Origin of the sequence: Arthrobacter zhaoguopingii, assembly GCF_009828605.1 — a bacterium.
Taxonomy (GTDB): Bacteria; Actinomycetota; Actinomycetes; order Actinomycetales; family Micrococcaceae; genus Arthrobacter_D; species Arthrobacter_D zhaoguopingii.
In genome coordinates, this window is sequence record NZ_WIAE01000002.1 from 277,005 (window position 1) to 334,675 (window position 57,671).

Here is a 57,671-nt window from a genome sequence, read left to right on the forward strand (position 1 = left end):
TCGACTCCTGGCGCGTTGGCATGAAGGCACGGTACTTGTTGCAACAGATAGTTGACAACTTCAACAGTGGTGGGACACTAGGACTATCCGACGTCGCATCGACCCTAGGGAGGACTCAAGTGACACACGTGCAGATCATCCTCGGTTCCACCCGGGAGGGCAGGGTGGGCGAGAAAGTGGCCCGGTGGTTCATGGACCGCGCCCGGACCCGGACCGACTTCACGACGGAGTTCCTTGACCTCGCCGACTGGCCGCTGCCGTTCTTCAACGCGCCGGTACCTCCCGCCTTCGGGCCCTCCCCGGACCCCGCGGCGCGGGCGTGGGGCACAAAGATCGCCCAGGCCGACGGGTACATCCTGGTGACTCCGGAGTACAACCACGGTTACCCCGCCGTGCTGAAGAACGCCCTGGACCACCTGTACCGCGAGTGGAACGGCAAGCCGGTGGGCTTCGTCGGGTACGGAGGCCCGGGCGGCGGCATCCGTGCGGTCGAGCAGCTGCGGCAGGTCGTCGTCGAACTGGGCATGGTGCCACTCCGCGAGCAGGTTATCCTTGCCAAGGCCTATGCGGCGTTCGACGAGGCCGGCGGACTGTTGGACCGAAGGGGCCCGGACCGCCAGGCGTCGGCCGTGCTTGACGAGATTGCCCGGGCCACCACCCGCCTGGGCCTGCAGCCGGCCTGAGCCCCGCATCAGCACCGCCTACGGCAGGGGAATCAACCGGGGGCTCTGCTCGAGGCCGTCGAACTCCGGCAGGCGGAATTCCTACTGCTGTGCCGCGCCCTCATCGCCCGGTGCATCGCCCGGTGCATCCGTGGCCGGAGCCGCGGTGCTCCGCCAGATGACGACGTTCCCGTTCGAGTGGTGAAGCACCGCGTGGACGGTCGAACCGAGGCGCGTGCCGAGACCACCGACGCCCTTGGCACCCATGACCAGGCAGAAGGCATCACCGGTCAGCTTGAGCAGGCTTCCGGGCACCGAGCGGCTCGCCAGCGGTACCTCTTTGATGGTCAGTTCGGGCTCCGTTGCGTGAGCCAGATCAACGGCCCGACGCAGAATCGACTCGTCCTGCTGCGGTACCTGCTGGGTACGCCGGCGCAGCAGCGAGGCCGGAAGGTCCTGCCCCACGTGCACGACCTCCAGCACCGCACCCTGCTGCGAGGCGATGCGGCAGGCCAGGACCAGGGCCCCCAGGCTTTCATCGGAACCGTCCACGGCGGCAACGACGGAAGCGCCCTCCGCCGCGGTCTGGCGGATCACCGCCACGGGGCAGTGGGCTCCGGCGGCCAGGTGCAGGCTGACCGAGCCCACCAGCTGGCCCAGGAAGCCGCCGAGCCCGCGGCTGCCGGAGACCACCATGGAGGCGTTGCGGGATAGGGTCGTCATGACGGCGGCGGGATATCCGGTCACGAGGCGGGTTTCGACCGCCAGACCGGGGGCTGCCTCCACCGCGATCTGCCGGCCTTCCTCAAGCGCGGTCTCCGCGGCATGGCGCAGACCGCTGCCTTCCACGCCCCGGACAGGGCCGAGGTTGTGGGTGAACAGCGGCCAGATCCAGCAGTGCACCACGGTCAACGGCAGCGAGCTGCGCTGGGCGCACCGCGCGGCCCATCGGACGGCCGTGTCGGCCTCATCGGATCCGTCGTAGCCCACAAGGACCGGGAGCGCGGAGCCGTTCATGCCGCCACCGCCGCGGCGGGCCCCGGCCGGCCCACCCGAGGACATCCAGAGCGGACCTTCCCGCCTGCCTTCCCTTCCATGGTTCCTCCTGCACCCTGGTCGCCGCGTCAAGCATCGGACCCTTCAAGCATCGAGTGCCCGCCCCTTCATGCAAAGGGACTTTGGTCCTGTGCGTCGGTGCCCGCCCGTCCGGACCTCGCGGTCCGCGGCGTGGTCCCGCCGTCGAACGAGGGAAATTTGCCCTGTCCAACCCGCGGCCGGGCTCCTAGGCTGACCGTATGGAACCCGCAGCCGAACAGACCGAAGTTCTTTCAGCCGACGAGTGCTGGCGCCTCCTACGCACCGCCTCGGTGGCACGGCTGGCCCTATGCGTCGAGGGCCGGCCCGAGATCTTCCCTGTCAACATCCAGGTCGATCACGGCACGGTGGTCTTTCGGACCTCCGAGGGAACCAAGGCGCGTGCGGCCATTGACGAGGCACCCATCGCGGTTGAAGCCGACGGGCTCGACGACGGCGGAAGGAAGGCCTGGAGTGTGGTCATCAAGGGCATAGCGGCCACCATCTCGACAACCAAGGAACTGCTTGACACCGTCGACCTGCCCGTCCATCCCTGGGAGTCGGGGCGGAAGGACCGGTTTGTGCGGGTCACTCCGGAGGGCGTCACCGGGCGCAGGTTCACCGTCGCCGAGGCACCCCAGGCCGCCTCGCGCGCAGCCGCGCGGGACGAGTAGCGCGGCAGGTCAGGCACGGTCCGGCACCGCCGGACGGGTGACGAGCGTCGGACAGCTGAGGTTCAGCAGGACCCTGTGGCTCACCGAGCCGAGCATCATGCGCCGAAGCCCGCCCCGGCCAAGGCTTCCCACCACCAGCAGCTGGGCGGTGGCTGCGGCGCGCAGGAGCGCTTCCGCCGCCGGTTCCCCCGTCTCCAAATGGACCCGCACGCGCACCCCCGGGAATGCCGCTTCGACCGCGGCGGCGGCGCGGTCGAGGAGCCTCCGATGCTCTTCCACGAGGGCTTCGAAGGCTTCTCCACCGGGCCGCTCCGCCCAGGTCTCGGATGACGGCACTGCACAGGAGGTAAGGATCAGCAGGTCCTGGCCGGTCCGGGCGGCCTCCCGGGCAGCCGAGGCGACCGCCTGCACAGCTTCTGGGGACCCGTCGGTGCCCACCACCACGCCGGACCGTTCAGCCCCGTCGGGGACGGGGACGACGGCCACCGGGCAAAAACTCATGACGGCGACCTGCTGGCTCACCGCACCGACCAACTGGCCGGAGGCCGGGTCGCTCTTGTCGGAGCCGAGCACCACCATCTCCGCCGCCTCCGAAAAGTGGCTGAGGGCGCGGACCACGTCCCCGCTGTGGGTGTGCGTCCGCACCAGGAGCCCGGGGGCGACCGCCGCGCACAGGCGCACGCCGTCTTCAAGGAGTTCGCGCGCCGCAGCGATCACCGCGCCGTAGCTCCCGGACTGAGGTGTCATCCAGTACTCATGGACCGCATGGACCAGCGTCACCGGACGGCCCAGGGACCCGGCGCGGCGTGCGGCCCATTCCACCGCGGCCCGGCCGGCCGGAGACCCGTCGAAGCCGACCACGAGCGGGAGCACCTCACCCATGGATCGACATCCCAACCGCCCCGCCCGCAGGTCCATGTCCCGATGCCGGCAGATCCGCGCCGTGCCCCGGCATTCCCGTTCGTGGACTCCGCAGCGCCGTCATCGTGGTTCCCATCTCTTCCTCACCGGTCGGCATCCCCTCCGCTGCGGATCAGCCCTTTTCGGCACCGGCGGTGAGTCCGCCGGTCAGCAGCCGCTCGGTCGAGAAGAACAGGATGAGGATCGGCAGGGTCAGGACGACCGAGCCGGCCATCAGCACCGTCGTGGGAATCTCGGCGCTGCCCGAGAGCTGTGAAAGGCCCAGGGAGACGGTCCAGCTTTCACGCCGTTCGACCAGGAACAGCAGCGCGAAGAGGAATTCATTCCAGGCGATCATGAAGATGAACAGCCCGGTGGCCATGATCGAGGGCATGACCAGGGGCAGGCTGATCCGCCGCAGCACCCCGATCCGGGTGAGCCCGTCGACGAGCCCTGCCTCCTCCACGGCGACGGGCACGGTGTCGAGGTAGTTGCGCAGCATATAGATCGCCACGGGCACCGTCTGCGCGATGTACACAAGGATCAGGCCCACCAGCGAGCCGCGCAGTCCCACCCGGGTGAAGAGTACAAAGAGCGGGATCGCCATGACGATGGCGGGGAACAGGTACGCGGCGAGGAAGAGCGCGTTCACTTGGCGGTGGCCGAAGAACGGCAGGCGGGCAATTGCGTAGGCCCCGGGGACGGCGACGATCAGGGAGATGATGACGGCGCTGACCGCAACCAGGGCGCTGTTGGCGATGAACCGCCCGAAGCCCTGGCCGCCGGCTGCGGTCGACGTTAGCACCTGCTGATAGGAGGACAGGGTGAACTCCGCCGGCGGAATGATGAGCGAGCTGGGGTTGCGCAGCAGTGCCTCGATCGGCCGAAGGGAGAGCAGCACCATGTAGTAGAACGGCAGCAGCGTAACGATGAGGAGGCCGATAATGACCACCCACCGCAGGATGCGCAGGCTGCGCCGTTCGATCCCGTGCCGGCGGGACCCGCGAATCCGCTGAAGCTCCGGCGGCCTCGGCGCGGGCGCCGTACTTGTCTGCGTTCCGGGTGTGGCGGGTGCGCTCACAGCCGTTCTCCCCTCCTGTGCATCATGAACAGATAGACGGCCAGCATCAGGACCAGCACGACCGCGAGGACCAGCGACTGTGCCGCAGCGGCACCGACGTTGCGCTGGACAGTGAGGAACTCGTACACCCGGACGCTGGCGACCGCGGTTCCGGCCGCTCCGCCGGTCAGCAGGAAAATGTCGTCGAACTCGTTGAACGTCCAGATGGTCCGCAGCACCGCTAGCAGCGCGATGACCGGCATCAGCTGGGGCAGGATGATGTAGCGGAAGGTCTGCAGGGGGCTTGCCCCGTCCACGAGCGCTGCCTCCTCCGACTCCGCGGACAGTGCCTCAAGCCGGGCCATGAGGAACAGGAAGGCGAAGGGAAAGTACCGCCAGCCCTCGAAGGCGATGGCGGTCAGCAGCGCGGTGGGGATCGGAAACTGCGCTCCGAGGAACTCCACCGTGCGTTGCGCTTCGGAGAGGAACGGGATGGGGTCGGCCCACCCGAAGGTGGACTGGCCCACCTCGTTGACGATGCCGAACTGCGGATTGAGCATGGTGCGCCACACGAAAGTCACGGCTACCACCGGGGCCACGTACGGCAGCAGGAACGCCGCACGCACGAAGTTCCGTCCCCGGAACGGCCGGCGCACGGCCATCGCCGCCAGCAGCCCGATGCCGATGGACAGCAGGACCGACCCTGCCGTGTAAACGAGTGTGGTGCCGAGGCTCACCCAGAGCCCGCCGGAGGCGAAGACCCGCTCGAAATTCGCCAGGGTTAACGACCGGAACGGGTTGGCGGTGCCGATCTCCAGCAATCTGAGCTGCTGGAACGCAATCAGGACCGACCACAGCAGCGGCACGACGACCACCGCGAGCACGATGATCAGGGTCGGCGACATCAGGGCGATACCGGTGCGGGCGTCGCGCTGGGACAGGGTGCGTCGTCGGGGCGGCCTGAGCAGAAGTGCGGACATAGCGCTCCTTACAGCGGGCGGATACCGGACGGCGTCCGCGCAGGTGGTGGCATGCTACTGGCCCAGGTCGGCCTTGAGACCCTCGGCCTCCTCCTGGGCCTGTGCGGCGGCGTCCGCGCCGCTGCTGCCCGCACTGATCATCTGGGCCACGATCTGAGGGGCGATGAACTGCCCGCCCACGGCCGCGGCCAGGGCTCCCTGGCCCTGGGGAATGCCCCAGCGATTGAAGGTGTCGGTGCTCTCCGTCAGGGCCTGCAGGGTTTCGGCAGGATAAATGTCGGAGAGCAGCGCCCGGGTATCGACCCCCGCCTCGAGGGACTGCCAGGCGTCCACGTACTCGGTGGGAGCGTCGGCGGTTCCAAGGCGCACCGGCAGCTTGCCCTCCGGGGCCACCCCGAGCCAGTCCTCGTAGCCCTCGCTCATCATGAACGTCACCAGGTCCGTGGCACCGTCCGAGGCGTCGTTGAGGATGTTCCAGGAGACAACCTCACCGTACCCGGCGGGTTCTTCCCCGTCCGGGCCCTGGATCGCACTGACGATCCCGGTGTTCTCGGCGAGGAACCGGGGGTTGTCCCCGCACTCGGGGCAGGTCGGCAGGGCATCGTTGCGCAGGCCCGCCAGCTCATCGAGCATGAAGGAGGACCACACGGTCATCGCCGCCTCGCCGGCGAAATAGCTGGCACGGGTGGTGTCCGCGTCCTGGTTGCCCGGAACGGAGTAGTCGCGGATGAGGTTCCCGTAGAAGCTGAACGCGTCCTCGCACTGGCTGCTGTCCAGGGTGACCTCGCCCTCGGAATCGACCAGCTCGCACCCGTTGGCCAGGGCGATCTGCTCGAAGGTCTGCTGGGTGAACGAGTCGGCGGGAGCCGTTGCGGCCACAATCCCGGCCATACCCTCGGCGTCGAGCGCCTTGGCTGCGGCTTCGATGGCTTCGTAGCTGTCGGGCGCGTCCAGGCCCTCCTCCTCGAAGAGGTCCGTGCGGTAGTACAACAGCTGCGCGAACGCGTCGCTGGGCACCGCGAGCTGCTCGCCCTCCGCGGACGTCAGCTCGAGCGCGCGGGCCGAGAAGGTGTCGCTTCCCAGCTCCTCGACGACGTCGGCTGCCGCACCGGTGTCCAGCAGTCCGTCGGTATACAGCTGGTTCATTCCATTCAGGGACAGGGCGCCGATCACGTCAGGAAGCTCCCCTGCCGCTGCGGACGACGAAAGCACCGACGACAGCTGGTCCTCGGCGATCGCGACGAGCTCGACTTCAGTGCCGGTGCTTTCCGTGAAGCGGTCCATGATCGCCTGCTGGGTCGCCACCCGCTCGGCGACGTCCTCCGTCGTCCACACGGTCAGGGCGCCGTCGTCCTCCGAGGTTTCCCCGGAGCCTGTGCAGCCGGTGACGGCCAGCAGGGCCGTCATGAGCACCGACCCAGCGGTCAGTCGTCGATTGAGCATCGTGCCTCCTTCGGTCGAGGTCAGCGCGGGAGGTGAGGCCCGGCCGGTGCTCGACAGGGCCGTCGTCGTTGACGGATCCACTGACCGTGGAGCACTGGGATCATTGAACACCTGCACCCTCACTTCATCAATACATTCGCAGTCTCTATCCGCTTTTCCGTGCCGTGGGCTATCGGGTGCCCCCACCGGAATTCCCCGATCCGGGCCGATGAACCGGCCCGCTTCCTTCGGCCTGCGCGCAGGCTTGAGCAGACACCGGTCCTGCGCCCGGGACAGCGGCTGCCCGAAAGGTAGGATCAACCAACGCGCAGGCTGCCGGGCCGGTCCGGCCTCCGGCGCCACGCCCTGCCCGGTACAACCAGCCCCAGGTGATTGGAAGGAAATTCATGGAAATCGAAGGATGGACCCAAACACTCGGCGCAGGTCCGCTGCTGCTCATCGCGGCCGCAGCCATCGCCGTCCTGCTGTTCCTCATCATCAAGCTGCGCCTCCACGCACTGCTCGCACTGATCCTGGTCAGCCTTGCAACCGCTTTCGCCACGGGCATCCCGGCGGACCAGGTGGTGCCGGTCCTCATCAACGGCTTCGGCACAACGCTGGGCACGGTCGCGCTGCTCGTCGGCCTGGGCGCAATGCTGGGGCGGATCGTCGAGACAAGCGGCGGCGCCAAAGCGCTCGCCGACTCTCTCATCGGAAAATTCGGCGAGCACCGGGCCCCCTTCGCACTCGGTCTGGCATCCCTGATTTTCGGCTTCCCGATCTTTTTCGACGCCGGCCTCGTGGTGATGCTGCCGGTCGTCTTCGCCGTCGCCCACCGCCTTGGCGGCGGCGTGCTGCGCTATGGCCTCCCTGCGGCCGGCGCGTTCTCGGTGATGCACATCTTCCTGCCGCCCCACCCGGGACCGGTCGCCGCATCGACATTCTTCGAAGCGAACGTCGGCCTCGTCGTCATCGCCGGACTCATCACCGCAATTCCCACCTGGTTCGTCGCCGCCTACCTGTTCGGGCTGCGAACGGGCCGCAAGCTTGTCCTTCCCGTTCCGGCTCTGCTGGGGCAGGCCGACGCGGAGGCCGAAACCCACCCGCCGCGCTTCCGCACGGTTGTCGGCGTGCTCCTGCTGCCGCTGGTACTCATCTTCCTCAACACCGGACTGAACACCGCGGCCGCAAGCGGCCTGCTGCCCGCCTCAGCGGCGGAGGCATCCTGGTACCAGGTCCTCCGCGCGCTGGGCGAGACTCCCGTGGCGCTGCTGATCTCGGTCCTCGTCGCCATGTTCGTCCTCGGCCGGCGCCGGGGCACCACCGGGAGCACCCTCGAGAAACTCCTCGAATCCTCCCTGGGGCCCGTCTGCTCCGTCATCCTCATCACCGGCGCGGGCGGAATGTTCGGCGGGGTGCTCCGCACCTCCGGCATCGGCGCGGCCCTCGCCGACGTGCTCGGCGGGGTGGGCATCCCCCTCATTCTCGCCGGCTTCATGATCTCGGCCATCCTGCGCATCGCCCAGGGATCCGCGACGGTCGCCCTCACCACCACCGCCGGGCTCATCGCACCCGCTGTCGCCGACGCGGGGTTCAACGGCCTCCAGGTGGCCGCACTCGTGATCGCTGTCGCCGCCGGATCGGTGGTCGTCTCCCACGTCAACGACTCGGGGTTCTGGCTCGTCGGCCGCTTCTTCGGCATGGACGTCAAGACCACCCTGGCCACGTGGACCGTCATGGAAACCCTGATCGGCGTAATGGGCTTCGTCATCGCCGCAGCCATCTTCATGCTGGCGGGATTGGCCGGATAGCGGACCACGCCGGACCCGAGGAGGCCTTAAAGTTGTCCTATGGCATCCCCGCACACGGCATCCGGACCCGCACACGGGCTCTGGCCCTGGCTGGCGGTCGACGTCGCCGCGATCATCCTCTTCGCGGTCTCCGGCCGCAGCACTCACGAGCACGGCCTGAGTGCTGCGGGAATTGCCGCAACGGCGGCGCCCTTTGTCGTCGCCTGCATCGCGGGATGGGTGGTCCTGCGCGCCTGGCGGACGCCGCTGCGCCTGTGGCCGACGGGTGTCGGAATCTGGATCACCACCGTGGCAGGCGGCCTGCTGCTGCGGTTCCCCACCGGGGGCGGTGTTGCCCTGAGCTTCCAGGTGGTCACCCTCGCGGTGCTGGGACTGCTGCTGCTTTTGCCGCGGGTGCTTGCGGCCGCCGCCTTGCGGGGTCGCAGGCGTGCCCTCGGCGGCCGCGGAAACCAGGCGGTACGGTGAGGAAGTACCCATTTCAGTGGAAAGGCCGACCATGATCACCGCTTTTGTCCTCATCCAGACGGATTCCGCGCGCATCCCCGAGTGCGCGCAGGAAATTTCCGAAATCGAAGGCATCAGCGAGGTGTATTCGGTGACCGGCGAATGGGACCTCATCGCAATGGCCAGGGTGTCCCGCCACGAGGACCTCGCCGACGTGATCGCCGACCGCCTCTCGAAGGTCAGGGGAGTGGAGTCAACGACGACCCAGATCGCCTTTCGGTCCTACTCCAGGCACGACCTAGACGCCGCCTTCTCCCTCGGCTTCGACAGCTGACAACGGCCCGGGCGCGCCATCGCGCGCGTCGATCGACGCGCTGACTGCGGCCCCTTCCCGTGAGCGAGGGCGCTCAGAGCGAGGCGCTGACCGCGACCCAGCGATCAAGGGCGGCCAGCGCGGCCCCCGAATCGATCGACTCGCGCGCCCGGACGGTGGCCGCCCGGATACGGTCGACCAGCGGCCCCTCGTGGTCCTCATCGAGAGCGACCAGGCCAGCTGCCGCGTTGAGGACCACGGCGTCGCGGATCGGCCCCTCCTCGCCAGCGAGCAGGCGCCTCACGATCTGCGCGTTGCCGGCGGCATCGGTGCCGCGGAGGGCATCGACACCGGTTTCGGCGACGCCGAAGTCCCCGGGGTGAACCACCTGCTCGGTGATGCGCTCCCCCCGCACCTCCCAGACGGTGGAGGACCCGCTCGTCGTCAGTTTGTCCCTGCCGTCGCTGCCGCGGAAGACCAGCGCCCGCACCCCCCGGGCGGCGAGGACACCGGCCATCAGCGGCGCCATGCGCGCGTCGGCGCACCCAAGGGCCTGGGCCTGCACCCCGGCGGGATTGCTCAGCGGGCCAAGGAAGTTGAAGGCGGTCGGCACCCCGAGCTCGCGCCGCGGCACCGCGACATGCCGCATCGACGGATGGAAGACCTGGGCGAAGCAGAAGGTGATCCCCGCTTCCTCGGCGCACTGCGCCACATCCTCGGGGCTCAGGTCCAGCCGGACCCCGAGCGCCTCGATCACATCAGCGGCCCCGGAGGAGGACGACGCCGCCCGGTTGCCGTGCTTCACCACCCTCGCCCCGGCGCCCACGGCGACCAGCGATGCCATGGTGGAGATATTGACCGTGTTCAGCCCGTCGCCTCCGGTGCCCACGATGTCAAGGGCCGGGCCGGTGACCGTGATCCGCCGGGCGCGCCCGAGCATCGCCTCAACGAGTCCGGTCAGTTCGCCGACCGATTCCCCTTTGGCCCGCAGGCCGAGCAGGAAGCCTGCGATCTGCGCGTGGGTCGCCTCGCCGGACATGATGTTTTCCATCGCCCAGCCGGCCTCGGCGGCGGTCAAATCCCTCCCCGAAATGAGGGTTGAAAACAGCGGCGGCCATGACTGTTTGGCCTCGTCAGCGCGCAAAGTAGTGGTCACACTCCTAGGTTATCTACGAATTGTAGAAAGTCATCACCCTCCTACTTCCGCGCCGTTATGCGGATCACGCACCCTTGGGCACCGATTCGGACGCGCCGCAAGGCTTCAGGCGTTGGTGAAGTGGGAACTTTTAGAGCCATAATGAGTTCGTGACATCTGCGACCCAAGCCCCAAGTGCCGCCCCACATCCCGCGCTCAACCGCCCCAACATGGTCTCCGTCGGAACCGTGGTGTGGCTCTCGAGCGAGCTGATGTTCTTCGCCGGCCTCTTTGCCATGTACTTCACGCTCCGGTCCACCTCAGGCGAGATGTGGGCCGAGGGATCCGAGAAGCTCAACGTGCCGTTTGCGCTGATCAACACCATCATTCTGGTGTCCAGCTCCGTCACCTGCCAGTTCGGCGTCTTCGCCGCCGAGCGCCTGCAGCCGCGCCGCACCGGAGGCCTTTTCTCCATCGGCCGCTGGGGCATGGTCGAGTGGTTCTTTCTCACTTTCGTCCTTGGTGGCATCTTCGTCGCCGTTCAGGCCTACGAATACGCCGAGCTCGTCTCCGAGGGCGTGTCGCTGTCCTCGGACGCTTACGGCTCGGCCTTCTACATCACCACCGGCTTCCACGGCCTCCACGTGCTCGGCGGTCTCATCGCATTCCTGCTGATCATTGGACGCGCCTACGCCGCCCGGCGCTTCGGCCACTTCGAGGCGACGTCGGCCATCGTGACCTCCTACTACTGGCACTTTGTCGACGTCGTGTGGATCGGACTCTTCATCATTATTTACTTCCTCAAATAGCCTCCTGCGGTAGACTTTTCTACTAGAGGTAGAATTCGACGAGGAAGCACAGCAGCCATGGCAGTACGGAAGACAGGAACCATCGCGTGAAGGCACTATCTCAGAGGCGGCGCCACCCCCTAGCAGCAATCGCACTGCTGGTTATGGCGTTGCTCATGGTCGGCGGAATCTACTCCGCGGCAAGCTCAGCCAACCAGGCCCAGGCCCAGACCGAGTCCTTCTCCGCGAATGACGTCGAGGAAGGCGAAAAGCTCTTCGCCGCCAACTGCGCCTCCTGCCATGGCCTGGGCGCCTCCGGCTCCTCCGCCGGCCCCTCACTCGTCGGCGTCGGTGCCGCCTCGGTCGACTTCCAGGTCGGCACCGGACGCATGCCGCTGCAGATGGACGGCCCGCAGGCGCTGGTCAAGCCGGTCCAGTTCACCGAGGAGCAGACCCGCCAGCTCGCCGCCTACGTCGCCACACTGGGCGCCGGTCCTGCCATCCCCAGCGAGGAGATGCTTGACGCTTCCGAAGGCGATGCCGCCAACGGTGGAGAGCTCTTCCGCGTCAACTGCGCCATGTGCCACAACGCCGCGGCAGCCGGCGGCGCCCTGACCCGCGGTAAATTCGCCCCCTCGCTGGAAGGCTCGAGCGAGAAGCACATTTACGAGGCCATGGTCACCGGCCCCCAGAACATGCCCGTCTTCAACGACGCGAACATTTCCCCCGAAGAAAAGCGGGACGTCATCGCGTTCCTGAAGACCATCGAGGAGCAGGGCTCCCCCGGCGGAGCCGACCTCGGCTCGCTGGGTCCGGTCTCCGAAGGCCTGTTCATCTGGGTCGCCGGTCTGGGCGTCATCATTGCCTTCACGGTGTGGCTGACCTCACGGTCGTCCTGATTTGCCCGACCCATCCGGCACCGCGATTTACACGAATTACACATTGAAGCATCTAAAGAAGGATGAGAGGGATCATGGCCGACAATAGTCACGGCAGCCCGGATACGTCGGTCACCGTAGCTACGCCGGGCCAGGGCGGGGTCGACACGTTCACCAACCCCGGCCTCCCGCCGCACCGCCCGCGGCTTGCGGACACGGATCCACGCGCCGAGAAGAGGGCGGAGCGGCAGGTTGCCCTTCTGTTCGTCATCTCCGTTCTCGGCACGCTGCTCTTCTTCTTTGCGTACTTCTTCATTCCGCTGAACGACACCATCGAGCGCCTGCGCCTGCAGAACCTCGCTCTCGGCCTGGGAACGGCCTTCGCGATGCTGGGCATCGGCGTCGGCATCGTCCACTGGGCCAAGACGCTCATGCCCGACCACGAGCTGACCGAGGAGCGCCACGCCGTCACCGACGAAAAGGACCGCGCCGAGGCCGAGCAGATCGTCGGCACGATCCTCGACGAGAGCGGCATCAAGCGCCGCCCGCTGATCCGCAACACCCTCATCGGTGCCGCACTCCTGGCCCCGCTGCCCGCCATCGCGATCTTCCGCGACCTCGGCCCCCTGCCCGGAGACACCCTGCGCCACACCTTCTGGGACGCCGGTATGCGCCTCACCCGCGATCCCAGCGGAACACCGATCAAGGCCTCCGACGTCACCGTCGGCTCGGCGTTCCACGTCATCCCGGAAGGCCTCAATGAGGCCGAGAACAAGCTCGAGGAGAAGGCGAAGGCCGTCGTACTGCTGATGCGCCTCGACCCTGAATCCCTCAACCCCTCGGAAGGCCGGGAGGATTGGGGATACGACGGAATTGTCGCGTATTCCAAGATCTGCACGCACGTTGGCTGCCCGGTAGCGCTCTACGAACAGCAGACCCACCACCTGCTGTGCCCGTGCCATCAGTCGACCTTTGACCTCGAACAAGAGTGCAAGGTCATCTTCGGCCCGGCCGCACGACCGCTCCCCCAGCTTCCCATCGACGTTGACGACGAGGGCTACCTCATCGCCAGGAGCGATTTCCAAGAACCCGTAGGACCTAGTTTCTGGGAGCGAGGCTGACCATGAGCAGCTCAACCGCGATAAACGCCTACCAACCAAAAACCCGCGTCGGACGGGTCACCAACTTCGTCGACTCACGGGTCGGCGGCTCGGGCATGGTCAAGGAGTTCGGCCGGAAGATCTTCCCCGACCACTGGACCTTCATGTTCGGCGAGGTGGCGCTTTACACCTTCGTCATCCTGCTGATCTCGGGGACCTTCCTCACCTTCTTCTTCGATCCCTCGATGGCGGAGACACACTACGATGGCAGCTACCTGCCCCTGCGTGGTGTTGAGATGTCGGTGGCCTACGCCTCCTCGCTGGACATTTCCTTCGACGTCCGCGGCGGCCTCTTCATGCGCCAGGTGCACCACTGGTCGGCGCTGCTGTTTGTTGCAGCCAACGCCGTGCACATGCTCCGCGTCTTCTTCACCGGCGCGTTCCGCCGCCCCCGCGAGCTCAACTGGGTTGTCGGCACCACGCTTCTCATCATGGGCCTGGCCGCCGGCTTCACCGGCTACTCGCTCCCCGATGACCTGCTTTCCGGCAACGGCCTGCGCATCATCGACGGCGTCGTGAAGTCCATCCCGGTCGTTGGAACCTACATCAGCTTCTTCCTCTTCGGCGGAGAGTTCCCCGGCACCGCGATCATCGGACGTCTCTACGTCCTTCACATCCTCCTGATCCCGGCCGTCATCCTGCTGCTGATCGGTATCCACCTGTTCATGGTGGTCATCCACAAGCACACCCAGTACCCCGGCCCGGGACGCACGAACACCAACGTCGTCGGCTACCCCGTCGGCCCGGTCTACGCTGCGAAGGCCGGTGGATTCTTCTTCATCGTCTTCGGCATCGTCGCCGCCATCTCCGCAGCGTTCACGATCAACCCGATCTGGAACTACGGCCCCTACGACCCCTCCCCCGTATCGGCAGGTACCCAGCCTGACTGGTACATCGGCTGGGTCGACGGCGCGCTGCGCCTGATGCCGGGCACGCTGGGCCCGAACTTCGACTTTGAGTGGAACATTCCGTTCCCCTGGGGCGTCAACACGCTCTCGATGAACGTGCTCTTCCCGGCGCTCGTGCCGGCCGGCATCGTCTTCACGCTGATGCTCGCCTGGCCCTGGATCGAGTTGTGGGTGACCAAGGACAAGCGGGAGCACCACCTGCTCGACCGGCCCCGCAACGCCCCGACCCGCACCGGGGTCGGCGTCGCCGGTGTCGTGTTCTACTGCGTGATGTGGGCGGCTGCTAGCTCCGACCTGATCGCCACGCACTTCCTCGTATCCCTGAACGACGTGACCTACTGGCTGCGGATCCTCGTGGTCGTCGGCCCGATCATCGGCTTCATGATCGCCCGCCGCGTGGCCCTGGCGCTGCAGCGCAAGGACCGTGAGATAGCCCTGCACGGCCGGGAGACCGGACGTATTGTCCGCCTGCCGCACGGTGAGTTCATCGAGGTCCACGAGCCGGTCGACGAGTACAAGCGCTACCAGCTGGTCAGCTTCGAGTCCCCGGAGGCCTACGCCCCCGTGGCAAACGCCAACGGCCACGTCAGCCGCTCGGAGAAGCTGCGCAGCCGCGCCTCACGGTTCTTCTTCGAGGACCGGGTCGCCCCGGTCACTCCGTCGGAACTGCACGCCTCGCACTCCGGTCACCACGGTGAAATCGCAGACGCCCAGGACCGGGAGTCGATCGCAAGCCACTAGGCTGGCCGCACGGCCAGCCTGGAAGGGCCCGGACAGCATCCGCTGTCCGGGCCTTTTTGCATACTGCCGACGTCGAGACTGCAGATCACCACCCTTCCGCGGGCCCTAAGCGTGGTGAGGTGCCAACTCGGCGGGGATGTTGCGGCGGCGGCACAGCCCTCCCCGCGCGTCCCGGAGTCCCTAGCGCAGGGGAAGAAGCGGGGAGCACGCGGAAGGACCCGAGGAACCCCCGGGAGGGCGGAGGAGGCCTAGCGCAGCCTGTTGGAGGTATACGCCCGGGGCGTGCGCGCTCCGGGGCGCTGCAGCGGCACCCAGAGCTTGTACCGGTCGGCCCGGTAGTAGGACACGGAGTAGTCCACCATGGCGCGGGCCACATAGGCGTGGCGCTGGATCTTGAGCAGCGGCGCACCCATCTCCACGTTCAGGAGACGGGCAATGGACGGCGAGGCCGCCGTCGCCTCGATGGTGTCCTCCCCCCACTCCATGACCAGCCCGTACTTCTCGCTCAGGACGTTATAGAGGGAGGCCGGCGGCGGGTCATCGAGGATCCCCCGCACCCGGTGCGCCGGGATGAAGTTCTCGTCGACGCTCATAGGCTCGCCGTCGGCGAGCAGCTGCCGCCGGAACCGCACCACCGGCTGCCCGAGCTCAAGCTGCAGTTCCCGCGCGATCAGGGGCGTGGCGCCGATCTGCTCGAAGCTGAGCACATGCGCATCGGGCACCATGCCCCGGCGAAGCATCTCTTCGCTGTAGGAGGTGAGCTTCATCTGCAGGTCGACCTTCGCATGGGCCACGAACGTCCCCAGACCCACAATCCGCTCCAGGACCTCCTCGGCGACGAGGGCGTCGATGGCGTGGCGCACTGTCATCCGTGCGACACCGAAATGCGTGGACAGCTGGCGCTCGGAGGGAATCGGCGAGCCGGGCGCGGCCCGTTCCAGGATGTAGGCCCTGAGAATTTCGCGCAGCTGCACATGCTTGGCCACGGGTGAGGCCTCATCGAGGGCCGGCACCCCTAGGAGCTTTGGAGCGGTCGCGGCCACAATCGCCAGCTTTCCATGGTGGTAGTTCCGGGGCCCGGCGGCCGACCGCCGGTAGTTCCGAGTCTATCGAAATTCCTCCGCGGTGGCGGTGCCCCGGAACGCCGAAGGACCCGCACCGGGGTGCGGGTCCTTCGGGTTCTGCGGGGTTGGAAGCTTAGTGGGCGTGTGCCCCGCGGCTGTACTCGTATACCCAACCGACCAGGGCGATCACAGTGAAACCAAGGCCGATGTAGAGGATCCACCAGCCGGCTGCCAGTCCGAGGAATCCGGCCGCGGCCGACAGGCCGAGGAACAAGGGCCACCAGCTCCATGGGCTGAAGTGTCCCTGCTCGCCGGAGCCTTCGTGGATCTCGGCGTCGAGCCGGTCCTCGGGCCGCATGCCGACCCTCTTGCCGGTGAAGCCGAGGTAGAACCCGATCATGATTGACAGGCCACCGGTCAGGTACAGCCCGAGGAACCCTACGGGTTCTGTCCATTCCACGAGGAACCCGTAGATCGTGCCGACGAGGAAGAAGAACGGCGCAAGGAGGGTAAAGAGGCGTGTCTCAACTTTCACTGGGTGGCGTCCTTCCGGGCAGCGGAGCCGAGCACCTTGCCGGCAGCGGATTCGTCGGTGTGCTGCTGCTGGAGCTCGGGGTGGTGCAGGTCCAGCGCCGGGCGCTCCGAGCGGATCCGGGGCAGCGAAGTGAAGTTGTGGCGCGGCGGCGGGCAGGAGGTGGCCCACTCAAGCGAAGCACCGAAGCCCCAGGGGTCATCAACTTCGACCTTCTTACCGGTGCGCCAGGTGATGTACACGTTCCAGAAGAAGGGGATCAGCGAGGCACCGAGTACGAACGAGGCGATGGTGGAGAACTGGTTCATCGCAGTGAAGCCGTCCTCGGGCAGGTAGTCCGCGTACCGCCGCGGCATGCCGATGACGCCCAGCCAGTGCTGGATCAGGAAGGTGCCGTGGAAGCCGAGGAACAGGAGCCAGAAGTGGATCTTGCCGAGGCGCTCGTTGAGCATCTTCCCGGTGAACTTGGGCCACCAGAAGTAGAAGCCGGCGAACATCGCGAAGACCACGGTGCCGAAGACCACGTAGTGGAAGTGTGCGACCACGAAGTAGGTGTCCGAAACGTGGAAGTCCAGCGGAGGCGAGGCCAGGATGATGCCGGTCAGGCCGCCGAAGAGGAACGTCACCAGGAAGCCGAGGCTCCAGAGCATCGGGGTCTCGAAGGTGATCGATCCGCGCCACATGGTGCCGATCCAGTTGAAGAACTTCACGCCCGTTGGGACGGCGATGAGCATCGTGGTGAAGGCGAAGAACGGCAGCAGCACCGCGCCGGTGACGTACATGTGGTGGGCCCACACGGTGACCGAGAGGGCGGCGATGGCGATCGTCGCGTACACGAGGCCCTTGTAGCCGAAGATCGGCTTGCGGCTGAAGACCGGGAAGATCTCCGAGACGATGCCGAAGAACGGCAGGGCGATGATGTACACCTCGGGGTGTCCGAAGAACCAGAACAGGTGCTGCCAGAGGATGGCGCCACCGTTCTCGGGGTCGAAGATATGGGCACCGAAGCGGCGGTCCGCACCGAGGGCGAACAGCGCGGCGGCCAGCGGAGGGAACGCCATGAGGACGAGGATGGCCGTGACCAGGGTGTTCCACGTGAAGATCGGCATACGCCACATGGTCATGCCCGGGGCACGCATGCAGATGATCGTGGTGATGAAGTTGACGGAACCGAGGATGGTTCCGAAGCCCGACAGCGCGAGTCCGAACACCCACAGGTCACCGCCGACGCCCGGTGAGAATGTCGTACTCGACAGCGGCGTATAGGCGAACCAGCCGAAGGACGCGGCGCCCTGCGGGGTGATGAAGCCCGAGACGGCGACGGTGCTGCCGAAGAGGAAGAACCAGAACGCCAGCGCGTTCAGGCGCGGGAAGGCGACGTCGGGGGCGCCGATCTGCAGCGGCATGATGACGTTCGCGAATCCGGCAAACAGCGGGGTGGCGAACATCAGCAGCATGATCGTGCCGTGCATCGTGAACAGCTGGTTGTACTGCTCCTTGGTCTGCAGGATCTGCAGACCGGGCTCGAACAGCTCGGCCCGGATCACCAGCGCCATGACCCCGGCGAAGCAGAAGAAGACGAAGGAGGCGATCAGGTACATGTACCCGATGGTCTTGTGGTCGGTCGAGGTGATCCAGTTGACGACGATGCGGCCTTTGGAGCGCGGTACGACGCGGGGAGCGGCTACTGTGCCGGCTTCCTCAAGGGTGTATTCGTAGGTGGACATCAGCTGCTCCTGGCAGGGTCAAAGTCGGGGTCGGTGTCCGGGTAGGAGTCGCGGTCATACTCGTCACCGAGCTGGCCGTCCTCGAGGGTTTCCATCCGGGCGTCGAACTCCTCCTGGGAGACGACTGCCACGTTGAAAAGCATTTCCGAGTGGTACTGGCCGCAGAGTTCGGCGCACTTTCCATCAAACGTCCCCTCCTGAGTGGGGGTGAGGTTGATGTAGTTGACGCGGCCCGGGTAAAGGTCGCGCTTCTGCAGGAAGGCCGGCACCCAGAAGGAGTGCTGGACGTCGCGGGCGCGGAGCTGGAGCTCGACGCTCTGGTTGACCGGCAGGTAGAGGGTGGGCAGCTTGTCCGGGATGCCGGGCTCGCCGGTCAGCTCGGCCTGCACTCCGGTGGAGTACTTGTCCTGCTTGACGTAGTTGAAGTCCCAGGACCACTGCTTGCCGCGGACGTCGATGATGACATCGGGGTCCTCAACGCGGGCGTCGATGATGCCCTGGTCGCGCTGGGTGAAGTAGAAGAACACCAGCACCATGAACAGCGGGATGGTCAAGTAGAAAATCTCGAGCGGCAGGTTGTAGCTGAGCTGGCGCGGGTAACCGGTGTCGTTGCGCCGGCGCCGGTAGGCAACCATGCACCAGATGATGAGGCCCCAGGTGATCACGCCGACCACGAGGGCCGCAATCCATGAATTCACCCACAGGTCGGTGATCAGCCCGGTGTGGTTGGTGGTGTTCCTGTCCCCCGGCAGCCAGCCATTCTGGGCTTCCGTTGAACAACCGGACAGCAACAGCGCCCCGGCCAGCGAAATGCTGGAAATCTTTGCGATCCTGGCGCTCTTGCCGCCGGTTCGGTCCTGCGAACTCACAGACGGACCATCCTTTTCTACGTGCGTTGCCACCCGCGATCTGATGCAGTTCGGGGTGCCCCTCCAGTTTTACTACTCACTGTAGAGCTTACCCGCCGTCGAAGCCATCGTGTGACATGCGAAAGGGCCCGTGGCGCGCCTTTCAGCGTGCCACGGGCCCCCCAAAACCGCAGGTCAGTGGAAGGAATCACCACAGGCGCAGGATCCGCCGGCGTTCGGGTTGTCGATGGTGAATCCCTGCTTGGAGATGGTGTCCTCGAAGTCGATCGAGGCACCGGAGAGGTAGGGAACGCTCATCTTGTCAACGATTACTTCAACGCCGTCGAAGTCGCGGACGGCATCGCCGTCGAGGACCCGCTCGTCGAAGTACAGCTGGTAGATCAGGCCGGAGCAGCCGCCGGGCTGAACGGCCACGCGGAGGCGGAGGTCGGTCCGGCCTTCCTGCTCGAGAAGGCTGCGCACCTTGCCTGCGGCGACCTCGGAGAGCTGCACATCGTGCTCGGGAAGCGAAGCCGTCGTCTCGTCGGGGGCCGTGGTGGTCTCTGGCGTGGTGGTGCTCATGGTGTCTCTCCTAGCCTGGATCCGTTGCTGAACACCGCTTGCGGCGTTCTGGAGTCCCTTCCATGGTACGCCGCGCATCCCGCGCGGTTAACACCGGAGGTGCGTGAGTGCGGACACCCTGCTCCCCCGCCGCAGCGGTGGCCGCCCGGCGGAGGAGCAGGAGCGGTCCGGTCAGGAGCCGGAGAGGCCGCCCGCGTTGATGCGGGCGAGCAGCAGCGCCTCGGCAAGCACGGCCCGCTCGAACTCCGCGAGGTGCAGGGATTCGTTGGCGCTGTGCGCCCGGGAATCCGGGTCCTCGACCCCCGTGATCAGAATCTGGGCCGCCGGGAAGAGTTCGGTCAGGTCGGCGATGAACGGGATGGAACCGCCCATTCCCGCTTCGACGGCCGCTACGCCCCAGGCCTCCTCCAGTGAGGCGAGGGCGAGCCGCGCCGCGGGGGCGGAGGTGTCGGTTGAGAACGGGCTGCCGGTCTCGCCGGGGGTGAAGGTGACGCGGGCGCCGAAGGGCGCGGAGGCCTCGACGTGGGTCCGCACGGCCTGCATCGCCTGCTCCGGGTCCTGCCCGGGTGCCAGCCGGAGGCTGAACTTCGCCCGGGCCCGCGGCAGGAGCGTGTTTGAGGACAACGCGACGCTGGGCATGTCCATGCCGATGATCGACAGGGCGGGCTTGGTCCACAGGCGGGAGGCGATCGAGCCGGTGCCCGCAAGCGTGACCCCGTCGAGGACGGAACTGTCGGCCCGGTAGTCCTCCTCCTTGTAGTCGACCGTGGCGGAGTCGCCGCCGGCCAGGCCGGCGATGGCGACGTCACCGGCGTCGTCGTGGAAGGTCGCAATCAGCCGCGCGAGGAGGGTCGGCGCGTCGAGGACGGGCCCGCCGAACATGCCGGAGTGGACGGCGTGGTCGAGGACCTGAACCTCGATGGTGCCGTCGACGAGGCCGCGCAGGCTGGTGGTCAGGGCCGGAACGCCGACCTTCCAGTTGCTGGAGTCCGCGACGACGATGACGTCGGCCTCCAGCAGGTCGCGGTGGGTTTCCAGGAAGGTGCGGAAGGTCGGCGACCCGGCCTCCTCCTCCCCTTCGATGAACAGGGTGACCCCGACGCCGAAACGGTCGCCGAGCACCTCGGTGAGGGCGCGCAGGGCACCGACGTGGGCCATGACGCCTGCCTTGTCGTCGGCCGCTCCCCTGCCGTAGAGGCGGCCGTTGCGTTCGACGGCGGTGAAGGGGTCGCTCTCCCACAGGTCCGGATCGCCCGGGGGCTGGACGTCATGGTGCGCGTACAGCAGCACCGTCGGCTGGCCCGGTGCGGCCGGACGGCGGGCGACGACGGCGGGCCCGCCGGGGACCCCGTCGTTGTCGACGCGGAGGATCTGCACGTCCTCGACGCCGGAGTCGCGGATCAGCGCGGCGATGGCGTCGGCGCTGCGGTCGAGTTCGCTCGCGTCGAAGGCCTCCCAGGCGATGCCCCGGATGCCGACGAGGGCCTTGAGCTGGTCGACGGTGGCGGGAAAGGCGGCGGAGACGCTGCGGCGCAGCTCCTCCGCCGGGTGGTCGGAGAGGGAGGACGGCGGGTTGGCCGGTTCGGGAGAAGTCATGTCTCGACCCTACACAGGCTCCTGCAGGCCCCGCAGCCCCAGGGCGGGCGTGCCCGGGAGCGTGCCGGTAGGCGGCTGGCCGTACAGGTGAGGGCACTCCGACAGGTATCCTGAGGGGGTGTTTGGACGAAAGAAAGACGCCCCCGTGGCCCAGGATGTCATTGACCGCGCGAGCCTCGAGCGGGAGGACCGTCAGCGCAGCGCCGGCAAGGGCGCGCCCACCCCGAAGCGCAGCGTCCAGCAGGCCGCCCGCAAACGGCCGCTGGTTCCCGAGGACCGCCGGGCGGCGCGCAGCCAGAGCCGCAATGCCGCCGCCGAGCAGCGCCTGCGGATCCGGGAGGCCCTGAACACCGGTGAGGAGCGGTACCTGCCGCTGCGGGACAAGGGACCGAACCGCCGCTACATCCGGCAGTTCGTCGACGCCCGCTGGAACCTCGGCGAGTTTCTCATGATCGCCGCGCTCATCTTCGTCGTGCTCAGCTTCATCCAGACCGTCGCGGTGCAGAGCGCCGTGCTGCTCGGGTTCTGGGTGCTGATCATGGCCGTGATCGTCGACTGCTTCTTCCTGCGCCGCACGCTGAAGAAGCGCCTCACGGCGAAGTTCGGGGCGCCGAACGCGGGTGACCTCTGGTACGGGGTGACGCGCGCCCTGCAGCTGCGCCGGCTGCGGCTGCCCAAGCCCCAGGTCAAGCGCGGGGACTACCCCGCCTAGCCGGCGGGTCCGACCGGGTTCGATCCGGCGCCTCGCGCTCAGACCCCTAACCTCCGTCCGCGCCCGGTCCCTGCAGGGGCCGGGCGCGGTCGTTTAACTCGGGCGTTTTCTCATTCGGGCGTTTTCTCATTCGGGCGGTGTGCAGTCCCGGCGGTGTTCAGTCCCGGCGACGTGCAGTCCCCGCGGTGTTGGGTCCCGGCGGTGTTCAGTCCCGGCGACGTGCAGTCCCCGCGGTGTGGGGTCCCGACGGTGTTCAGTCCCGGCGGCCGCGGAAGGCCCGGGCGAGCCCGCGGTTGATTCGCGCCGCCCACAGCGGCCCCTCATAGAGGAACGCGGTATAGCCCTGGACCAAAGTGGCGCCGGCGTCGAGCCGTTCAAGGACATCTTCGGCAGTCTCCACCCCGCCCACCGACACGATGGCAAGGTCCTCCCCGGCGGCGGCCCGGAGGCGCTTCAGCACCTCAAGGGAGCGCTGCTTCAGGGGCGCTCCGCTCAGCCCGCCGACACCCTTGGACATCACGGTGGCGTCATCGGTGGTGAGACCGCCGCGGGTGATGGTCGTGTTGGTCGCCACGATCCCGTCGAGCTTCAGGTCGAGGGCCAGGGCGGCGATGTCGTCGATGTCGGAGTCCATCAGGTCCGGAGCGATTTTCACGAGCAGGGGCACATGCCGGCCCGCTGCCTCGTCGGCCCTGGCGCGCACCGCGTTCAGGAGCGGGCGCAGCGATTCGACGTTCTGCAGCAGCCGCAGGCCCGGGGTGTTGGGCGAACTGACGTTGACCACCAGGTAGTCCGCCGCCGGCGCCACCGCCTCGGTGCTGAGCAGGAAGTCGCCGACGGCGTCGGCGAGGTCGACGCTCTTGGTCTTGCCGATGTTCACCCCGATGATGGGGCGGTTCGAGCGATAGGTGCGCTCGAGCCGGGTCCGTGCCGCGACGAGCCGGGGGGCCACGGCGGCCGCGCCGTCATTGTTGAAGCCCATCCGGTTGATGACTGCGCGGTCGGCCTCGAGACGGAACAGGCGCGGCTTCGGATTGCCGGGCTGGGCCCTGCCGGTGACGGTCCCGACCTCGATGTGACCGAAGCCCAGTGCCGTCAACGCCGAAATGCCGTGGCCGCCCTTGTCAAAACCGGCGGCCAGGCCGAAGGGCGAGGGGAACACGACGCCGAAGGCGGTGGTCTGCAGGTCCGCGTGCGGGCCGCAGTAGCGCCGCAGCAGCCAGCCGGCCGGAGTCCGGTCCGCCAGCCGGATCAGCCCGAAGCCGATCCGGTGAGCGCGCTCCGCGTCCATGCGGGAGAAGGCGAGGCGGAAGAAGGCCGGATAGATCTGCATGCTCTAAAGTTCCCATGAGGACAACCGCCCGAACAACTCGGGCGGAACTTTTCGAAAGACCCGGGGGCAATGGAGAGAACGTGGGAGCCCGACCACCTCGGCCCGGCCTACAGCAGGCTCACGCTCGATCTCGAGCCCGACGAGGAGGGGCCCTGCTGCGCGACGCTTGTCGCCCACCGCGGTGCACCCGACCGCCGGCCCGCCGCCGGTTTCCGCCGGACCCTCGGGGCGGCGCTGGCCCGGGCCTCCGACCGGGACCCGGAGCCGCGGCGGATTCCGGCCCTGCTCTACCTCCACGGGTGGAGCGACTACTTCTTCCACACCGAACTGGCCGAGTTCTGCGCGGAGCGGGGCATCGAGTTCTTCGCGCTCGACCTGCGCAAGTACGGCAGGAGCCTACGGGAGTGGCAGACGCCGGGGTACGTGCGGGACCTGCAGGAGTACGACGCTGACCTCGACGCGGCCCTCGCCGCGGTGCAGGACGAGATCCAGGCGCGCCATGGGCCCGGTGCGGCGGTGGAGCTGGACCTGATGGCCCACTCGACCGGTGCCCTGACCGCGGTGTTGTGGGCGGACCGGCATCCCGGCCGGGTCGCCTCCCTGATCCTGAACAGCCCCTGGCTCGACACCCAGGGCAGTGCGATGTTCCGGAATACCACCCAGGGCCTGCTCGAACCCCTCGTGAGGTTCCGCCCCAAGGCGCGCCTGCGGCTGCCCGAGTTCGGTTACTACTGGCGGAGCATCAGCAGTGAGGCCGACGGCGAGTGGAACCTGGACCGGCGGTGGCGCCCGGAGTTCGGCTTCCCGATCCGGGCCGGGTGGCTCACCGCGGTGCTCTCCGGCCATGCAGCGGTCGCCCGGGGGCTGTCCCTCGAGGTGCCGGTACTGGTGCTCGCCTCGGCCCGCTCGGCGGTCAGCTCCACCTGGAGTGAGGCCATGCTTGAAGCGGACAGCATCCTCGACGTGTCGGTGATGGTCCGCCGGGCCACCGGCCTGGGCCGCCGGGTCACCCTTTCACGGTTCGACGGGGCCCTTCACGACGTCCTGCTGTCCCGCCCGGAGGTTCGCGCCGAGGTCTATGCCGAACTTGACCGCTGGCTGCGGTGCGGCGGCCCGGCCGCGCGGCGGTGAAGGCCCGGGCGTCAGAACGGTGTCAGGCGGGCGGGTTCAGGCGGGCAGGCCCGCGGCGGCGTCGACGGCCCCTCCGTAGCGGCGGTCGCGGGAGGCATACTCCTCGATGGCCCGCCACAGGGTCCGCCGGTCCACGTCGGGCCACAGCGTGTTCATGAAGACCATCTCCGCGTAGGCGGACTGCCACAGCAGAAAGTTCGAGAGCCGCTGCTCACCGGAGGTGCGCAGGAAGAGGTCGACGTCGGGAAGGTCGGGTTCGTCGAGGAAGCGCTGGATGGTCTTCTCGTTAACCGAGGACGCGCGAAGGTTTCCCGCCGCGACCTCCTCGGCGATGGCCCGCGCCGCGTCGGCGATCTCGGCCCGTCCGCCGTAGTTCACGCACATGGTGAGCGTGCACGTCGAGTTGCCCCGGGTGCGCTCCTCGGCCTCCTCGAGCTCGGCGATCACCGAACGCCACAGACGCGGCCGCCGTCCGGCCCACCGGATGCGCACGCCCCACTCGTTGAGCTGGTCGCGCTGGCGGCGCAGCACGTCCTTGCTGAAGCCCATCAGGAAGCGCACCTCCTCCGGGGAGCGCTTCCAGTTCTCGGTGGAGAAGGCGTACACCGACACGTGCTGGACGCCGATCTCGATGGCCCCGGCCATGACGTCGAGCAGCGCGGCCTCCCCCGCCCGGTGCCCTTCGGTGCGCGGCAGGCCGCGCTCGTTCGCCCAGCGTCCGTTCCCGTCCATCACGATGGCGACATGGCGCGGCACCAGCTCGGCGGGCAGGCGTGGAGGCCGGGCCCCGCTCGGGTGCGGCCAGGGCGCCGTCGGCGAGGGGGAAGGGGTTCGGTTCGGGGTCACACACGCTCCACATGTCGAAGGGATTTCACGGCCCGCTCAAGGTGCCATTGAAGATACACCGCCACGAGCCCGGCCGCCTCCCGGCGGGCAGGGGGTTCGGAGGCATCGGCCGCGGTCCAGTCCCCCGACAGCAGGGCGGCCAGCAGTTCCATGGTGCCGGGCGCCGGGGACGCCGACCCGGGCGGCCTGCAGGCGGAGCACACGGCCCCGCCGAGGGGCGCCGAGAAGGCCGAGTGCGGACCGGGCTCTCCGCACCGGGCACAGTCGGTGAAGCTCGGAGCCCATCCGGCCGTTGCCAGGGCCCGCAGCAGGTAGGAATCGAGGATCAGCTCGGAGGGGTGCAGCCCGCGGCTGAGCGCGGAGAGCGCCCCGGCGACCAGGCCGTACTGGGCGCTAGCGGCCTCCCCGTCCGTGTCGGTGAGGCGCTCCGCCGTCTCGGCAATGGCCGCCGCCGCGGTGTAGCGCCCGTAGTCGGCCGCGATGCCGTGCCCGTAGGCGCCTTTGGTCTGCGCCTGCGTGATCACATCAAGGTTCCGTCCGGAGGCCAACTGCAGGTCCACCGCCATGAACGGCTCAAGGCGGGAGCCGAACTTGCTGCTGGTGCGCCGCACGCCCTTGGCGACGGCCCGCACCTGCCCGTGCTCCCGGGTGAGCAGGACGATGATGCGGTCCGCCTCCCCCAGCTTGTAGGTCCGCAGCACCACGCCTTCGGCGCGGTAGGTGCGGGAAGCTGACATTTTGGACATACTCCAAGTCTCCCACCAACCGGGGAGGAAGAGCCCTAGGCGCTGTCCCGCACGGCGCGGTTGACGGCGGAGATGACTGCCTTGAGCGCGGCCATTGTCGTGTTTGCGTCGATGCCGACACCCCACAGCACCCGCCCGCCCACGGCGCACTCGACATACGCCGCGGCGCGTGCGTTCCCACCGGCCGACAGGGCATGCTCGGTGTAGTCGAGCACCCGCACGTCCACGCCGTCCTGCCCCAGGATGTCGAGGAGCGCGTCGATCGGCCCGGTGCCCTCGGCCGAGCGCCGCTGCTGCACGCCGTTGACCATCAGCGTGGCGGTGAGCTTCAGGGAGCCTTCCCCGGCGGTGTCGGTATTGACGGAGGTCAGTTCGTAGTGACCCCAGCGGGTGCCGCCGTCGGCCCGCGCCGGCAGGTATTCGTCCTGGAAGACCGTCCACAGTTCGGAACCGCTGATCTCCCCGCCGACGGTCTCGGTGCGCCGCTGCACCACGGCGGAGAATTCGATCTGCGCCCGCCGCGGCAGGTCGAGGCTGTGCTCGTGCTTCAGCAGATACGCGACCCCGCCCTTGCCCGACTGGGAGTTCACACGGATGACGGCCTCGTAGCTGCGTCCGATGTCCTTCGGGTCGATCGGCAGGTAGGGAACCGCCCACGGGATCTCGTCGACGCCGACACCGGCGGCCGCGGCGTCGCGCTCCATGGCCTCAAACCCCTTCTTGATGGCGTCCTGGTGGGAGCCGGAGAAGGCGGTGAACACCAGGTCCCCACCGTAGGGGGAGCGCTCGGGCACGGAGAGCTGGTTGCAGTATTCGGCGGTGCGCCGCACGGAGTCCATGTCGGAGAAGTCGATCTGCGGGTCGATGCCCTGGCTGTAGAGGTTCATGCCGAGGGTCACCAGGTCGACGTTGCCGGTTCGCTCCCCGTTGCCGAACAGGCAGCCCTCGATGCGGTCGGCGCCGGCGAGGTAGCCCAGCTCCGCCGCCGCGACGCCCGTGCCCCGGTCGTTGTGCGGGTGGAGCGAGAGGATGATGTTGGAACGGTTCTCCAGGTTGCGGCTCATCCATTCGATGGAGTCCGCATACACGTTCGGGGTGGCCATCTCCACGGTGGCCGGCAGGTTCAGGATCATCTGGCGGTCCGCCGAGGCCTCGAACACCGCGGCCACCTCGTTGCTGATGCGGGCGGCGAACTCGAGTTCGGTCCCGGTGAACGACTCGGGCGAGTACTCGTAGGTGACCAGGGTGTTCTTCAGGCTCTCCTCGAACTTCCTGCAGAGCCGCGCGCCGGTCAGGGCGATGTCGACGATGCCGTCGCGGTCCTGGTTGAACACCACGCGCCGCTGCAGGATCGAGGTCGAGTTGTAAAGGTGGACGATCGCGCGGTCGGCGCCTTCGAGGGACTCGTAGGTCCGCTCGATGAGGTGCTCGCGCGCCTGGGTGAGGACCTGGATGCTGACATCGTCGGGGATGCGGTCGCCCTCGATGAGCTGGCGGACGAAATCGAAGTCGGTCTGCGACGCCGATGGGAACCCGACCTCGATCTCCTTGTAGCCCATCTTCACCAGCAGGTCGAACATTTTGTGCTTGCGCTCGGGGCTCATGGGATCGATCAGGGCCTGGTTGCCGTCCCGCAGGTCCACGGCGCACCAGCGCGGGGCCTTGGTGATGACCTTGTCCGGCCAGGTGCGGTCCGGGAGCTCAACGGTGATCTGGTCCTGAAACGGGGTGTACTTCCAGAACGGCATTCCCGAACTCAGTTGTGCGTTTTGCATGACGATGGGCCTTTTCTCTTAAACCGTTTAGAGGCTGGCGGCCGGGCAACACAGACACCGCAGCGAGGGATGGCCTGTAGCTCGAAAGTCCTAGGAGGCCTCGCCGCGGCACATAAGAAGAGTCGTCTTTGCGCGCACAATCTCACGATAGCACGCGCATAGGATGGCTTTAAGGGGCGTCCGGCGCCTCCGGGACCGGCTCCGCCGCCGTACGGCCGGCCCGCCGTCCCGGGGGCCCCGCACCGCCCGACATCCAGAAGAGGGAGTAGCGATGAAGCCCGCCGGCAGCGAAGAACACGCCGTAATGGACCCAGTCCGCGCACAGGACGACCTGTTCCGGTACGTCAACAGCGAGTGGCTGCGGAACACCGAGATACCCGCAGACCGCGCCCGGGAGGCGGTGTTCACCCAGCTGGCCGACGCCGCCGAGCTCGCGGTGCGCGGGATTGTCGAATCCGCGGCCTCCGCCTCCGACGCCGACGGTCCGCTGGCGAAGATCGGGACGCTCTACGCGGACTTCATGGACACCGACCGCGTCGAGGCCCTGGGCATCACCCCGGTGCAGGAGCGGCTCGCCCGGATCGAAGCCGTGACCGACATCGGCGGCTTCGTGCGCCTCTCGGCCGAACTGACGCGCAGCGGCGTGCAGGGCCTGACGGCGCCCTACGTGAGCAATGACGCCGGAAACCCCGAACGCTACCTGTTGCACCTCTACCAGTCGGCGCTGGGCATGCCGGATGAGTCGTATTACCGCGAGGAGCGCTTCGCCGAATCGCGGACGAAGTACACGGAGCTCCTGGAGACGCTGCTCGGCCTGGCCGGCACCGCCGACCCGGGAGCGGCGGCGGCCGGCATCTTCACCCTTGAGACCCGCCTCGCGGCCGCGTCGATGAGCGCCGTGGACCGGCGCGACCCGCAGAAGACCTACAACCTGCATACCCTGGCGGAGGCGGCCGAGCTGGCTCCCTTCACCGGATCGTGGCTTGACACGGTCACCGGCGATCCGGCCCTGGCCGCGGAACTGGTGGTGTCCCAGCCCGCGTACCTGGCAGCGGTTGATGCCGCCCTTGCCGAGGTGCCGCTGTCCACCTGGAAGGACTGGCTGACGACGCGGGTGCTGCTGCACGCGTCGGACTACCTCGACGAGCGCTTCGTCAATGCTGTCTTTGCCTTCTATGGCACCCACCTTGGGGGCACCCCGCAGCTGAAGGACCGGTGGAAGCGTGCGGTGTCCCTGGTCGAGGGTGCACTGGGCGAAGCGGTCGGCCAGGAGTACGTTCAGCGCCACTTCCCGGGCAGTGCCAAGGAGAAGATGCTCGAGCTTGTCGCGAACCTGATCAAGGCCTACGAGCTCAGCATCGACTCGCTCGGGTGGATGACCGAGGAGACCCGCGCCCGGGCACAGGAGAAGCTCGCACTGTTCACCACCAAGATCGGCTACCCCGACGAGTGGATCGACTACGGTCCGCTCGTGATCGAGGCCGGGGACCTCTATGGCAACGTGTGCCGAGCCTACGAATTTGAGCACGTACGACAGCTGAACCGGCTGGGCGGACCAATCGACCGTGGAGCCTGGCTGATGACCCCACAGACGGTCAACGCCTACTACATGCCGACGATGAACGAGATCGTGTTCCCCGCGGCCATCCTGCAGCCGCCGTTCTTCGACCTCGACGCCGACCCCGCAGACAACTATGGAGCGATCGGGGCGGTGATCGGCCACGAGATCGGCCACGGCTTCGACGACAAAGGTTCCCAGTTCGACGGCCGGGGAGCCCTTGAGAACTGGTGGTCCGAGGCCGACCGGACCGCATTCGACGCCCTCACCTCGCGGCTCGTGGACCAGTACGCGGCGCTGTCGCCCACCGAGGCGCCGGACCTCAGAGTCAACGGAGAGCTGACACTCGGCGAGAACATTGGCGACCTCGGCGGCCTGGGCATCAGCTACACCGCCTACCGGCTGAGCCTCGGCGGGCTGGAGGCCCCGGTGATCGACGGACAGACCGGGCCCCAGCGGTTCTTCGCGTCGTGGGCGCGGTGCTGGCGCCAGAAGATCCGCCCGGAGGAGGCCGCCCGCCGAATCACCGTCGACCCGCACTCCCCCAACGAATTCCGCTGCAACCAGGTGGTGCGCAACCTCGACGAGTTCCACGACGCCTTCTCGCTCCGGCCCGGGGACGGACTGTGGCTCGAACCGGAGGAGCGGGTGCGCATCTGGTGAACGTGAGCGGCACCGACCCCGAAGGCCGGTGCCGCGCGATCCCGTCCTAGAGTCCGGAGGCCGCCTGGCAGGTGGCCTGCTCGGCCGTCTGGCCCTTCAGGCCGTTGTCGAGGCCCGCCGAGGCGACCCTCGACCCTGAGGCGAAGTCGGCGCCGACCGACAGCTCGATGCCGGTGACCGCGGCGCTGGGCACGAGCTGGACGTCGGCGATCCCGAACCGGGTCGCGAGTTCCGCCGCCGCCGCTTCGTACCCCGGCCCGTAGACCACCTGGGTGGACGGGATTTCGGTCGACTGCCTCGTGTTGGCCAGCGTGTAGCCCTCCCCGCGGAGGATCTGCTGCAGGTCCCCGGCCCGGTCGGGATTGTCGGTGCCGTTGACTACAAGCAGGGGCACCGAGGCCGGGTCGATCGCCGGAGCCTCCGGAGACGCCGGGGCCTCGGGGGCGGCGGGTGAGGCCGGCGGGGCGGCAGGGGCGGTCCCGGCCTCCGGCGACGCTGAGGCCGTGGGTTCCGGGCCGGTGAGGCTGCGGTCCTCGCGCAGGGCCGCGAACAGCTCCTCGGCGGGCCCGGGATCGAGGACCAGCCGGTTCGGATCCTGGTCCCATGGGATCGTAGGAAGCGTCACGAAGGCGATATCGGCCAGGTCGACGTTCTTCACGCGGTCGGCCAGTTTGAGGATCTCGGTGACCTGGGACAGGCCCTCGTCGACGGTGAGGTTCTTCGTGAGGGTCTCGGCGATTGAGTAGAGGCGGGGCAGGTTGGTCAGGGTTCCCTCGGCCTGGACCTTCCGGGCCAGGGACGCCATGAATGACTGCTGGGCGCGGATGCGGCCCTCGTCCCCGCCGTCGCCGAACCCGTGGCGGGTCCGCAGGAACGCCAGCGCCTGGTCGCCTTCCACCTCGCTGGTGCCGGCGGGCAGGCTCAGCCCGGAGTATTCGTCCTCAACGGGCTCGGTGACGCAGACCTCGACGCCGCCGACGGCCTTGGACAGCTCCTTCACCGCGTTGAAGTCTGCGTTCATGAAGTGGTCGACGCTGAGCCCGGTGAGCTCATTGACGGCGGCAACGGTGCAGCCCGGTCCGCCGGAGTTCAGTGCCGTGTTCAACTGGCCCAGATCCATGGCCGGGGACGGTTCACCGGTCTCCGGATCCTCGCAGCTGGGCAGGGGAACCAGGAGATCGCGCGGCAGGCTGACCACCGAGACGCTCGAACGGTCGGCCGAGAGGTTCACCAGCAGCATCACGTCCGAGTTGCCGCTGCCGGAGGAGAGGTCCTCTCCCCCGATGAACTCGCCGCTGTTGCCGGTGCGGGTGTCGCTGCCAAGAATGAGGATCTGAACGGGGTCGGTGCTGAGGTCGACAGGCAGTTTATCCTCCCGGTCGGCGCCGAGGTTCAGCGGCTGCGTCTCCACATTGGACTGAAGACGGAAGACCTGGACCGCGGCGAAGGCCGCCGCTGCGAGGAGCATCGCGGAGAGTGCAAAGGCAGCCGCCTGCAGCGCCCGCCGGCCCTTGGACCGGCGCAGGTGCCGGACGGGCGGCGGGCCGGCCGGACCCGGCGCCGATAAACCGCTTTGTTCACTCACGGATACAGCCTCCTTGGGCTCAGAATAGTACGGGCGGCGCCGTGCGCCACCAGAGGTCCTACAGGACCAACGAGAGTTTAGGCCGGGGCGTGCCCGGTCAGAAGTGAGCCCGGTCAGAATCCGAGCCGGACCAGCTGCTTCGGGTCCCGCTGCCAGTCCTTGGCGATCTTGACGTGGAGGTCGAGGTAGACCCTCGTGCCCAGCAGCGCCTCGATGCCGCGCCGGGCGTTGGTGCCGACCTCCCGGAGCCGGGCGCCGCCCTTGCCGATGATGATGGCCTTTTGCGAGGGGCGCTCGACATAGAGGTTGACATGGATGTCCAGCAGCGGGTTGTCCTCGCTGCGGCCCTCCCGGGGGATCATCTCCTCGACGACGACGGCCAGCGAGTGGGGCAGTTCGTCCCGCACCCCCTCGAGCGCGGCCTCCCGGACGAGCTCGGCGATCATCACTGCCTCCGGCTCGTCGGTCAGCTCCCCGCCCGGATACAGCACCGGCGACTCGGGCATGTGCTTGCTGAAGACGTCGGCGACGGTATCGACCTGGTACCCGTCGGCGGCCGACACCGGGACGACGTCGGCCCAGCCCTCGGGGCCCACGACCTCGGTGCCCAGGGCCGCCACGGCCAGAAGCTGCTCGGTGAGCGCCGCGCGGTCGACGAGGTCCGTCTTGGTGACGACGGCGATGAGGGGCTTGCGGTTCAGCCGGGCGAGCTGCTGGGCGATGAACCGGTCGCCGGGCCCGATCTTCTCATTGGCGGGAATGCAGAAGCCGACGGCGTCGACCTCGGCGAGGGTGTCCGCCACCAGGTCGTTGAGCCGCTGGCCCAGCAGGGTCCGCGGACGGTGCAGGCCGGGGGTGTCGACGAGGACGATCTGCGAGTCCTCCCGGGTGACGATGCCGCGGATGGTGTGGCGGGTGGTCTGCGGCTTGGCCGAGGTGATCGCGACCTTCTGCCCCACCAGCGCGTTGGTCAGCGTTGACTTTCCGGCGTTCGGCCGCCCCACCAGGGACACGAATCCCGCCCGGTGCTTATCGCCGCTCATATTCTTCCGCCGTTTCCTGTTCGTCGATCTGCAAATCCCCGCCGCGGTCGTTGTCCCGCGCGAAGGCGATGATGTGTGAAACCCTGTTCCGCCGGCCTTCAAGCCGCTCGGCCCGCAGGCCGATACCTTCAATTGTGACCTCACTGCCGACAATCGGCACCTTCCCCAGCGTCTTGGCGAGAAGTCCACCGACGGTGTCGACCTCCTCGTCCTCGAGTTCGACGCCGAAAAGCTCGCCCAGGTCATCGATGCCCATGCGGGCGCTGACACGGTAGCCGCCGTCCGGCAGCTGTTCCTGTTCGGGTACCTCCGAGTCGTACTCGTCGACGATCTCCCCGACGATTTCCTCGATCAGGTCCTCAAGGGTCACCAACCCGGCGGTTCCGCCGTATTCGTCGATGACGATGGCCACGTGGGTCGACTCCCGCTGCAGCTCCTGCAGGAAGTCCCCGACCGGCTTGGACTCGGGAACATAGCGCGCCTCCCGGCAGATGCCGTCAACGGTGCGGCTCTGCCGCTCCGGGGCCCGGCCATGCAGCTCGGCCACGACATCCTTGAGGTAGAGGATGCCGCGGATGTCATCGGAGTCCTCCCCGATCACGGGCACCCGGGAGTACCCGGAGTGAAGGAACAGGGACAGGGCCTCGTCGAGGCTCGAACCGCTCTCCAGGGAGACCATGTCGGTCCGCGGAACCATCACCGAGCGGACCTTGGTGTCCCCGAGTTCGAACACCGAGTGGATCAGTTCGGCCTCGCTGTCCTCGATCATTTCGGCATCGGACGCCCGCGTGAGCATCTCGCGGAACTCCTCTTCGGTGAAGAACGCGGCGTCGTCGCGGGGTGCGCCGGGGGTCACCAGGCTGCCGATGGCGACGAACCAGCGCGGCACCGGGCCGAGGATGCCGCAGAGGAAGGCGACGAAACCGGCGGTGAACTGCACGACGGCCGTGGCGTGGGCGCGCCCGAACTGACGCGGAGAGACGCCGACGAGGACGAACCCGACGGCGGCCATCACTGCGGTGGCGAGCAGGCCGGCCAGCCACACGTTGTCCAGCACATCGTGAAAAAGGATGGCGACGGCCACCGCTCCGGCCATCTCGAACCAGACCCGCCAGAACCGCAGCGCGTGCATGTGCGCAGCGGGCGAGGCGAGGATTCCCCGCAGCGCCGAACTGCGCGATTCGGAGACGAGCGTCTCCCCCTCGTGCCGCGGCAGGTAGGTGAAGGCCGCCTCGGCAGCGGTCACGAGCGCCGCCACGCACAGGAAGACCAGCGCCATGACGGCAAGGATCCCGATGATCAAGCCCGGGTCTCCCGCGGAGCCTGCCGGCCGAGGAAGTCGCTGAGGAGCTGGCGCTGCAGCCCGAACATCTCCTTCTCCTCCTCGGGTTCGGCGTGGTCGTACCCCAGCAGGTGGAGCATGCCGTGGGTGGTCAGGAGCAGCAGCTCCTCCTGGGTGGTGTGGCCCGCGGCGGCGGCCTGCGACTTGGCGACCTCCGGGCACAGCACGACATCGCCGAGCACCCCTGCCGGGGTGATCCGGCCCGGCGTGCCCGGGCGCAGCTCATCCATCGGGAAGGAGAGCACGTCGGTGGGGCCGGGTTCGTCCATCCACTCGATGTGGAGGCGCTCCATCGCCTCGGTGTCCACCAGGATGATCGACAGGTCGGCGTCAGGGTGGACGAACAGGCTGTCGATCAGGAAGTTCCCAAGCCGAACCAGCAATTCCTCATCGACCGCGACACCGGACTCGTTGTTGACCTCGATGCTCATTTGGTCCCCGCCCTGGCGCGGCGCACCGAGGCCACCGCACCGTCGGCAGCCGCCTCCCGATCGGCCGTCTGCGCTTCGTCCCAGCGGCTGTAGGCGCTGACGATGTCGCCGACGAGGCGGTGCCGGACGACGTCGGTGGCGTCGAGCTCGCTGAAGAACACGTCGTCGACCCCCCGGAGGATGTCGTTGACAATGCGCAGGCCCGACTTGGTGCCGCCGGGAAGGTCGACCTGGGTGACGTCGCCTGTGACGACCATCTTCGATCCAAAGCCCAGGCGCGTGAGGAACATCTTCATCTGCTCGGGCGTGGTGTTCTGCGCCTCGTCGAGGATGATGAACGCGTCATTGAGGGTCCGGCCGCGCATGTAGGCCAGGGGTGCCACCTCAATGGTCCCGGCGGCCATGAGCCGCGGGATGGAATCGGGGTCGATCATGTCGTGGAGCGCGTCGTAAAGCGGGCGCAGGTACGGGTCGATCTTGTCGTTGAGCGTTCCAGGGAGGAAGCCGAGCCGCTCCCCCGCCTCGACCGCCGGGCGCGTCAGGATGATCCGGTTGACTTCCTTCTGCTGCAAGGCCTGGACGGCCTTCGCCATGGCGAGGTAGGTCTTGCCGGTGCCTGCCGGTCCGATGCCGAACACGATGGTGTTGCGGTCGATGGCGTCGACGTAGCTCTTCTGGTTCAGGGTTTTCGGCCGGATCGTCCGTCCGCGAGAGGAGAGGATGTTCATCGAGAGCACATCCGAGGGCCGGCCCACGCTCTGGGTCCGAAGCATCGTGATGAGCTGTTCGAGCACCTGTGGATTGACCACCGTGTTGTTGAGGGCCATGGTGCGGACCTCAAACATCAGCCGCTCGGTGCGCAGGACGTCGGCGGCGGGCCCGGTGATGGACAGCTCGTTCCCGCGGGCCTGGAGGTTGATCCCGGGAAAGGTCGCCTCAATAAGCTTGAGCGCTTCGTCATTGGTGCCCAAGGCCTGCACCATCTGTTCACCGGAGTCGAAATGCACAACCCTCGTATCGAGCCCTGCTGCGTTTATGCCGGTTGAAGATTCGCTCATAGTACGGCCGTACGGCCTTCAATCGCCCCTTGTCGCTGTCGTCCGCTACGGCTGCTGGTGCCCCGCGCTGTTATGGATTCCGCCCCTGCTGCGGGCTCCGCAGCCCACCGGTTCCGGTGTCCCAGCTCCGGCGGAGCATGCTCGCCCGCTCCCCAATCTTACGTCATGGTGTGGAGGCGGTGACCGTCTTGTGGGCCGGGCAGGGGCGCGGGCGCGCAGCCCGGAGCGAACATACCAACTCGACAACATCTAGGTATCGATCCTGTTTCAGTCCTCGCAATGGACCGTCTCAGAGGGTTCCGCGGCCTTTCGCTGTGCAACGCTTGATGTACACGCCGTCCCATTGGGAACCGGCGCAGAAACCCGCAGTCCGTGCCATACATCGGCTTCACCGGAGCGGCGCACGGCATACCGATCGGTGAAGGAGGTCCCCGCATGAAACGACGGGATCCCCTTCGACGGAACCGCCTCGGCCTCCGCGGCCTCCTCGTTCCCGCAGCCGGCGTCCTGCTGTGCACCAGCGTGCTGCTCCTGCCGGCCTGCACCCCCGATCCCCCGGCTCCCCCTCAGTCCGGGTCCTCGAACGTCCTGCCGGCCGGGCCGCTTGCCGAAGCGGGCAGCGCGTCGGACGAGCAGGTCGGTTCCGATGGCATCCTGCCGGTGTACTGGGTGGGGGACAGCAGCGGATCGGCCTTGCTGTACCGCGAGTTCACCAGTGAGATGGCGCCGGAGAGCGTTGGAGACCCCATCGCCGACGCGGTGCGCCTGATGACCACCGGCCGCCCCTTCGACCCCGACTTCCACACCCTCTGGGAGCCGGCCTCCATGGTGACGACGTCGATCTCCGCGCGGAACGTCATCACCGTCGACCTGTCCGCTGACGCGTTCCGGCCGGGGCTCCACAGCTCCCGGGCCCATCTCGCCATCCAGCAGCTTGTCTTCACCGCCACGGCCGCGGCTGCCAACGCCGGCCTGATTGGCGCCGGGGAGACGAGCAGCGTGGTGCTGCTCGTCGACGGCAAGGCGGGCTCCAGCGGTCCCGCCGGGGCGGCCCTCGACGGCGAGCTGCGCCGCGACCCGTCCCTGGTCGCGCCGGTGTGGATCACCAATCCGCAGGACGGCGACGTCCGTGACCCTTCGACCGTCGTCGTGTCGGGCTCCGGCCGGTCTGATTCGTTCACGCTGAACTGGCGGATCACCTCCCTTGACAGACTCAAGGGCGGAGTCACGCCCGCCCCGGGCCAGCGCGTGCCAGGGGCGACGGTGAAGGAAGGCAAGGCCGAGCTGGACGGCTCCCCGGGCACCACCGGCGAGTACGAGTTCACGGTCGCGCTGCCACCCGGGCGCTACGAGATTGCGGTGTTCCGCCTCGGCGCCGGCGACGCCGAGGAATTCGCTGACACGAAGACCATCGAGATCAAGTGAACGACCGGCGCGGTCCTGCCCCTACCAGCGGCCGAGCAGGTGGTTCAGCAGCACGAGCGCGGCGGGACCGGCCGAGGAGGAACGCAGGACGTGCGGCCCCAGCCTGGCGGCGGACGCTCCTGACTCCTGCAGGGCCAGCAGCTCGCGCTCACTGATCCCGCCCTCGGGCCCGACAATGACCGCCGTCGTGCCGCCGTGGGACGGGCCGGCCGCGAGCCGGGCCAGGCCCTCTCCTGCAGTTTCCGAGAGCACGAACACCCGGTCGAAACGTGTGGACCAGGCCGGGAGCCGGGTCGAGTCCAGCATCGGATGCACCTCGGGAATCCACGCCCGCCGGGACTGCTTGGCCGCACCGGCGACGACCGCCTCCCACTTCCGCTGCCCCTTGACCGCTTTCTCGGCCCGCCACCTCACGATGCTCCGCTCGGCCTGCCACGGCACGACAGCATCGACTCCGAGCTCGGTGGCGGCCTCGATGGCCTGCTCGTCACGGTCGCCCTTCGCCAGGGCCTGGATCAGCACCAGCTGCTCCCGTGGAGCCTCCTCCTGTCCGGCGGACTCGACGCGGACCGCAAGCGTGCCCGCGCTCCCGTCGGTGACGGTGCCCCGGAGCCGGAACCCGGCGCCGTCGGCCACGTCGACCCACTCACCCGGCGCCAGGCGGCGCACCGTCGTGGCGTGGCGCCCCTCGTCGCCGCCGAGGACGAAGACCGAGCCTACGCGGGCGGACCGCACGGCGGCGGCCTCCCCGAAGAACAGCGGATAGGTCACTGCTAGAGGTTCCCCAGCCGCTCCCGCAGCCGGGCGAAGACCCCGGAACCGCTGCTGGCCAGCTGGCCCTCGGTCGACTCCTCGCCCCGCAGCTCGGCGAGGCGGCGCAGCAGCTCCTCCTGGGCGGCGTCGACGTTGCGGGGGGTCTCCACATTGAGGTGGACCTGGAGGTCTCCGCGTCCCTGCCCGCGCAGGTGGGTCACTCCGAGGTGTCGGAGGGTGAGGACCTCCCCGGACTGGGTGCCCGGCTTGATGGCGAGCTCCTGCTCGCCGTCGAAGGTGTCGAGGGTGACCGTGGTGCCCAGGGCAGCCGCCGTCATCGGGACGCTCATGGTGACATGGAGGTCATCGCCGTCGCGCAGGAAGGTGCTGTCGGTGTTGACCCGGATTTCGATGTAGAGGTCGCCCTGCGGGCCGCCGGCGGTGCCGGCCTCGCCCTGGCCGCTGAGCTGGATCCGGGTGCCGGTCGAGACGCCGGCCGGGATTTTGATGGTCAGGCTGCGGCGGGCACGGATACGGCCCTCGCCCTTGCACTCGTGGCAGGGATGGGGGATGACGGTGCCGAAACCCTGGCAGGTGCCGCAGGGGGCGCTCGTCATGACCTGGCCGAGGATGGAACGCACGGCCCGCTGGACCTGGCCCGAGCCGCCGCAGATGTCGCAGGTCTGCGGTGAGGTGCCGGGCTGGCAGCAGGTCCCGTCGCAGGTGGGGCAGACGGCCGCGGTATCGACCTCGATCTTTTTGTTGATGCCGAAGACGGCGTCCTTGAGGTCGATCCGCACGTTGATCAGTGCATCCTGGCCCCGGCGGGTGCGCGAGGGCGGGCCGCTGGGGCCGCCGCCTCCGAAGAAGGTCTCGAAGATGTCCTGGAAGGCGAATCCGGAGCCGGAGTAGCCCGAGCCGAAGCCGTTGTCGGTTCCGTTCTCGTTGCCGGTGGTGTCGTAGACCCGCCGCTTCTGCGGGTCGGAGAGCACCTCGTAGGCGTGGCTGACGCGCTTGAACTCCTCGGAGGCATCCGTGCCCGGGTTCACATCCGGGTGGAGCTTGCGCGCGAGCTTCCGGTAGGCCTTCTTGATTTCCTCGCTGCTCGCGCCCTGCGACACACCGAGCGCCTCATAGTGATTACTCACTCCTGCACATCTCTTCCTGTAGAACACGCTGTTCGGCTGACCGACGTACCTGCAGGCCCGGCACCCGGGCCCGGCCGACGTCGTTTATCAGCCCTTGCTATCCGGCCTTGGTCTCCGGCCTTGGTTTTGCTTGGCTTTGCTCATCCGGCTCGGCGTTGGCGCTAGTCGGCGAGGACCCTCGACAGGTACCTCGCGACCGCCCGCACCGCTGCCATCGTTCCCGGATAGTCCATCCGGGTGGGACCGAGGACGCCGAGCTTCGCTGTGGCGTCCGGCCCGTAGCCGGTGGCGACCACCGACGCCTCCGAAAGACCTCCGTAGGGGTTCTCGCTGCCGATCCTTACCGAGATGCCGCGGGCGTCCTGTTCCATCTCCGAGAGCAGCCGAAGCATGATCACCTGCTCCTCGAGGGCTTCGAGCACCGGTCCGATACTGAGGGGAAAGTCTACTGTGGATCGGGCCAGGTTCGCTGTCCCCGCCATCACAATGCGGTCCTCCCGGCTCATTCCGGCGAGACTCTCGAGGGTCGAGATGAGCGCCGCTCCGGCGGCACCAAGGGCCGGGGGCAGGACGGCGGCCGCTGCGGCAAGCTCCTTGGGCAGGGAGGACAGCGCCACCCCTGCCACCCGGGCGAGGATCCGCTGCTTGAGCTCGGCCAGTTCGGCTTCCTCGATCGGCGAGGAGACGGGGACGACCCGCTGCTGCACCGTGCCGTTCGTGGCGATCAGCACCACGAGGATCTGCCGGGGCGCCAGGAGCACGAATTCGATATGCCGCACGGCCGCACCGCCGAGCCGGGGAAACTGGACCACGGCCACCTGGTTGGTCAGCTGCGCCAGCAGCCGCACGGTGCGGTCCATGACGTCGTCGAGGTCACCGGCGCCTTCGAGCAGCGTCTGGATGGCCCGCTTCTCGGCCGCCGAGAGGGGCTTCACGTCCGAGATACGGTCAACGAACGTCCGGTAGCCCTTGTCCGTGGGGATGCGTCCCGAGCTGGTGTGGGGGGCGGCGATCAGCCCCTCCTCCTCAAGCACGGCCATGTCGTTCCGGATGGTCGCAGAGGAGACACCGAGCCGGTGCCGGTCAACCAGGGCCTTCGACCCGACCGGTTCCCGGGTATGCACGTAGTCCTCAACAATGGCCTGCAGCACTTCCAGGCGTCGTGGTTCGCTCATCTCGTTCACCTCCGCAGTCGCGTTGAAATTGGGCGGAGCGCCCCGTCCTTGGTTAGCACTCGACACGCCTAAGTGCTAAGTCTAGTACGTTCGGGACGATTGTTAGCATTGGAAAGACCGGCAGCAACTGTGCGTCGGCGCACACGGAAGCGAGATCAGGGTGGCCGACTTCGCCTGGGGGGCCCAGGACATCTCCGCCCCCAAACGCACTGTCCTGCCGGAGGTTCCGGCCGAGCCCGGCCTCGTCCTCGAAGACGTCCAGAGCGGCTTCGTGGGCGCCGTCGTGCGGGTGGAGAAGTCCGGTGGGCTGCACGTGATGGTCCTCGAGGACCGCCGCGAGAAGCGCCGGACCTTCCGGCTGGGGCACGGTTTCCTCGTCGACGGCGCCCCGGTGAAGGTGGTCGCCCCCTCGGCCGCACCGGTGAAGTCATCGACGCGGACCGCCTCCGGCTCAGTGAAGGTCGAGGGCGCGCGGGCGCGCGTCGCCCGGGCGAGCCGGATCTGGGTCGAGGGCCAGCACGACGCCGAACTGGTGGAGAAGGTGTGGGGTGAAGACCTGCGGCTTGAGGGGATCGTCGTCGAACCCCTCCATGGGGTCGACGACCTCGCCGGGGCAGTTCGGGCCTTCGATCCCGGTCCGCAGCGGCGGCTCGGGATCCTTGTGGACCACCTTCTGCCCGGAACAAAGGAATCGCGGATCGCCCAGCAGGCGATGGCCCTGCCAGGCGCCGGGGGCAACGTCCTGATCGTGGGCCACCCGTACGTCGATGTGTGGCAGGCGGTCAAGCCCGGTGCGCTGGGGCTCGCCGCCTGGCCGGTGGTCCCCCGCGGACAGGACTGGAAAACGGGCATCCTCGCCGGTCTCGGCTGGCCCTCCTCCGACCAGGCCGCCGTCGCCCACGGGTGGAAACGGATCCTCGGCAGCGTGAAGTCCTATGCCGACCTTGAGCCGTCCCTGCTGGGCCGGGTCGAGGAGGTCATCGACTTCCTCACCGCCGGCTCTCACGAATCCTGATGCCGCCGGCGCTCGGCAGCAAGTACCCTTAGAGGAAGTCCTGGGGTCAACCCGCCGCGCTGCAAAGGAAGAAACTCGTTGCCAAACACTGCCGATGAACCCCAGAACTCCGGAACTGGCGGAAACCGGTCTGCTTTTGAAGGGGCACCCGCCACGGCCCTGCCCCTCACGGCCTCCCAGGACCGGCAGTTCGCGACTCTGGCGCATTTCGGCGGCATTCTCGGGTTTGTGCCGTCCCTGGTGATCTATCTGATCTTCAAGGACCGCGGCCCCTTCACCGCCCAGGAATCGAAGGAGGCGCTGAACTTCACGCTTCCCCCCACTCTCCTGGCCTTCGTGGCGTGGCTGCTCTCCCTGCTGCCCGTGATCGGCGGGGTGTTCGCGGTCGTCAACGCGCTGATCTGGGTCGGCATTGCGGTGTTCTCCGTGACCGCCGGCATCCAGGTCAACCGGGGCAGGCCCTACCGGTACGCGTTGAACCTGCGTCCGCTGCGCTGACCCGTTCCGCTTCCCGGCCGCGGCCGGGAAACCCCGCCCGCGCTCCTAGTCCGGCAGGAGGCGGCGCACGACGGCGTCGGCCATCAGCCGGCCGCTGCCCGTCAGGCGCAGCCGGCCGCGGATGGCGTCCGGCCCGTCAATGAGGCCGTCGGCGATGAGCCCGGCGATGGCGTGCCGTCCCGCCGGCTCAAGCCGGTCGACCGCAAGCCCCTCGCGCAGCCGCACCCGCAGCAGGACGTCTTCGACGTACCGGTCGTGATCGTTCAGCACCTCGCGGCCCGCGGCAGGAGACGCGCCGGGCGTGAGCGCCGCGGCGTAGGCCCGGGGGTGCTTCACGTTCCACCAGCGGACGCCTCCGACGTGTGAGTGTGCGCCCGGTCCTGCGCCCCACCAGTCGTCTCCGCGCCAGTACGCCAGGTTGTGGCGGCACTCGTCGGCGGCCGTGCGCGCCCAGTTGCTGACCTCATACCACTGGAGGCCGCCGGCGGTGAGCAGTTCGTCCGCGAGGGCGTACTTTTCGGCGTGGTCGTCGTCGTCGATCGGGGGCACCTCGCCGCGGCGGATCCGCCCGGCGAGCTTCGTCCCGTCCTCGATGATGAGGGCGTAGGCGGAGATGTGGTCCGGCCCGTAGGACAGCGCCGTCGTCAGCGAATGCCGCCAGTCCTCGAGGGACTCCCCCGGCGTGCCGTAGATCAGGTCGAGGCTGACCTTCAGGCCGGCTCGCCGCGCCCACTCGACGGCCTGAGGCACCCGCTCGGGCGAATGGGTCCGGTCGAGGACCTTCAGGACGTGGGGAACCGCCGACTGCATGCCGAAGGACACCCGCGTAAACCCGGCCGCCGCGAGGATCTGCAGGGATTCCTCGGTCACCGAATCGGGGTTCGCCTCGGTGGTGACCTCCGCACCCTCGACCAGGCCCCACTGGGCCACGGCCTCGGAGAGGATGCCGGCGAGGTCCGACGCCGGGAGCAGGGTCGGGGTGCCGCCGCCGAAGAACACCGTCGAGAGCGGGCGGCGGGGCACACCGGAGGCGTCGAGCGCCTGGCCGGCGAGGGTGAGCTCCTGGTGGACGGTCCCGGCGTACTGGTCCTGGGAGCCCCCTCCGCCCAGTTCGGTGGCGGTGTAGGTGTTGAAGTCGCAGTAGCCGCACCGGACGGCGCAGAACGGAATGTGGACATAGAGTCCGAAATCCCGCCCGGCCGCGCCCTCGCGCGCTTGCTCGGGCAAAACTCCGTCAGCGGGCGCCGGGAGTCCGAGGGGCAGTGCGCTAGGCACCGGATCCCCTCCGGACGGAGGGGGTGTTTCCAAACGTCACTTCTTGGCTTTGTCCTTCGACTCATCGGAGGACAGGGCCGCGATGAAGGCCTCCTGGGGTACTTCGACCCGCCCGACCATCTTCATGCGCTTCTTGCCCTCCTTCTGCTTTTCGAGAAGCTTGCGCTTCCGGGTGATGTCGCCGCCGTAGCACTTGGCCAGGACGTCCTTGCGGATGGCCCGGATGCTTTCGCGGGCGATGATGCGCGATCCGATGGCTGCCTGGATGGGCACCTCGAACTGCTGGCGCGGAATGAGCTCGCGCAGCTTGCCCGTCATCATGACCCCGTAGGCGTAGGCCTTGTCGCGGTGGGTGATGGCGCTGAAGGCGTCGACCTGCTCGCCCTGCAGGAGGATGTCGACCTTCACGAGGTCCGAGACCTGGTCCCCGTCTGCCTTCCAGTCGAGCGAGCCATAGCCGCGCGTCTTGGACTTCAGGAGGTCGAAGAAGTCGAAGACGATCTCGGCCAGAGGCAGCCGGTACCGGATCTCGACGCGGTCCTCCGAAAGGTAGTCCATCCCGCCGAGCACGCCGCGGCGCTGCTGGCACAGTTCCATAATGGCGCCCACGAACTCCGACGGCGCCAGGATGGTCGCCGAGACCATGGGCTCGCGCACCTCGGCGATCTTGCCCACCGGGTATTCGCTGGGGTTGGTGACCTTCAGGGTGCGCTTGTCCTCGAGGGTGACCTCGTACTCCACGTTGGGCGCCGTGGAGATCAGGTCCAGGTTGTACTCGCGCTCCAGGCGCTCGCGCGTGATCTCAAGGTGCAGCAGGCCGAGGAAGCCGACGCGGAAACCGAAGCCCAGCGCTGCGGACGTCTCGGGCTCGTAGACGAGGGCGGCGTCGTTGAGGGTGAACTTCGCGAGGGCATCGCGCAGCACCGGATAATCCGTGCCGTCAAGCGGGTAGAGACCCGAGAAGACCATCGGCTTCGGGTCCTGGTAGCCGCCCAGCGACTCCGCCGCAGGCTTGGCGAGGTTGGTGACGGTGTCGCCCACCTTGGACTGGCGGACGTCCTTGACGCCGGTGATCAGGTAGCCGACCTCGCCCACGCCGAGCCCCTTGGACGGCTTGGGCTCCGGGGAGCTGACGCCGATCTCGAGGAGCTCGTGGCTCGCCCGGGTCGACATCATCTGGATGCGCTCGCGGGGGCTGAGCTTCCCGTCGACCACCCGCACATAGGTCACGACGCCGCGGTAGGTGTCGTACACCGAGTCGAAGATCATGGCACGCGCCGGCGCGTTCGGGTCACCGGTGGGCGCCGGGAGGTCCCGCACGATCTTGTCCATCAGGGCCTCGACGCCGACGCCGGTCTTCCCGGATACCATCAGGACGTCCTCGGGCTCTCCCCCGATGAGGCTCGCCAGTTCGGCTGCGTACTTCTCCGGCTGTGCCGCCGGAAGGTCGATCTTGTTCAGCACAGGAATGATGGTGAGGTTGTTTTCCATCGCCAGGTACAGGTTCGCGAGCGTCTGCGCCTCGATGCCCTGCGCCGCGTCAACGAGCAGGATGGCGCCTTCGCACGCAGCAAGCGACCGGGAGACCTCGTAGGTGAAGTCGACGTGCCCGGGCGTGTCGATCATGTTAAGGGCGTACGCGGTGCCGTCGACCTCCCACGGGAGCCGGACGGCCTGGGACTTGATCGTGATGCCACGCTCACGTTCGATATCCATCCGGTCCAGGTACTGGGCCTTCATGTCACGCTGCTCCACCGCGCCGGTGAGCTGGAGCATCCTGTCCGCCAGCGTGGACTTCCCATGATCGATATGAGCGATGATGCAGAAGTTCCGAATGATCGCCGGATCAGTGGCGGCAGGCACCGGAGCGGTGCGGGCCATGGGTGACACGTGGGTTCCTCACTCTTGCGGGACGGTTGACAAGGGACCGATCGTCGTCGGGCATCCGTTGCCCTACTAGTGTCCCACGCCCTGTCCTTACCGGCCGAACGCGGCACCCGGGGCAACCGGGCCGGCCCCGCTACTGTGGATCCATGGGAATCGACGCTTCCACACTGCTCCGATGGTCCCGGGCGGCAGCGCGCCTGCTGCGGCGCGCTTCCTCCCCCACGACGCCGGCGGGCGCCTCGGGCCCTGCGGCCACGCGGCGGATTCCTACCCGCGGGCGCTTCACGTACTCGCCGCGGCCTGACGGCCGACCCGACCCGGGCGAGATCGTCTGGACCTGGGTGCCCTACGAGGAGGACCCGCGCCAGGGCAAGGACCGTCCGGTCCTGCTGATCGGGCGCGACCGGCGGCACCTTCTGGGCCTTGCACTGACGTCGCGGGACCGCAACAACGGGCGCTCCGCCGACGCACGGTACGTGGACATCGGCACGGGACCCTGGGATCCGAAGCGCCGCCCGAGCGAGGTGCGGGTGGACCGGATCCTCCGCATCGAGCCGTCGGCGATCCGGCGCAACGGTGCCGTACTTCCGAAGGCCGCATTCGACGCCGTCGTCGGGCGCATCCCGCGCACCTGACGGGGCCCGCCGGGCACCGCCCACCGCAGAGCCGGTCGAACTCTGCTAAGATAGCTAGCTGTGTGTCCGCGCAGGTCGACGGGCACTTTGGACCAATCGCCACACGGTATCCCCACGCCGCTCAGTTCATGGTTGGACCGAAATTCCCTCACGACCAGTCCGCAATACAAAGAAAGTTCTCATACGTGGCAAATATCAAGTCCCAGAAGAAGCGCATCCTCACCAGCGAAAAGGCGAGGCAGCGCAACAACTCGGTGAAGTCCGAGCTCAAGACGGCGATCCGCGCGGTAACCACCGCCCTGGATTCCTCGAACAAGGACGCCGCCGCGGCCGCACTGCAGACTGCCAGCCGCAAGCTCGACAAGGCTGTCAGCAAGGGTGTGCTGCACAAAAACAACGCAGCCAACCGCAAGTCGGCCATCTCCAAGAAGGTCAACGCGCTCTAAGCGTTCCCCAGGTTTTCACACCTGTGGCCGGTCCCTCGGGGCCGGCCACAGGTCTTTAACGGCCCTCCCCGCTGCGAGTCCGGCAGGCTGAAGGTCCTGCTCCTGCGCGGCCCCGGCCAATAACGGCCCTGGCCAGCAGCCGCCAGGGCAGGCGGGGTCCTGCCGGGAGGATGGCGCCGGGCTGTCTCCGGCGCTCAGCGGTCTCCGAGGGCGATGATGGTGACGGCGCGTTCCACCGCATAGACCGGATCCCGCGACCCGCCCTTGACCTGGGCATCGGCGTCGGCGAGGGCGCGCACGCACCGGGCGAGGGACTCGGAGGAGAACCGCTGGGCTTCCCTGCGCGCCTGATCGACCTGCCACGGCGCCATTCCGAGGGACCGGGCCAGCTGGGCGGAGGAGCCCGACGCGCCGTGGACCTTGGCGACGGCACGGACCTTCATGGCGAGGGCCGCCACCAGCGGGACGGGGTCGGCGCCCGTCGCCAGGGCATGGCGCAGCATCGACAGGGCCTGAGCCGTCCGCCCGGCGAGGGCGGCGTCGGCGACCTTGAAGCCTGTCGCCTCGACCCTGCCCCCGTAGTACTTCTCCACCGCTTCCGACGTGACGTCCCCGACCGTATCGGCGATCAGCTGGTGGCACGCCGCCGCGAGTTCCGAAAGCTGCGATCCGACGGCGGCAACCAGGGCGCGGACGGCGTCCCCGTCGATCCTGCGCCGGGCGAGCCGGAACTCCGCAGAGACGAAGTCGGCCTTGTCCGCGTCCTTCTTCAGCGGCTGGCAGTCGACGCTGACTCCGCCGCTCGCGGAAATGGCGTCAAGGAGCTTCTTGCCGCGGTTCCCGCCGCTGTGCCGCAGCACCAGCACCACGTCCGGCGCCGGATCCGCGAGGTAGGCGAGGGCATCCTGAAGGAATTCATCATTCATCGAGGCGAGTCCGGCGACCTCAATGATCTTCCAGTCCCCGAACAGCGACGGGCTCGACTGCAGCCCCAGACTGCCGGCGCCATAGGCGGCGGCATCGAGGGTGACGAGTTCGGCACCGGGCTGGGCGGTGCGCACCTGGGTGCGGATCAGTTCGGAGGCTTTCGAGGCCAGGTAGTCCTCCGGCCCGCTGAGCAGGACGACGGGCGCCGGGCGCGCCTCCCGCCAGGACACCACGGTGGGCTTCCCCGAGGGGCGGCTGCTGCTTGACTTGGTGGCCACGAAACCTTCATTCCTGCTCGAAGTGCTTACCGACCAACTGTGCCATGCCGCCGACCTCGGGCAAAGCTCCCCTGCTGGACCTTCAGCCGCAGCGCGGCCTCCTACTCGAAACAGCACGCCCACCTTCCGCATGGGCCCCGCTGATTCCTCCAGGCAGGACGGTGCTGGGGTCGTTATCGCCGACGTACCCGAAACGGCCGGGCGTCTAGTCGATGGTTGCGGAGTCCTCTCGGTTGTCCTCACTCGTGCTGCCGGTGAGCGACCGGGTGCGGTAGTCCCACACGATGACTGCCAGCAGCACGGCGTTGCTGGCCCAGTTCATGGCCAGCGGCGAGAGAGCGTTCGAGGCGGCGGAGAGGCCTGCGAGCGCGAGGATTCCGGCGATATGGGATACCAGCCACGGCCGGCCGATGGCTCGTTTGAACAGGAGGTTGCCGAGCAGATAGACGGACGATGCCGTCAAGATCAGCAGATTCGTCGGGATGTACTGATCCTCAGTCCCGATGTTGTCGCTTGGGTGAAGCAGGACGAGTTCATCGGCAACTGCGGTAAGCACGAGACCGAGGACGAGGACCACGGGAGCCCAGGTGTACGCCGATCGGGCGACCATGGCCGCGTTCCGGGAGGCGTTGATGAAGCGCCGTCCTCGGCTCTCGTCGTGGGCGAAGTACAGCAGCCACATCAGAACAGTGCTTGCGAAAGCCGAGAGGAAGGCGCTCACCTGCGTCGGATTGCCCTCGAGCTCGCCGAATGCCGTGCCCGTGACAATGATCGTTTCCCCCAGGACCACGATGATGAACAGGCCCGTGCGTTCGGCCATGTACTCCCCGGAGACGGTCCATACGGACGGCGCTGTCGATCCCAGGACCGGCATCCAGTAGCGGAAGAGGGGTGCCAGCAGGTCGATCACGATAGCCGCGGCCCAGAAGTACAGGCGTTCCTCGGATGGGGCGAGGCCGCCGAGGATCCAAAGCACGGCCGACACTGCGAACCAGATCGACGTTCGGATGTAGCTCACGCTCAGCGCCGCGTCATGGTCACGTAATGCGGCAACCATCAGCATTGCGCGACCGAGTTGGAGCCCTACATAGCCCAGCGCGAAGATCAGCCCCTGGCCTTCGTCGAATGCCTCCGGTATGGCACTGGACATCAGCAGGACGATCAGCATTGCGGCGATGAGCACCACCCGGATCAGCGATCGCTCCGGACTCAACCAGTTCAGCGACCAGGTCGTGTATACCCACACCCACCACATGGCCATCGTCAGCACCAGGGTGCGGGTGAATGTTCCGCCGTCCGGGTGGTCGATGAGCCCGTGGGCGATCTGGGTGATGGCGAAGACGAAGACGAGGTCGAAGAACAACTCGATGAATGACACCCGGTGCGCCTCAGCGTTCGATTGCGAACGTATGAGGGAGGGTCGGGAGGTGGGCGACGACATTGGGATCCTAGCGGTGGAATGGACGGGCGGGCAGTGGGCCATTCCACAGTAAAATCCGGCAGGCGAAGTGCAAAGCCTGCAGACGCCGCTCGACTCGCTTGGAGGCCCTCCTGCGAGCGGGAACTAGGGAAGCCTGACGAGATTCAGCTTGTCCGGGTTCATCATCCACATGAGCTGCGAGATGCCGTCCTCCCCGGAACCCCGTGCCGCCAACAACCACGCCCTTCACAGCGGACCTCATACCCTGCCGCAGCACTCCTAGTCCGGGCTCTACGAGGAACGGACAAGACAACTCCCTAATCCGTGACAACCCGTGGACCTGCCCGCCCTCAGCGGGGTGAACGTCGGTCGGTTACTCAGTCGGCCAGCGGCCTCACCTCCAGGCCGTCAGCACCGAGGGAGACGGTGAAGGTGCCGAGTTGGTCGGTGCGCGCCGCGTAGACGGACTGCCGGCGCAGGTCGGCCACCACCTGCGGATGCGGGTGGCCGTAGTCATTGCCCTCCCCCGACGAGATGAGCGCAAGACCGGGCCGCAGCGCCTTGACGATCGCCGTGCCCCCGTTCCGGGCACCGTGGTGCGCGACCTTCAGGATGTCCACGCCGGTCCGGGCCAGCTCCGGGTGCCCGGAGAGCAGCCGCTGCGAGGCCTCCTGCTCAATGTCGCCGGTGAACAGCACGGTCGCCCGCCGCGCAGGACCCGGGATCTCGACCAGGAGCACGGCACTGGCGTCGTTCTCGCTGCCGTACCGGGTCCCGGTCGACGGACCGGCGCGGGTATCCGCGGACGGCGGCGGCCACAGCGCTTCCCACTTCACTCCCCCGGCCTGGCCGACGTCTCCGGCGGCGATGCGCGCCGGTTCAAGCCCGGCCGCCCGGGCGAGGGAGCTGAGTCCACGGGGCAGGGTCGGTTCACCCGACGAGTAGCGCAGCTCCTTCACCTGCCGTCCCTCGAACACCCCGGCCGCTCCCCCGTAGTGGTCCTCGTGGAGGTGGGTGACCACCAGCAGGTCCACCACTGTGACCGCCAGGTCCGAGAGACACTCATCCACCGCGCCGGGATCGGGACCTGCGTCGATGACGAGGGCGCGCCCGGGCCCGGTATGAACGACGAAGGCGTCGCCCTGCCCGACGTCGCAGCCGGCCACCACCCAGCCCGTCGGATGACCCGCCCGGGGCTCGAGCAGGATCACTCCGGCGGCCCCCAGGGCACAGCCCGCCACCAGGCACAGCGCCGCCGATCCGTAACGGACGAACGCCCGGCGCGGCACAGCTGCCCGCCGCGGGCGAACCGCAGCGACGACGCCGAGCACAATCAGCAGGGACAGCACGGCCGCAAGTACGGCGCCGGGCACCCCCGGAAGCCAGGGCACCTGCGCGAAGGGCGCGCCGGTTCCCACCCGGGCAACGGTGGCCACCCACCCGGACCCCAGCTGCCCGGCCGCCAGGAGGGGTTCGGCGGCGGGCGGCCAGACGGCGATGGCGGCAACGGCGAGCATCCCTGCGATCGTCACGAACGGCACCACCGGCGCCGCGGCGAGATTGGCGGGCACCGCATAGACGGACAGGGAGGGCTGCAGCATCACCAGCAGCGGCGTGCAGGCCAGCTGCGCCGCCACCGGCACCGCGAGCAACCGGGCAGCCCAGACCGGGAGGGCCGCTGCGAACCGCGAGGCGAGGAGCGGCCCGATGAGGACCAGCCCCGCTGTGGCCGACACGGACAGCAGGAAGGCATAGGAGGAGTGCAGCCACGGGTCGGCGGCCAGGAGCACGATTACGGCCAGGAACAGCAGCGGCAGGGACATCCGGCCCCGGCCGGTCAGGACAGCAAAAATCCCGATGGCCCCCATCACCGCCGCGCGCAGCACACTCGGTTCCGGGCGGACGAGGAAGACAAAGGCGGCCAACGCGACGAGTGCGGCACCTGCGGCGGCGGGCCGGGGCAACCGGGCCGCACGCGCGGCCAGGAAGACAAAGGCCAGCACATAGGAACAGTTCGTGCCGGACACCGCGGTCAGGTGGGTCAGCCCGGTGGTCTTCATCGCCTCCCCGAGCCGGTCGTCGAGCACCGAGCGGTCACCGATGGCCATTCCCGGAAGCAGCCCTCCGTCCCCCGCTCCACGGGCGAGGGCCCGGCTGCTGAATTCGTGGCGGAGGTCCCGCGTGTAGTCCTCCGCGCCCCGGGCAGGTTCGACCACTGGTGGAGCGGCCGGAAGGAACACCGCCACCTCCCTCCCGGGCCGGTCCGGAGGGCGCAGCCTCCCCACGGAGCGCACCGTGTCGCCCCTCCCGATCCGCTTCCACTGCCCATCCCCGAACACCACGACGGGCGACGCCGCAGTGAAGGAGCGCCCGGAGGAGGAGCCGGCGGCCACGATGGCGCGAAGGACATAGCGCGCCTCCCCGTAATCGGCCCGAACGGGGGCGGCATCGCTGGACGGGCGAAGGATGACCGTGACGAAGGCCTTCGCCTGGGCTGCCTCGTCGACAGGGCCCGCAGTGAACCTCGCAAGGCTTCCGGCGGCCGCCAGCGTGACCAGGCACCCCGCGGCCAGCGGCAGGAGAAGCGGGATCAGCAGTGCCGCGGCGGCCCGCCCGCGGTATGCCACGCACAGCAGACCGAGCGTGAGGCCGGCACCGGCGAGCAGGGCTCCCCCGGCTGCGGCTTCCTCCGCGGGCAGCCGGGTCGCCAGCGCCGCGGCTGTCCATGCCGCGGCGGCGGCCGGGGCCAGGCGGAAGTCGGTCGGGGTGTCCGGTTCCCGCGGTGGAACGGTCCGGGGTCGATGCGTCGATGCCGGGTAAGGCCTGCGGTTCCGGAAGTGCACGCTTCGTCACCGCACCACCACGAGGGGCAGCATCGCCTCGAGCAGGGCGGGCCCGATCCCCGGGACCGCTTCGAGGTCCTCGGGCCGCGCAAACGGGCCGTGTTCGGTCCGCCACGCGATGATCCGCTCCGCAAGGACCGGGCCCACGCGGGGCAACGACTCAAGGGCGGGGGCATCGGCGGTGTTGAGGTTCACCATGCCGTCGGGCATCCCGGTGCCGATGGTACCGGCGCCCCCGGGCCCCGCCCCACCTGATCCACTGCCCGGCGTCCGATCACCGGTGGTCGACCCGCCGGTGCCCGCCGGTGGGCCAGGCAAAACCGCTTCGCCTTTCCGCGGCACGTGCACCTGGCCCCCGTCCACCACGACGGCGGCCAGGTTCACGGCGGCGAGGTCCGCCTCCGGTGTGGCACCCCCTGCCAGCTCGAGCACCTGAAACAGCCTCGAGCCCTGCGGAACCTCTCGCACCCCCGGCGACGCCACCGCGCCGGTCAGGTGCACGAAGACGCCGCCCGGCTCGGCCGCCTCATCCCCTTCAAGGGGCGTCCCCGCCCCGCTGCCGGCGGCAGAATCATCGTCAGATCCGGCGGTTCCGGACCCAGCACCACCGGCCGGCACCGGGCCCGGCGGCGCCGATCCCGGTGCGGAGCCGGGGGCTGCCTGCCCACCCCGCTCCAACTCATCCCCTGATCCTGGCCGTTGCCCCTCGGCCGAGAGCGGGATGGTCGCAACCGGAGGCGAAGCCTCGCTGCGGACGAAGAACAGTCCAGCGCCCAAGGTCAGCGCCAGGGCCAGGAATACCAGGGAGGCCCCACGGGCTGCGGCCCACCGGCGGGTCCGCGGAGTCGCCTCCTCGGACCCGACCTTGGTCAGACCACCCGGGCCGTGCGACGCACCGGCAGCCTCGCCGGTCATGCTGGCGTCGGTATCGACCGACTCGACCGAATCGACCGAACGGTCGGCGGGCGGCGGCAGCGGAAGAAAGGGAGCGGTGGTGGCCCAGCGGTGTCGCGGCATACGCCACCGTAGGCAGGGATTCCACGCGAAAAAGGGCCGCGCTGGCGTTATGTGGACAACGGCCCGGGGACGACGGCCACCGCCATCACGCCGAGGCCGGCATGCGCCGCCAGGACCGCCGGGCAGCGGGCCAGGGAGACCGGGGTGACGGGAAGACCGGATTCCAGCCGGGCGGCGAACCCGGCGGCCTCGTCGTCGTTCCCGAAGTGGTGCACCGTGATCTCGCTCCCGCCGGCGCGGGCGGCGGCGGCTTCCTGGACGATCTCGAGGAGCCGGTCGAGGGCTTTATCGGCCGTGCGCACCTTCTCCACGGGGACCACGCGCCCGTCCTGGATCTTCAGCAGCGCCTTGACCGAGAGGACGTTGCCCAGCCAGCTGGCCGCGGCGCTGATCCTTCCGCCGCGGCGCAGCTGGTCAAGGCTCGGCACGTAGAAATACAGCTCCGAGGTGCGGCAGACGATCGCCGCCGCGGCGGCGCTGCGCTCGAGGCTTGCACCCTGGCGCAGGGACTCCAGCGCGGCGACGGCGGCGTAGCCCTGCGGCATGCCGGCGGTGCGGCTGTCGATCACCTCGACGGGAATGCCGACGGAGGAGGCTGCCAGCCGTGCTGCATCGACCGTGCCAGACAGCGCCCCCGAAAGGTGGATGGAGATGATGCCCGAATGGCCTTCGGCCTCGAGGGTCCGATAGGCGCGCTCGAACTGGCCCGGCGACGGCCGGGACGTGCGCACCTCCGAGCCCTGCGCCAGCGCGATGGTCAAGGGCTCAACGAGGGAGTCCCCGCCGTCGCTGTAGATCTGGCCGGCGATCAGCACCGGCAGGGGAACCACAGTGACTCCCCCTGCGCGCCCCTGCCCGTCGAGCCAGCCCGGCGGGAACCCGGCCGCCGAGTCGGTCACGACCGCGGCCGGGAGTCCGTCGTTGGCCATTCTCAGCTGGGCACGATGTTGACCAGCTTGGGCGCCCGCACAATGACCGTGCGGATGCCCCTGCCGTCGAGGATCCGGGAGACGGGCTCGCTGGCAAGGGCCAGGGTCCGCAGCTCGTCCTCGGTGATGTCCGGTGACACGGTGAGCCGGTCGCGGACCTTGCCCTGGACCTGCACGACGGCGACGACTGACTCCTGGGCCAACAGGTCCTTCTCGACAGCCGGCAGGGACGCGGTCGCCACCCCGGGGGTGTGGCCCAGCCTCTCCCACAGGTCCTCGGCGGTGTACGGGGCGAACATGCCCAGCAGCACCGCGACGGTCTCGGCCGCCTCGCGGATGGCCGGGTCGCTGCCACCCGGGCCGGAGTCGATGGCCTTGCGGGTGGCATTGACCAGCTCCATCAGCCGGGCGATGACGACATTGAACTTGCTGGCGCCCATGAGCTCGGGCACGTCGGCCAGGGTGCGGTGGGTCGCCGAGCGCAGCCCCCGGTCGCCCGCAACGAAGTCGACGCCGGGCGCACTGGTGACATCCGCGCCCAGCCGCCAGGCGCGGGCCAGGAACTTGGCCGAGCCCGACGGCGACACGTCGGCCCAGTCGACGTCGTCCTCCGGCGGGGAGGCGAAGATCATGGTGAGGCGCACAGCGTCCACCCCGTACTTATCGAGCTGCTCGCCGAGGTCCACCCCGTTGCCCAGGGACTTGCTCATGGCCTTGCCGCCGTTGAGCACCTGCCCCTGGTTCAGCAGGGAGGAGAACGGCTCGGTGAAGTTCACCAGGCCCAGGTCGAAGAGCACCTTGGTGAAGAACCGGCTGTAGAGCAGGTGCAGGATGGCGTGCTCGACGCCGCCCACGTACTGGCCGACGGGCATCCACCGGTTGACGGCGTCGGTGTCGAACGGCGCGGTCTCCAGGTCCGGGGTGACGAAGCGCAGGAAGTACCAGGAGGAGTCGACGAAGGTGTCCATGGTGTCGGTATCCCGCTTGGCCGGCCCGCCGCACGACGGGCAGGCCACGTTGACCCAGTCCTCGACGGCGGCCAGCGGGGAGACGCCCCGCGGCTTCAGCTGGGACCCGTGCAAGCCCTCGGGCAGGGTGACCGGCAGCTGCTCGTCGGGCACCGGGACCTCGCCGCAGGTGGCGCAGTGGATGATGGGGATCGGGGTCCCCCAGTACCGCTGGCGCGAGAGCAGCCAGTCGCGCAGCCGGAAGTTGACCGTCCCCTCGCCGGTGCCCTGCGCTGCGAGCAGTTCGACGGCGCGCGCGATGGCCGCGGGCTTGTCCAGCCCGGTCAGCTCGCCGGAGTTGACCAGGACGCCCTCGCCGGCGGTCGCGGTGCCGGTGACCGCCGGGTCCTCGGCGCCGGTGTCGACGACGGTGCGGACCGGCAGGCCGAACGCCCGGGCGAAGTCGAGGTCGCGCTGGTCATGGGCGGGAACGGCCATGATCGCTCCGGTGCCGTAGTCGGCCAGCACGTAGTCGGCGGCCCAGACGGGCAGCTTTTCCCCGTTAAGGGGGTTGACGGCGTACCGGCCGGTGAACACGCCGGTCTTCTCGCGTTCGGTGGACTGGCGCTCGATCTCGGAGAGCTTCTTGACCTGCTCCCGGTACTCCTCGAGCGCGCCGCGGTGCTCGGCGGTGACCAGGTCGAGGGCGAGCTGGGTGTCGGCGGCGACGACGAAGAAGGTCGCCCCGTAGAGGGTGTCGGGGCGGGTGGTGAACACCGGCACGTCGTGGGCGGGCCGGTCATCGGCGCCCTCGATGGTGAAGCGCACGGTGGCGCCCTCGGAACGGCCGATCCAGTTGCGCTGCATCGCCAGCACGCGCTCGGGCCAGTGGCCCTTCAGCTGGTCCATGTCCTGCAGCAGGCGGTCGGCATAGTCGGTGATCTTGAAGTACCACTGGTTCAGGTCCTTCTTGGTGACCATCGTCCCGCAGCGGTCACAGGCCCCGTTGATGACCTGCTCGTTGGAGAGCACTGTCTGGTCCTTGGGGCACCAGTTCACCGGCGAGTTCTTCCGGTAGGCGAGGCCCTTGTTGAAGAACCGGGTGAACAGCCACTGGGTCCAGCGGTAGTACTCGGGGTCGGAGGTGTGGATCCGGCGGGACCAGTCGACGCTGATCGCGTAGCGCTTGAAGGAGTGCGCCTGCGTGTCGATGTTCGCGTAGGTCCACTCCGCCGGGTGCGCGTCGCGCTTGATGGCCGCGTTCTCGGCAGGGAGCCCGAAGGAGTCCCACCCGATCGGGTGCAGCACGTCGAAGCCCTGCAACCGGGACCAGCGGGCGGCGACGTCGCCCATGGCAAAGGCCTCCGCGTGTCCCATGTGCAGGTCGCCGGACGGGTAGGGGAACATGTCGAGCACGTACCGGCGCTCGCGTGAGCCGTCGTCGAGCGGCTTGAACAATTCCAGCTCATCCCACACCGCCGGCCATCGGGCCTCCAGAGCGGCGAAGTCGTAGGTGTTCTCGTCGGGCTGTCCCGCCTCGGAAGGTATGCTCACTGTCTTTGACCCTGTCCTGTCATTCTTCGCGATTGCCTCATCGTCATTCGTTCCCGCGTGCCGGCCGCGTCGAATTCCGGCCCGGACACACAAAAGCCCCTCGTCCAAGGAGGGGCCGCCGCACGCGAATCGCGTGCGGCTAAGGAAGAAGTCGCCGAGTTGACATGGAACAACCTTAGCGCAGAACTCCCGGGTTCCCCCGCGATTTCGCTGCAGGAGCACAGAAGCGCCCGTCCACCGGTACCGCTGGTGGGCGGGCGCCTGCGCGGCGGAGGGATCCGGCGCTAGGAAACGTCCTCGTCGACCCAGTCGAAGGTCTTCGTGACGGCCTTCTTCCAAAGGCGCAGCTGGCGCTCGCGCTCGGCGTCGTCCATGGAGGGGTTCCAGCGCTTGTCCTCGGACCAGTTGGTGGCGAGCTCGTCGGTGTCCTTCCAGAAACCGACGGCGAGCCCCGCGGCGTAGGCGGCACCGAGCGCGGTGGTCTCCGTGACCTTCGGCCGGATCACCGGGATGCCGAGGATGTCCGCCTGGAACTGCATCAGGGCGTCATTGGCGACCATGCCGCCGTCAACCCGGAGATCCTCCATGTCCACCCCGGAGTCGGCATTGGCCGCGTCGAGCACCTCGCGGGTCTGGAAGGCCGTGGCCTCCAGCGCCGCACGGGCGATGTGTCCCTTGTTCACGAAGCGGGTCAGGCCGACGATCGCGCCGCGGGCGTCCGCACGCCAGTACGGGGCGAAGAGGCCGGAGAACGCCGGGACGATGTACACGCCGCCGTTGTCGTCCACCGTCGTCGCGAGCTGCTCCACCTCGGGAGAACTCTTGATGATGCCGAGGTTGTCGCGGAGCCACTGGATGAGGGAACCGGTGACGGCGATCGACCCCTCGAGCGCGTAGACCGGCTTGGCGTCCCCAAGGCGGTAGCACACCGTCGTGAGCAGTCCGTTCTTCGAGTGGACGATCTCCTCGCCGGTGTTGACGATCATGAAGTTGCCGGTGCCGTAGGTGTTCTTCGCGCCGCCCTTGGCGAAAGCGGCCTGGCCGAAGGTCGCCGCCTGCTGGTCACCGAGGATGCCGGCCACGGGCACCTCGCGCAGCAGCTGGGACCCGTGGACCTTTCCGTAGACCTCCGAGGAGGACTTGATGGCGGGCATCATGGACAGCGGAACACCGAAGTCCGCGAGGATCGATTCGTCCCAGGAGAGCGTCTCGAGGTCCATGAACAGGGTCCGCGAGGCGTTGGTGACGTCGGTGATGTGAACGCCGCCGTCGGTGCCGCCGGTGAGGTTCCAGGTGACCCATGAGTCGGTGTTGCCGAACAGCAGATCCCCGGCCTCGGCCTTCTCGCGCGCACCCTCGACATTGTCGAGGATCCACTTGATCTTGGTGCCGGAGAAGTAGGTGGCCAGGGGCAGGCCGACCTTGGCCTTGTAGCGCTCGACGCCGCCGCTGGCCGCCAGCTCATCGACGATGTTCTGGGTGCGGGTGTCCTGCCAGACGATGGCGTTGTAGACCGCCTTGCCGGTGGTCCGATCCCACACCACGGCGGTCTCGCGCTGGTTGGTGATGCCGACGGCGGCGATGTCGTGGCGGGTCAGGTTCGCCTTGGACAGGGCACTGCCGATGACCTCACGGGTGTTGTCCCAGATTTCGGCCGGATCGTGCTCGACCCATCCCGCCTTGGGGAAGATCTGCTCGTGTTCCTTCTGCCCCGAGGAGACGATGTCCCCCTTGTGGTCGAACACGATGGCCCGGCTCGACGTCGTGCCTTGGTCGATAGCGATAACGTACTGCGACATTTCCTACTCCTTTGTTGAGATGATGTCGGTTTGTGCCCGATGCGGACGGCACCGGGCGGGCGTTGACCCTACGCCGGGAGCGCGGGGAACTCGACCAGCTGGACAACCAGGCCGGCGAGGATGCCGCCGATGATCGGGCCGACCACCGGCACCCAGGCGTAGCCCCAGTCGGAGCCAC

52 protein-coding genes (2 of these 52 cut by a window edge) are annotated in these 57,671 nt (G+C 68.3%); 17 read left to right on the forward strand and 35 right to left on the reverse strand.

Features of this window, described 5'->3' with window-relative positions:
* Positions 1-22 carry the beginning of a MarR family winged helix-turn-helix transcriptional regulator gene (locus GVV77_RS04205; protein WP_159616645.1) on the reverse strand. 404 nt of this gene lie to the left of the window's left edge, so only the first 22 of its 426 coding nucleotides appear in the window; it begins with the start codon at positions 20-22; the stop codon falls past the left edge of the window.
* A 97-nt stretch (positions 23-119) separates the two neighbouring features.
* Between GVV77_RS04205 and GVV77_RS04210 the strand changes: the two genes are divergently transcribed.
* Complete coding sequence (locus GVV77_RS04210) at positions 120-683, forward strand: NADPH-dependent FMN reductase (RefSeq protein ID WP_201293167.1); 564 nt, start codon at positions 120-122, stop codon at positions 681-683.
* Positions 684-764: 81 nt separating this feature from the next.
* Here GVV77_RS04210 and GVV77_RS04215 read toward each other — a convergent pair whose 3' ends face one another.
* A complete protein-coding gene (locus GVV77_RS04215) occupies positions 765-1,679 on the reverse strand; it encodes a universal stress protein (protein ID WP_159616649.1) in 915 nt (304 codons plus the stop codon).
* 278 nt (positions 1,680-1,957) lie between these two features.
* Between GVV77_RS04215 and GVV77_RS04220 the strand changes: the two genes are divergently transcribed.
* Complete coding sequence (locus GVV77_RS04220) at positions 1,958-2,410, forward strand: pyridoxamine 5'-phosphate oxidase family protein (protein WP_159616651.1); 453 nt, start codon at positions 1,958-1,960, stop codon at positions 2,408-2,410.
* Between the two features lie 9 nt (positions 2,411-2,419).
* On the opposite strand, the gene GVV77_RS04225 is transcribed toward GVV77_RS04220, so the two are convergent.
* From GVV77_RS04225 to GVV77_RS04240, 4 genes are all read right to left on the reverse strand, one after another.
* Positions 2,420-3,292, reverse strand: a complete 873-nt coding sequence (locus GVV77_RS04225) for a universal stress protein (protein WP_159616653.1) — start codon at positions 3,290-3,292, stop codon at positions 2,420-2,422.
* A gap of 151 nt (positions 3,293-3,443) precedes the next feature.
* Positions 3,444-4,391, reverse strand: coding sequence for a carbohydrate ABC transporter permease (locus GVV77_RS04230; protein ID WP_246199632.1), 948 nt, complete (start codon positions 4,389-4,391; stop codon positions 3,444-3,446).
* Entirely contained in the window at positions 4,388-5,350 is a 963-nt protein-coding gene (locus tag GVV77_RS04235; protein WP_159616655.1) for a carbohydrate ABC transporter permease, read from the reverse strand. Before GVV77_RS04235 ends, GVV77_RS04230 begins: the two co-directional genes overlap by 4 nt.
* A gap of 54 nt (positions 5,351-5,404) precedes the next feature.
* Positions 5,405-6,793 carry an ABC transporter substrate-binding protein gene (locus tag GVV77_RS04240; protein ID WP_159616657.1) on the reverse strand — a complete coding sequence of 463 codons (1,389 nt, stop codon included), beginning with the start codon at positions 6,791-6,793 and terminating at the stop codon, positions 5,405-5,407.
* A 386-nt stretch (positions 6,794-7,179) separates the two neighbouring features.
* Between GVV77_RS04240 and GVV77_RS04245 the strand changes: the two genes are divergently transcribed.
* The 3 genes from GVV77_RS04245 to GVV77_RS04255 are packed head-to-tail and all read left to right on the forward strand — an operon-like array spanning position 7,180 to position 9,361.
* Positions 7,180-8,583 (forward strand): GntP family permease, encoded by a 1,404-nt coding sequence (locus tag GVV77_RS04245; protein WP_159616659.1) that lies wholly within the window; start codon positions 7,180-7,182, stop codon positions 8,581-8,583.
* Between the two features lie 39 nt (positions 8,584-8,622).
* Positions 8,623-9,048, forward strand: coding sequence for a DUF3054 domain-containing protein (locus GVV77_RS04250; RefSeq protein ID WP_159616661.1), 426 nt, complete (start codon positions 8,623-8,625; stop codon positions 9,046-9,048).
* Between the two features lie 31 nt (positions 9,049-9,079).
* Positions 9,080-9,361, forward strand: a complete 282-nt coding sequence (locus GVV77_RS04255; RefSeq protein ID WP_159616663.1) for an Lrp/AsnC family transcriptional regulator — start codon at positions 9,080-9,082, stop codon at positions 9,359-9,361.
* A 73-nt stretch (positions 9,362-9,434) separates the two neighbouring features.
* On the opposite strand, the gene trpD is transcribed toward GVV77_RS04255, so the two are convergent.
* Positions 9,435-10,496, reverse strand: a complete 1,062-nt coding sequence (gene trpD, locus GVV77_RS04260; protein ID WP_201293168.1) for an anthranilate phosphoribosyltransferase — start codon at positions 10,494-10,496, stop codon at positions 9,435-9,437.
* A 149-nt stretch (positions 10,497-10,645) separates the two neighbouring features.
* Here trpD and ctaE point away from each other — a divergent pair, with 149 nt between their 5' ends.
* From ctaE to qcrB, 4 genes are all read left to right on the forward strand, one after another.
* Positions 10,646-11,284 carry an aa3-type cytochrome oxidase subunit III gene (gene ctaE / locus GVV77_RS04265; RefSeq protein WP_425483335.1) on the forward strand — a complete coding sequence of 213 codons (639 nt, stop codon included), beginning with the start codon at positions 10,646-10,648 and terminating at the stop codon, positions 11,282-11,284.
* Between the two features lie 86 nt (positions 11,285-11,370).
* Positions 11,371-12,162 carry a cytochrome bc1 complex diheme cytochrome c subunit gene (gene qcrC / locus GVV77_RS04270; RefSeq protein ID WP_159616665.1) on the forward strand — a complete coding sequence of 264 codons (792 nt, stop codon included), beginning with the start codon at positions 11,371-11,373 and terminating at the stop codon, positions 12,160-12,162.
* Between the two features lie 74 nt (positions 12,163-12,236).
* Positions 12,237-13,262 carry a cytochrome bc1 complex Rieske iron-sulfur subunit gene (qcrA, locus tag GVV77_RS04275; protein ID WP_159616667.1) on the forward strand — a complete coding sequence of 342 codons (1,026 nt, stop codon included), beginning with the start codon at positions 12,237-12,239 and terminating at the stop codon, positions 13,260-13,262.
* Positions 13,263-13,264: 2 nt separating this feature from the next.
* Complete coding sequence (qcrB, locus tag GVV77_RS04280; protein ID WP_159616669.1) at positions 13,265-14,950, forward strand: cytochrome bc1 complex cytochrome b subunit; 1,686 nt, start codon at positions 13,265-13,267, stop codon at positions 14,948-14,950.
* 248 nt (positions 14,951-15,198) lie between these two features.
* Here qcrB and GVV77_RS04285 read toward each other — a convergent pair whose 3' ends face one another.
* The 6 genes from GVV77_RS04285 to GVV77_RS04310 form a co-directional block, all read right to left on the reverse strand.
* A complete protein-coding gene (locus GVV77_RS04285; RefSeq protein ID WP_159617015.1) occupies positions 15,199-15,963 on the reverse strand; it encodes a GntR family transcriptional regulator in 765 nt (254 codons plus the stop codon).
* 184 nt (positions 15,964-16,147) lie between these two features.
* The gene (locus GVV77_RS04290) at positions 16,148-16,549 is read right to left on the reverse strand and encodes a cytochrome c oxidase subunit 4 (protein WP_159616671.1); all 402 of its coding nucleotides are present in this window, start codon (positions 16,547-16,549) and stop codon (positions 16,148-16,150) included.
* Positions 16,546-18,273 carry an aa3-type cytochrome oxidase subunit I gene (gene ctaD / locus GVV77_RS04295; RefSeq protein ID WP_159616673.1) on the reverse strand — a complete coding sequence of 576 codons (1,728 nt, stop codon included), beginning with the start codon at positions 18,271-18,273 and terminating at the stop codon, positions 16,546-16,548. The genes GVV77_RS04290 and ctaD overlap by 4 nt, the downstream gene beginning before the upstream one ends.
* On the reverse strand, positions 18,273-19,142 hold the full coding sequence (ctaC, locus tag GVV77_RS04300; protein ID WP_159616675.1) for an aa3-type cytochrome oxidase subunit II: 870 nt from the start codon (positions 19,140-19,142) through the stop codon (positions 18,273-18,275). The genes ctaD and ctaC overlap by 1 nt, the downstream gene beginning before the upstream one ends.
* Positions 19,143-19,316: 174 nt before the next feature.
* Positions 19,317-19,703, reverse strand: coding sequence for a HesB/IscA family protein (locus GVV77_RS04305; RefSeq protein WP_159616677.1), 387 nt, complete (start codon positions 19,701-19,703; stop codon positions 19,317-19,319).
* Positions 19,704-19,874: 171 nt separating this feature from the next.
* A complete protein-coding gene (locus GVV77_RS04310; RefSeq protein WP_159616679.1) occupies positions 19,875-21,299 on the reverse strand; it encodes a dipeptidase in 1,425 nt (474 codons plus the stop codon).
* Positions 21,300-21,417: 118 nt separating this feature from the next.
* Between GVV77_RS04310 and GVV77_RS04315 the strand changes: the two genes are divergently transcribed.
* On the forward strand, positions 21,418-22,011 hold the full coding sequence (locus GVV77_RS04315) for a DUF3043 domain-containing protein (protein ID WP_159616681.1): 594 nt from the start codon (positions 21,418-21,420) through the stop codon (positions 22,009-22,011).
* Positions 22,012-22,264: 253 nt separating this feature from the next.
* On the opposite strand, the gene GVV77_RS04320 is transcribed toward GVV77_RS04315, so the two are convergent.
* On the reverse strand, positions 22,265-23,344 hold the full coding sequence (locus tag GVV77_RS04320) for a quinone-dependent dihydroorotate dehydrogenase (protein WP_159616683.1): 1,080 nt from the start codon (positions 23,342-23,344) through the stop codon (positions 22,265-22,267).
* A gap of 69 nt (positions 23,345-23,413) precedes the next feature.
* On the opposite strand from GVV77_RS04320, the gene GVV77_RS04325 reads away from it, so the two are divergent.
* The gene (locus tag GVV77_RS04325) at positions 23,414-24,475 is read left to right on the forward strand and encodes an alpha/beta hydrolase (RefSeq protein ID WP_159616685.1); all 1,062 of its coding nucleotides are present in this window, start codon (positions 23,414-23,416) and stop codon (positions 24,473-24,475) included.
* A gap of 36 nt (positions 24,476-24,511) precedes the next feature.
* Here the strand turns inward: GVV77_RS04325 and GVV77_RS04330 are convergent, their stop codons facing one another.
* From GVV77_RS04330 to leuA, 3 genes are read right to left on the reverse strand one after another with little or no spacing between them, the layout of a single operon-like run.
* Positions 24,512-25,321, reverse strand: coding sequence for an isoprenyl transferase (locus GVV77_RS04330; protein WP_159616687.1), 810 nt, complete (start codon positions 25,319-25,321; stop codon positions 24,512-24,514).
* Positions 25,318-26,067, reverse strand: a complete 750-nt coding sequence (recO, locus tag GVV77_RS04335; RefSeq protein ID WP_159616689.1) for a DNA repair protein RecO — start codon at positions 26,065-26,067, stop codon at positions 25,318-25,320. Before recO ends, GVV77_RS04330 begins: the two co-directional genes overlap by 4 nt.
* A gap of 35 nt (positions 26,068-26,102) precedes the next feature.
* The gene (gene leuA, locus GVV77_RS04340) at positions 26,103-27,842 is read right to left on the reverse strand and encodes a 2-isopropylmalate synthase (protein ID WP_159616691.1); all 1,740 of its coding nucleotides are present in this window, start codon (positions 27,840-27,842) and stop codon (positions 26,103-26,105) included.
* Between the two features lie 271 nt (positions 27,843-28,113).
* Between leuA and GVV77_RS04345 the strand changes: the two genes are divergently transcribed.
* Positions 28,114-30,063, forward strand: a complete 1,950-nt coding sequence (locus tag GVV77_RS04345) for a M13 family metallopeptidase (protein ID WP_159616693.1) — start codon at positions 28,114-28,116, stop codon at positions 30,061-30,063.
* A gap of 46 nt (positions 30,064-30,109) precedes the next feature.
* On the opposite strand, the gene GVV77_RS04350 is transcribed toward GVV77_RS04345, so the two are convergent.
* The 5 genes from GVV77_RS04350 to GVV77_RS04370 all read right to left on the reverse strand — a co-directional run bounded on the left by GVV77_RS04350 (position 30,110) and on the right by GVV77_RS04370 (position 35,522).
* Positions 30,110-31,648, reverse strand: a complete 1,539-nt coding sequence (locus tag GVV77_RS04350) for an LCP family protein (protein ID WP_159616695.1) — start codon at positions 31,646-31,648, stop codon at positions 30,110-30,112.
* 113 nt (positions 31,649-31,761) lie between these two features.
* The gene (gene era, locus GVV77_RS04355; protein WP_120165494.1) at positions 31,762-32,691 is read right to left on the reverse strand and encodes a GTPase Era; all 930 of its coding nucleotides are present in this window, start codon (positions 32,689-32,691) and stop codon (positions 31,762-31,764) included.
* A complete protein-coding gene (locus GVV77_RS04360) occupies positions 32,678-33,970 on the reverse strand; it encodes a hemolysin family protein (protein WP_425483341.1) in 1,293 nt (430 codons plus the stop codon). The genes era and GVV77_RS04360 overlap by 14 nt, the downstream gene beginning before the upstream one ends.
* 20 nt (positions 33,971-33,990) lie before the next feature.
* Positions 33,991-34,464 (reverse strand): rRNA maturation RNase YbeY, encoded by a 474-nt coding sequence (ybeY, locus tag GVV77_RS04365; protein WP_159616699.1) that lies wholly within the window; start codon positions 34,462-34,464, stop codon positions 33,991-33,993.
* Positions 34,461-35,522 (reverse strand): PhoH family protein, encoded by a 1,062-nt coding sequence (locus GVV77_RS04370; protein WP_159616701.1) that lies wholly within the window; start codon positions 35,520-35,522, stop codon positions 34,461-34,463. The genes ybeY and GVV77_RS04370 overlap by 4 nt, the downstream gene beginning before the upstream one ends.
* Before the next feature lie 435 nt (positions 35,523-35,957).
* Between GVV77_RS04370 and GVV77_RS04375 the strand changes: the two genes are divergently transcribed.
* Positions 35,958-36,947: a GerMN domain-containing protein gene (locus tag GVV77_RS04375; RefSeq protein WP_159616703.1), complete on the forward strand. Its 990-nt coding sequence runs from the start codon at positions 35,958-35,960 to the stop codon at positions 36,945-36,947.
* 21 nt (positions 36,948-36,968) lie between these two features.
* Here GVV77_RS04375 and GVV77_RS04380 read toward each other — a convergent pair whose 3' ends face one another.
* The 3 genes from GVV77_RS04380 to hrcA all read right to left on the reverse strand — a co-directional run bounded on the left by GVV77_RS04380 (position 36,969) and on the right by hrcA (position 40,023).
* Entirely contained in the window at positions 36,969-37,718 is a 750-nt protein-coding gene (locus GVV77_RS04380) for a 16S rRNA (uracil(1498)-N(3))-methyltransferase (protein WP_159616705.1), read from the reverse strand.
* Positions 37,719-37,720: 2 nt separating this feature from the next.
* The gene (gene dnaJ / locus GVV77_RS04385; protein WP_159616707.1) at positions 37,721-38,848 is read right to left on the reverse strand and encodes a molecular chaperone DnaJ; all 1,128 of its coding nucleotides are present in this window, start codon (positions 38,846-38,848) and stop codon (positions 37,721-37,723) included.
* 161 nt (positions 38,849-39,009) lie between these two features.
* Positions 39,010-40,023 (reverse strand): heat-inducible transcriptional repressor HrcA, encoded by a 1,014-nt coding sequence (gene hrcA, locus GVV77_RS04390; RefSeq protein ID WP_159616709.1) that lies wholly within the window; start codon positions 40,021-40,023, stop codon positions 39,010-39,012.
* A gap of 160 nt (positions 40,024-40,183) precedes the next feature.
* Here hrcA and GVV77_RS04395 point away from each other — a divergent pair, with 160 nt between their 5' ends.
* A complete protein-coding gene (locus GVV77_RS04395; RefSeq protein WP_159616711.1) occupies positions 40,184-41,038 on the forward strand; it encodes a DUF3097 domain-containing protein in 855 nt (284 codons plus the stop codon).
* Positions 41,039-41,116: 78 nt separating this feature from the next.
* A complete protein-coding gene (locus GVV77_RS04400) occupies positions 41,117-41,536 on the forward strand; it encodes a DUF4870 domain-containing protein (protein ID WP_159616713.1) in 420 nt (139 codons plus the stop codon).
* A 45-nt stretch (positions 41,537-41,581) separates the two neighbouring features.
* On the opposite strand, the gene hemW is transcribed toward GVV77_RS04400, so the two are convergent.
* Entirely contained in the window at positions 41,582-42,811 is a 1,230-nt protein-coding gene (gene hemW, locus GVV77_RS04405; RefSeq protein ID WP_159616715.1) for a radical SAM family heme chaperone HemW, read from the reverse strand.
* Positions 42,812-42,847: 36 nt separating this feature from the next.
* Complete coding sequence (lepA, locus tag GVV77_RS04410; RefSeq protein ID WP_201291343.1) at positions 42,848-44,701, reverse strand: translation elongation factor 4; 1,854 nt, start codon at positions 44,699-44,701, stop codon at positions 42,848-42,850.
* A gap of 143 nt (positions 44,702-44,844) precedes the next feature.
* Between lepA and GVV77_RS04415 the strand changes: the two genes are divergently transcribed.
* Positions 44,845-45,333: a type II toxin-antitoxin system PemK/MazF family toxin gene (locus tag GVV77_RS04415; protein WP_159616717.1), complete on the forward strand. Its 489-nt coding sequence runs from the start codon at positions 44,845-44,847 to the stop codon at positions 45,331-45,333.
* A 185-nt stretch (positions 45,334-45,518) separates the two neighbouring features.
* A complete protein-coding gene (rpsT, locus tag GVV77_RS04420) occupies positions 45,519-45,779 on the forward strand; it encodes a 30S ribosomal protein S20 (protein ID WP_159616719.1) in 261 nt (86 codons plus the stop codon).
* 194 nt (positions 45,780-45,973) lie between these two features.
* Here the strand turns inward: rpsT and holA are convergent, their stop codons facing one another.
* From holA to GVV77_RS04460, 8 genes are all read right to left on the reverse strand, one after another.
* Positions 45,974-46,984: a DNA polymerase III subunit delta gene (holA, locus tag GVV77_RS04425; RefSeq protein WP_246199634.1), complete on the reverse strand. Its 1,011-nt coding sequence runs from the start codon at positions 46,982-46,984 to the stop codon at positions 45,974-45,976.
* A 205-nt stretch (positions 46,985-47,189) separates the two neighbouring features.
* The gene (locus GVV77_RS04430) at positions 47,190-48,362 is read right to left on the reverse strand and encodes a low temperature requirement protein A (RefSeq protein ID WP_159616723.1); all 1,173 of its coding nucleotides are present in this window, start codon (positions 48,360-48,362) and stop codon (positions 47,190-47,192) included.
* A 419-nt stretch (positions 48,363-48,781) separates the two neighbouring features.
* Entirely contained in the window at positions 48,782-51,247 is a 2,466-nt protein-coding gene (locus tag GVV77_RS04435) for a ComEC/Rec2 family competence protein (RefSeq protein WP_159616725.1), read from the reverse strand.
* A 6-nt stretch (positions 51,248-51,253) separates the two neighbouring features.
* Positions 51,254-52,264 carry a ComEA family DNA-binding protein gene (locus GVV77_RS04440; RefSeq protein WP_159616727.1) on the reverse strand — a complete coding sequence of 337 codons (1,011 nt, stop codon included), beginning with the start codon at positions 52,262-52,264 and terminating at the stop codon, positions 51,254-51,256.
* 47 nt (positions 52,265-52,311) lie between these two features.
* Positions 52,312-53,193, reverse strand: coding sequence for a DegV family protein (locus tag GVV77_RS04445; protein WP_159616729.1), 882 nt, complete (start codon positions 53,191-53,193; stop codon positions 52,312-52,314).
* A gap of 2 nt (positions 53,194-53,195) precedes the next feature.
* Positions 53,196-55,694: a leucine--tRNA ligase gene (gene leuS / locus GVV77_RS04450; protein ID WP_425483336.1), complete on the reverse strand. Its 2,499-nt coding sequence runs from the start codon at positions 55,692-55,694 to the stop codon at positions 53,196-53,198.
* Between the two features lie 284 nt (positions 55,695-55,978).
* On the reverse strand, positions 55,979-57,493 hold the full coding sequence (gene glpK / locus GVV77_RS04455) for a glycerol kinase GlpK (RefSeq protein WP_159616731.1): 1,515 nt from the start codon (positions 57,491-57,493) through the stop codon (positions 55,979-55,981).
* A 68-nt stretch (positions 57,494-57,561) separates the two neighbouring features.
* Positions 57,562-57,671 carry the end of an MIP/aquaporin family protein gene (locus GVV77_RS04460; RefSeq protein ID WP_159616733.1) on the reverse strand. It continues 637 nt past the right edge of the window, so the window shows 110 of its 747 coding nt (coding positions 638-747); the start codon falls outside the window, past its right edge; it ends in the stop codon at positions 57,562-57,564.

Excerpts from the sequence above, each read along its gene's own strand:
- GVV77_RS04215 (WP_159616649.1), bottom strand. The coding sequence starts at position 1,679 with ATGAACGGCTCCGCGCTCCCGGTCCTTGTGGGCTACGACGGATCCGAT.
- GVV77_RS04220 (WP_159616651.1), top strand. The coding sequence starts at position 1,958 with ATGGAACCCGCAGCCGAACAGACCGAAGTTCTTTCAGCCGACGAGTGC.
- GVV77_RS04225 (WP_159616653.1), bottom strand. The coding sequence starts at position 3,292 with ATGGGTGAGGTGCTCCCGCTCGTGGTCGGCTTCGACGGGTCTCCGGCC.
- GVV77_RS04235 (WP_159616655.1), bottom strand. The coding sequence starts at position 5,350 with ATGTCCGCACTTCTGCTCAGGCCGCCCCGACGACGCACCCTGTCCCAG.
- GVV77_RS04240 (WP_159616657.1), bottom strand. The coding sequence starts at position 6,793 with ATGCTCAATCGACGACTGACCGCTGGGTCGGTGCTCATGACGGCCCTG.
- GVV77_RS04245 (WP_159616659.1), top strand. The coding sequence starts at position 7,180 with ATGGAAATCGAAGGATGGACCCAAACACTCGGCGCAGGTCCGCTGCTG.
- GVV77_RS04250 (WP_159616661.1), top strand. The coding sequence starts at position 8,623 with ATGGCATCCCCGCACACGGCATCCGGACCCGCACACGGGCTCTGGCCC.
- GVV77_RS04255 (WP_159616663.1), top strand. The coding sequence starts at position 9,080 with ATGATCACCGCTTTTGTCCTCATCCAGACGGATTCCGCGCGCATCCCC.
- qcrA (WP_159616667.1), top strand. The coding sequence starts at position 12,237 with ATGGCCGACAATAGTCACGGCAGCCCGGATACGTCGGTCACCGTAGCT.
- qcrB (WP_159616669.1), top strand. The coding sequence starts at position 13,265 with ATGAGCAGCTCAACCGCGATAAACGCCTACCAACCAAAAACCCGCGTC.
- ctaD (WP_159616673.1), bottom strand. The coding sequence starts at position 18,273 with ATGTCCACCTACGAATACACCCTTGAGGAAGCCGGCACAGTAGCCGCT.
- GVV77_RS04305 (WP_159616677.1), bottom strand. The coding sequence starts at position 19,703 with ATGAGCACCACCACGCCAGAGACCACCACGGCCCCCGACGAGACGACG.
- GVV77_RS04310 (WP_159616679.1), bottom strand. The coding sequence starts at position 21,299 with ATGACTTCTCCCGAACCGGCCAACCCGCCGTCCTCCCTCTCCGACCAC.
- GVV77_RS04320 (WP_159616683.1), bottom strand. The coding sequence starts at position 23,344 with ATGCAGATCTATCCGGCCTTCTTCCGCCTCGCCTTCTCCCGCATGGAC.
- GVV77_RS04325 (WP_159616685.1), top strand. The coding sequence starts at position 23,414 with ATGGAGAGAACGTGGGAGCCCGACCACCTCGGCCCGGCCTACAGCAGG.
- recO (WP_159616689.1), bottom strand. The coding sequence starts at position 26,067 with ATGTCCAAAATGTCAGCTTCCCGCACCTACCGCGCCGAAGGCGTGGTG.
- leuA (WP_159616691.1), bottom strand. The coding sequence starts at position 27,842 with ATGCAAAACGCACAACTGAGTTCGGGAATGCCGTTCTGGAAGTACACC.
- GVV77_RS04345 (WP_159616693.1), top strand. The coding sequence starts at position 28,114 with ATGAAGCCCGCCGGCAGCGAAGAACACGCCGTAATGGACCCAGTCCGC.
- era (WP_120165494.1), bottom strand. The coding sequence starts at position 32,691 with ATGAGCGGCGATAAGCACCGGGCGGGATTCGTGTCCCTGGTGGGGCGG.
- GVV77_RS04360 (WP_425483341.1), bottom strand. The coding sequence starts at position 33,970 with ATGGCGCTGGTCTTCCTGTGCGTGGCGGCGCTCGTGACCGCTGCCGAG.
- ybeY (WP_159616699.1), bottom strand. The coding sequence starts at position 34,464 with ATGAGCATCGAGGTCAACAACGAGTCCGGTGTCGCGGTCGATGAGGAA.
- GVV77_RS04370 (WP_159616701.1), bottom strand. The coding sequence starts at position 35,522 with ATGAGCGAATCTTCAACCGGCATAAACGCAGCAGGGCTCGATACGAGG.
- GVV77_RS04375 (WP_159616703.1), top strand. The coding sequence starts at position 35,958 with ATGAAACGACGGGATCCCCTTCGACGGAACCGCCTCGGCCTCCGCGGC.
- hrcA (WP_159616709.1), bottom strand. The coding sequence starts at position 40,023 with ATGAGCGAACCACGACGCCTGGAAGTGCTGCAGGCCATTGTTGAGGAC.
- GVV77_RS04415 (WP_159616717.1), top strand. The coding sequence starts at position 44,845 with ATGGGAATCGACGCTTCCACACTGCTCCGATGGTCCCGGGCGGCAGCG.
- GVV77_RS04440 (WP_159616727.1), bottom strand. The coding sequence starts at position 52,264 with ATGCCGCGACACCGCTGGGCCACCACCGCTCCCTTTCTTCCGCTGCCG.
- GVV77_RS04445 (WP_159616729.1), bottom strand. The coding sequence starts at position 53,193 with ATGGCCAACGACGGACTCCCGGCCGCGGTCGTGACCGACTCGGCGGCC.
- glpK (WP_159616731.1), bottom strand. The coding sequence starts at position 57,493 with ATGTCGCAGTACGTTATCGCTATCGACCAAGGCACGACGTCGAGCCGG.